Source organism: Buchnera aphidicola str. Sg (Schizaphis graminum) (assembly GCF_000007365.1).
Lineage (GTDB): Bacteria > Pseudomonadota > Gammaproteobacteria > Enterobacterales > Enterobacteriaceae > Buchnera > Buchnera aphidicola.
In genome coordinates, this window is record NC_004061.1 from 519,044 (window position 1) to 576,714 (window position 57,671).

The 57,671-nt window shown below is 27.6% G+C and carries 66 protein-coding genes, 3 tRNA genes, 2 rRNA genes and 1 other RNA gene (1 of these 72 cut by a window edge); 18 read left to right on the forward strand and 54 right to left on the reverse strand.

The features are described from left to right. The first annotated feature begins 64 nt into the window (after positions 1–64). The 6 genes from BUSG_RS02395 to ppiD all read left to right on the forward strand — a co-directional run bounded on the left by BUSG_RS02395 (position 65) and on the right by ppiD (position 8,563). Positions 65–400, forward strand: a complete 336-nt coding sequence (locus tag BUSG_RS02395) for a BolA family protein (protein WP_011053967.1) — start codon at positions 65–67, stop codon at positions 398–400. Between the two features lie 254 nt (positions 401–654). Next, complete coding sequence (tig, locus tag BUSG_RS02400; RefSeq protein ID WP_011053968.1) at positions 655–1,983, forward strand: trigger factor; 1,329 nt, start codon at positions 655–657, stop codon at positions 1,981–1,983. Between the two features lie 126 nt (positions 1,984–2,109). Next, positions 2,110–2,703 (forward strand): ATP-dependent Clp endopeptidase proteolytic subunit ClpP, encoded by a 594-nt coding sequence (clpP, locus tag BUSG_RS02405; protein ID WP_011053969.1) that lies wholly within the window; start codon positions 2,110–2,112, stop codon positions 2,701–2,703. Between the two features lie 85 nt (positions 2,704–2,788). Then, on the forward strand, positions 2,789–4,072 hold the full coding sequence (clpX, locus tag BUSG_RS02410; protein ID WP_011053970.1) for an ATP-dependent Clp protease ATP-binding subunit ClpX: 1,284 nt from the start codon (positions 2,789–2,791) through the stop codon (positions 4,070–4,072). Between the two features lie 189 nt (positions 4,073–4,261). Beyond that, positions 4,262–6,595 (forward strand): endopeptidase La, encoded by a 2,334-nt coding sequence (gene lon, locus BUSG_RS02415; RefSeq protein WP_011053971.1) that lies wholly within the window; start codon positions 4,262–4,264, stop codon positions 6,593–6,595. 102 nt (positions 6,596–6,697) lie between these two features. Continuing rightward, positions 6,698–8,563: a peptidylprolyl isomerase gene (gene ppiD / locus BUSG_RS02420; protein WP_011053972.1), complete on the forward strand. Its 1,866-nt coding sequence runs from the start codon at positions 6,698–6,700 to the stop codon at positions 8,561–8,563. Positions 8,564–8,618: 55 nt separating this feature from the next. Here ppiD and queC read toward each other — a convergent pair whose 3' ends face one another. Next, a complete protein-coding gene (gene queC / locus BUSG_RS02425) occupies positions 8,619–9,317 on the reverse strand; it encodes a 7-cyano-7-deazaguanine synthase QueC (RefSeq protein ID WP_011053973.1) in 699 nt (232 codons plus the stop codon). Positions 9,318–9,547: 230 nt separating this feature from the next. On the opposite strand from queC, the gene BUSG_RS02430 reads away from it, so the two are divergent. Together BUSG_RS02430 and BUSG_RS02435 are read left to right on the forward strand one after the other, a co-directional pair. Then, entirely contained in the window at positions 9,548–11,293 is a 1,746-nt protein-coding gene (locus BUSG_RS02430) for a SmdA family multidrug ABC transporter permease/ATP-binding protein (protein ID WP_011053974.1), read from the forward strand. 23 nt (positions 11,294–11,316) lie between these two features. After that, positions 11,317–13,059 (forward strand): SmdB family multidrug efflux ABC transporter permease/ATP-binding protein, encoded by a 1,743-nt coding sequence (locus BUSG_RS02435; RefSeq protein ID WP_011053975.1) that lies wholly within the window; start codon positions 11,317–11,319, stop codon positions 13,057–13,059. Positions 13,060–13,070: 11 nt separating this feature from the next. Here the strand turns inward: BUSG_RS02435 and ffs are convergent. Further along, positions 13,071–13,166: signal recognition particle sRNA small type (ffs, locus tag BUSG_RS03185), an RNA gene on the reverse strand. Positions 13,167–13,360: 194 nt separating this feature from the next. On the opposite strand from ffs, the gene dnaX reads away from it, so the two are divergent. The 4 genes from dnaX (at position 13,361) to adk (ending at position 17,547) form a co-directional block, all read left to right on the forward strand. Next, positions 13,361–14,452 (forward strand): DNA polymerase III subunit gamma/tau, encoded by a 1,092-nt coding sequence (gene dnaX, locus BUSG_RS02440; protein ID WP_011053976.1) that lies wholly within the window; start codon positions 13,361–13,363, stop codon positions 14,450–14,452. Between the two features lie 56 nt (positions 14,453–14,508). Then, positions 14,509–14,838, forward strand: a complete 330-nt coding sequence (locus tag BUSG_RS02445) for a YbaB/EbfC family nucleoid-associated protein (protein ID WP_011053977.1) — start codon at positions 14,509–14,511, stop codon at positions 14,836–14,838. A gap of 120 nt (positions 14,839–14,958) precedes the next feature. Next, positions 14,959–16,830 carry a molecular chaperone HtpG gene (gene htpG / locus BUSG_RS02450; protein WP_234414135.1) on the forward strand — a complete coding sequence of 624 codons (1,872 nt, stop codon included), beginning with the start codon at positions 14,959–14,961 and terminating at the stop codon, positions 16,828–16,830. 72 nt (positions 16,831–16,902) lie between these two features. Next, positions 16,903–17,547 carry an adenylate kinase gene (adk, locus tag BUSG_RS02455; RefSeq protein WP_011053979.1) on the forward strand — a complete coding sequence of 215 codons (645 nt, stop codon included), beginning with the start codon at positions 16,903–16,905 and terminating at the stop codon, positions 17,545–17,547. A 20-nt stretch (positions 17,548–17,567) separates the two neighbouring features. Here the strand turns inward: adk and BUSG_RS02460 are convergent. Continuing rightward, positions 17,568–17,641 (reverse strand) — tRNA-Arg (locus tag BUSG_RS02460). A 145-nt stretch (positions 17,642–17,786) separates the two neighbouring features. On the opposite strand from BUSG_RS02460, the gene folD reads away from it, so the two are divergent. Continuing rightward, positions 17,787–18,644, forward strand: a complete 858-nt coding sequence (gene folD / locus BUSG_RS02465) for a bifunctional methylenetetrahydrofolate dehydrogenase/methenyltetrahydrofolate cyclohydrolase FolD (protein ID WP_011053980.1) — start codon at positions 17,787–17,789, stop codon at positions 18,642–18,644. Positions 18,645–18,662: 18 nt separating this feature from the next. Here folD and cysS read toward each other — a convergent pair whose 3' ends face one another. Beyond that, positions 18,663–20,054 (reverse strand): cysteine--tRNA ligase, encoded by a 1,392-nt coding sequence (cysS, locus tag BUSG_RS02470; protein WP_011053981.1) that lies wholly within the window; start codon positions 20,052–20,054, stop codon positions 18,663–18,665. A 194-nt stretch (positions 20,055–20,248) separates the two neighbouring features. Here cysS and ybeD point away from each other — a divergent pair, with 194 nt between their 5' ends. Further along, on the forward strand, positions 20,249–20,512 hold the full coding sequence (ybeD, locus tag BUSG_RS02475) for a DUF493 family protein YbeD (protein ID WP_011053982.1): 264 nt from the start codon (positions 20,249–20,251) through the stop codon (positions 20,510–20,512). A 79-nt stretch (positions 20,513–20,591) separates the two neighbouring features. On the opposite strand, the gene cspE is transcribed toward ybeD, so the two are convergent. The 7 genes from cspE to BUSG_RS02510 all read right to left on the reverse strand — a co-directional run bounded on the left by cspE (position 20,592) and on the right by BUSG_RS02510 (position 26,510). Further along, positions 20,592–20,801: a transcription antiterminator/RNA stability regulator CspE gene (gene cspE / locus BUSG_RS02480; RefSeq protein ID WP_009874442.1), complete on the reverse strand. Its 210-nt coding sequence runs from the start codon at positions 20,799–20,801 to the stop codon at positions 20,592–20,594. 295 nt (positions 20,802–21,096) lie between these two features. Further along, positions 21,097–21,212 (reverse strand): 5S ribosomal RNA (gene rrf / locus BUSG_RS02485). Between the two features lie 98 nt (positions 21,213–21,310). Beyond that, a 23S ribosomal RNA gene (locus BUSG_RS02490) occupies positions 21,311–24,231 on the reverse strand. 177 nt (positions 24,232–24,408) lie between these two features. After that, positions 24,409–24,480: transfer RNA gene (locus BUSG_RS02495), tRNA-Glu, on the reverse strand. Positions 24,481–24,625: 145 nt separating this feature from the next. After that, positions 24,626–25,447: a shikimate dehydrogenase gene (gene aroE / locus BUSG_RS02500; protein WP_011053983.1), complete on the reverse strand. Its 822-nt coding sequence runs from the start codon at positions 25,445–25,447 to the stop codon at positions 24,626–24,628. Then, the gene (locus BUSG_RS02505; RefSeq protein WP_011053984.1) at positions 25,440–26,012 is read right to left on the reverse strand and encodes an L-threonylcarbamoyladenylate synthase type 1 TsaC; all 573 of its coding nucleotides are present in this window, start codon (positions 26,010–26,012) and stop codon (positions 25,440–25,442) included. The genes aroE and BUSG_RS02505 overlap by 8 nt, the downstream gene beginning before the upstream one ends. A 24-nt stretch (positions 26,013–26,036) precedes the next feature. After that, the gene (locus BUSG_RS02510) at positions 26,037–26,510 is read right to left on the reverse strand and encodes a DUF494 family protein (RefSeq protein ID WP_011053985.1); all 474 of its coding nucleotides are present in this window, start codon (positions 26,508–26,510) and stop codon (positions 26,037–26,039) included. A 237-nt stretch (positions 26,511–26,747) separates the two neighbouring features. Here BUSG_RS02510 and def point away from each other — a divergent pair, with 237 nt between their 5' ends. Both def and fmt read left to right on the forward strand, forming a co-directional pair. Beyond that, the gene (def, locus tag BUSG_RS02515) at positions 26,748–27,251 is read left to right on the forward strand and encodes a peptide deformylase (protein ID WP_011053986.1); all 504 of its coding nucleotides are present in this window, start codon (positions 26,748–26,750) and stop codon (positions 27,249–27,251) included. Between the two features lie 35 nt (positions 27,252–27,286). After that, positions 27,287–28,231, forward strand: coding sequence for a methionyl-tRNA formyltransferase (gene fmt, locus BUSG_RS02520; RefSeq protein ID WP_011053987.1), 945 nt, complete (start codon positions 27,287–27,289; stop codon positions 28,229–28,231). A 122-nt stretch (positions 28,232–28,353) separates the two neighbouring features. Here the strand turns inward: fmt and rplQ are convergent, their stop codons facing one another. From rplQ to BUSG_RS02705, 37 genes are all read right to left on the reverse strand, one after another. Then, positions 28,354–28,770: a 50S ribosomal protein L17 gene (gene rplQ, locus BUSG_RS02525; protein WP_011053988.1), complete on the reverse strand. Its 417-nt coding sequence runs from the start codon at positions 28,768–28,770 to the stop codon at positions 28,354–28,356. A gap of 54 nt (positions 28,771–28,824) precedes the next feature. Beyond that, positions 28,825–29,814 carry a DNA-directed RNA polymerase subunit alpha gene (rpoA, locus tag BUSG_RS02530; RefSeq protein WP_011053989.1) on the reverse strand — a complete coding sequence of 330 codons (990 nt, stop codon included), beginning with the start codon at positions 29,812–29,814 and terminating at the stop codon, positions 28,825–28,827. Positions 29,815–29,842: 28 nt separating this feature from the next. After that, positions 29,843–30,463, reverse strand: a complete 621-nt coding sequence (gene rpsD / locus BUSG_RS02535; protein ID WP_011053990.1) for a 30S ribosomal protein S4 — start codon at positions 30,461–30,463, stop codon at positions 29,843–29,845. A 25-nt stretch (positions 30,464–30,488) separates the two neighbouring features. Beyond that, positions 30,489–30,881 (reverse strand): 30S ribosomal protein S11, encoded by a 393-nt coding sequence (gene rpsK, locus BUSG_RS02540; protein WP_011053991.1) that lies wholly within the window; start codon positions 30,879–30,881, stop codon positions 30,489–30,491. A 17-nt stretch (positions 30,882–30,898) separates the two neighbouring features. Further along, complete coding sequence (rpsM, locus tag BUSG_RS02545; protein ID WP_011053992.1) at positions 30,899–31,255, reverse strand: 30S ribosomal protein S13; 357 nt, start codon at positions 31,253–31,255, stop codon at positions 30,899–30,901. Between the two features lie 112 nt (positions 31,256–31,367). Beyond that, the gene (rpmJ, locus tag BUSG_RS02550; protein WP_011053993.1) at positions 31,368–31,484 is read right to left on the reverse strand and encodes a 50S ribosomal protein L36; all 117 of its coding nucleotides are present in this window, start codon (positions 31,482–31,484) and stop codon (positions 31,368–31,370) included. A gap of 33 nt (positions 31,485–31,517) precedes the next feature. Beyond that, positions 31,518–32,837: a preprotein translocase subunit SecY gene (gene secY / locus BUSG_RS02555; RefSeq protein ID WP_011053994.1), complete on the reverse strand. Its 1,320-nt coding sequence runs from the start codon at positions 32,835–32,837 to the stop codon at positions 31,518–31,520. A gap of 10 nt (positions 32,838–32,847) precedes the next feature. Beyond that, entirely contained in the window at positions 32,848–33,282 is a 435-nt protein-coding gene (rplO, locus tag BUSG_RS02560; protein ID WP_011053995.1) for a 50S ribosomal protein L15, read from the reverse strand. Between the two features lie 4 nt (positions 33,283–33,286). Continuing rightward, positions 33,287–33,466, reverse strand: a complete 180-nt coding sequence (gene rpmD / locus BUSG_RS02565) for a 50S ribosomal protein L30 (protein ID WP_011053996.1) — start codon at positions 33,464–33,466, stop codon at positions 33,287–33,289. An 8-nt stretch (positions 33,467–33,474) separates the two neighbouring features. After that, positions 33,475–33,978: a 30S ribosomal protein S5 gene (rpsE, locus tag BUSG_RS02570; protein ID WP_011053997.1), complete on the reverse strand. Its 504-nt coding sequence runs from the start codon at positions 33,976–33,978 to the stop codon at positions 33,475–33,477. A 15-nt stretch (positions 33,979–33,993) separates the two neighbouring features. Next, entirely contained in the window at positions 33,994–34,359 is a 366-nt protein-coding gene (gene rplR / locus BUSG_RS02575) for a 50S ribosomal protein L18 (protein ID WP_011053998.1), read from the reverse strand. Position 34,360: 1 nt separating this feature from the next. Further along, entirely contained in the window at positions 34,361–34,897 is a 537-nt protein-coding gene (gene rplF / locus BUSG_RS02580; RefSeq protein WP_011053999.1) for a 50S ribosomal protein L6, read from the reverse strand. 10 nt (positions 34,898–34,907) lie between these two features. After that, the gene (gene rpsH, locus BUSG_RS02585) at positions 34,908–35,300 is read right to left on the reverse strand and encodes a 30S ribosomal protein S8 (RefSeq protein ID WP_011054000.1); all 393 of its coding nucleotides are present in this window, start codon (positions 35,298–35,300) and stop codon (positions 34,908–34,910) included. A 30-nt stretch (positions 35,301–35,330) separates the two neighbouring features. Beyond that, positions 35,331–35,636 carry a 30S ribosomal protein S14 gene (gene rpsN, locus BUSG_RS02590; RefSeq protein ID WP_011054001.1) on the reverse strand — a complete coding sequence of 102 codons (306 nt, stop codon included), beginning with the start codon at positions 35,634–35,636 and terminating at the stop codon, positions 35,331–35,333. 17 nt (positions 35,637–35,653) lie between these two features. Continuing rightward, the gene (gene rplE, locus BUSG_RS02595; protein WP_011054002.1) at positions 35,654–36,193 is read right to left on the reverse strand and encodes a 50S ribosomal protein L5; all 540 of its coding nucleotides are present in this window, start codon (positions 36,191–36,193) and stop codon (positions 35,654–35,656) included. A gap of 15 nt (positions 36,194–36,208) precedes the next feature. Then, the gene (gene rplX / locus BUSG_RS02600) at positions 36,209–36,523 is read right to left on the reverse strand and encodes a 50S ribosomal protein L24 (protein WP_011054003.1); all 315 of its coding nucleotides are present in this window, start codon (positions 36,521–36,523) and stop codon (positions 36,209–36,211) included. Positions 36,524–36,546: 23 nt separating this feature from the next. Then, positions 36,547–36,915 carry a 50S ribosomal protein L14 gene (gene rplN / locus BUSG_RS02605; RefSeq protein WP_011054004.1) on the reverse strand — a complete coding sequence of 123 codons (369 nt, stop codon included), beginning with the start codon at positions 36,913–36,915 and terminating at the stop codon, positions 36,547–36,549. Positions 36,916–37,046: 131 nt separating this feature from the next. Next, on the reverse strand, positions 37,047–37,301 hold the full coding sequence (gene rpsQ / locus BUSG_RS02610; protein ID WP_011054005.1) for a 30S ribosomal protein S17: 255 nt from the start codon (positions 37,299–37,301) through the stop codon (positions 37,047–37,049). Continuing rightward, complete coding sequence (gene rpmC, locus BUSG_RS02615) at positions 37,298–37,495, reverse strand: 50S ribosomal protein L29 (RefSeq protein ID WP_011054006.1); 198 nt, start codon at positions 37,493–37,495, stop codon at positions 37,298–37,300. Before rpmC ends, rpsQ begins: the two co-directional genes overlap by 4 nt. After that, a complete protein-coding gene (rplP, locus tag BUSG_RS02620) occupies positions 37,495–37,905 on the reverse strand; it encodes a 50S ribosomal protein L16 (protein WP_011054007.1) in 411 nt (136 codons plus the stop codon). The genes rpmC and rplP overlap by 1 nt, the downstream gene beginning before the upstream one ends. Positions 37,906–37,917: 12 nt before the next feature. Next, on the reverse strand, positions 37,918–38,619 hold the full coding sequence (gene rpsC, locus BUSG_RS02625) for a 30S ribosomal protein S3 (RefSeq protein WP_011054008.1): 702 nt from the start codon (positions 38,617–38,619) through the stop codon (positions 37,918–37,920). Positions 38,620–38,638: 19 nt separating this feature from the next. After that, positions 38,639–38,971, reverse strand: coding sequence for a 50S ribosomal protein L22 (rplV, locus tag BUSG_RS02630; protein ID WP_011054009.1), 333 nt, complete (start codon positions 38,969–38,971; stop codon positions 38,639–38,641). A gap of 18 nt (positions 38,972–38,989) precedes the next feature. Then, on the reverse strand, positions 38,990–39,268 hold the full coding sequence (gene rpsS / locus BUSG_RS02635) for a 30S ribosomal protein S19 (RefSeq protein WP_011054010.1): 279 nt from the start codon (positions 39,266–39,268) through the stop codon (positions 38,990–38,992). A 16-nt stretch (positions 39,269–39,284) separates the two neighbouring features. Beyond that, a complete protein-coding gene (gene rplB, locus BUSG_RS02640) occupies positions 39,285–40,106 on the reverse strand; it encodes a 50S ribosomal protein L2 (protein ID WP_011054011.1) in 822 nt (273 codons plus the stop codon). A gap of 15 nt (positions 40,107–40,121) precedes the next feature. Continuing rightward, complete coding sequence (rplW, locus tag BUSG_RS02645; protein WP_011054012.1) at positions 40,122–40,424, reverse strand: 50S ribosomal protein L23; 303 nt, start codon at positions 40,422–40,424, stop codon at positions 40,122–40,124. Next, on the reverse strand, positions 40,421–41,026 hold the full coding sequence (gene rplD, locus BUSG_RS02650) for a 50S ribosomal protein L4 (protein WP_011054013.1): 606 nt from the start codon (positions 41,024–41,026) through the stop codon (positions 40,421–40,423). Before rplD ends, rplW begins: the two co-directional genes overlap by 4 nt. A 17-nt stretch (positions 41,027–41,043) precedes the next feature. After that, the gene (gene rplC / locus BUSG_RS02655) at positions 41,044–41,673 is read right to left on the reverse strand and encodes a 50S ribosomal protein L3 (protein WP_011054014.1); all 630 of its coding nucleotides are present in this window, start codon (positions 41,671–41,673) and stop codon (positions 41,044–41,046) included. Between the two features lie 36 nt (positions 41,674–41,709). Next, the gene (gene rpsJ / locus BUSG_RS02660; RefSeq protein WP_011054015.1) at positions 41,710–42,021 is read right to left on the reverse strand and encodes a 30S ribosomal protein S10; all 312 of its coding nucleotides are present in this window, start codon (positions 42,019–42,021) and stop codon (positions 41,710–41,712) included. 262 nt (positions 42,022–42,283) lie between these two features. Beyond that, positions 42,284–43,468: an elongation factor Tu gene (tuf, locus tag BUSG_RS02665; RefSeq protein ID WP_011054016.1), complete on the reverse strand. Its 1,185-nt coding sequence runs from the start codon at positions 43,466–43,468 to the stop codon at positions 42,284–42,286. A gap of 58 nt (positions 43,469–43,526) precedes the next feature. Continuing rightward, positions 43,527–45,635 carry an elongation factor G gene (gene fusA, locus BUSG_RS02670; protein WP_011054017.1) on the reverse strand — a complete coding sequence of 703 codons (2,109 nt, stop codon included), beginning with the start codon at positions 45,633–45,635 and terminating at the stop codon, positions 43,527–43,529. Positions 45,636–45,736: 101 nt separating this feature from the next. Next, a complete protein-coding gene (gene rpsG, locus BUSG_RS02675) occupies positions 45,737–46,207 on the reverse strand; it encodes a 30S ribosomal protein S7 (protein ID WP_011054018.1) in 471 nt (156 codons plus the stop codon). A 58-nt stretch (positions 46,208–46,265) separates the two neighbouring features. Continuing rightward, positions 46,266–46,640 carry a 30S ribosomal protein S12 gene (gene rpsL, locus BUSG_RS02680; protein ID WP_011054019.1) on the reverse strand — a complete coding sequence of 125 codons (375 nt, stop codon included), beginning with the start codon at positions 46,638–46,640 and terminating at the stop codon, positions 46,266–46,268. A gap of 129 nt (positions 46,641–46,769) precedes the next feature. Beyond that, on the reverse strand, positions 46,770–47,057 hold the full coding sequence (gene tusB, locus BUSG_RS02685) for a sulfurtransferase complex subunit TusB (protein ID WP_011054020.1): 288 nt from the start codon (positions 47,055–47,057) through the stop codon (positions 46,770–46,772). Positions 47,058–47,068: 11 nt separating this feature from the next. Continuing rightward, complete coding sequence (tusC, locus tag BUSG_RS02690; RefSeq protein WP_044006062.1) at positions 47,069–47,428, reverse strand: sulfurtransferase complex subunit TusC; 360 nt, start codon at positions 47,426–47,428, stop codon at positions 47,069–47,071. A gap of 13 nt (positions 47,429–47,441) precedes the next feature. Next, positions 47,442–47,828 (reverse strand): sulfurtransferase complex subunit TusD, encoded by a 387-nt coding sequence (gene tusD / locus BUSG_RS02695; RefSeq protein WP_011054022.1) that lies wholly within the window; start codon positions 47,826–47,828, stop codon positions 47,442–47,444. A 77-nt stretch (positions 47,829–47,905) separates the two neighbouring features. Then, complete coding sequence (gene fkpA / locus BUSG_RS02700) at positions 47,906–48,664, reverse strand: FKBP-type peptidyl-prolyl cis-trans isomerase (RefSeq protein ID WP_011054023.1); 759 nt, start codon at positions 48,662–48,664, stop codon at positions 47,906–47,908. A gap of 354 nt (positions 48,665–49,018) precedes the next feature. Next, entirely contained in the window at positions 49,019–50,233 is a 1,215-nt protein-coding gene (locus BUSG_RS02705; RefSeq protein WP_011054024.1) for an aspartate aminotransferase family protein, read from the reverse strand. A 282-nt stretch (positions 50,234–50,515) separates the two neighbouring features. Between BUSG_RS02705 and tsgA the strand changes: the two genes are divergently transcribed. Then, the gene (gene tsgA, locus BUSG_RS02710; protein WP_011054025.1) at positions 50,516–51,679 is read left to right on the forward strand and encodes an MFS transporter TsgA; all 1,164 of its coding nucleotides are present in this window, start codon (positions 50,516–50,518) and stop codon (positions 51,677–51,679) included. Between the two features lie 71 nt (positions 51,680–51,750). Here the strand turns inward: tsgA and trpS are convergent, their stop codons facing one another. The 4 genes from trpS to aroK all read right to left on the reverse strand — a co-directional run bounded on the left by trpS (position 51,751) and on the right by aroK (position 55,698). Further along, complete coding sequence (gene trpS, locus BUSG_RS02715; RefSeq protein WP_011054026.1) at positions 51,751–52,761, reverse strand: tryptophan--tRNA ligase; 1,011 nt, start codon at positions 52,759–52,761, stop codon at positions 51,751–51,753. Positions 52,762–52,790: 29 nt separating this feature from the next. Beyond that, a complete protein-coding gene (gene rpe / locus BUSG_RS02720; RefSeq protein WP_011054027.1) occupies positions 52,791–53,477 on the reverse strand; it encodes a ribulose-phosphate 3-epimerase in 687 nt (228 codons plus the stop codon). A 578-nt stretch (positions 53,478–54,055) separates the two neighbouring features. Next, on the reverse strand, positions 54,056–55,138 hold the full coding sequence (gene aroB / locus BUSG_RS02725) for a 3-dehydroquinate synthase (RefSeq protein ID WP_011054028.1): 1,083 nt from the start codon (positions 55,136–55,138) through the stop codon (positions 54,056–54,058). 38 nt (positions 55,139–55,176) lie between these two features. Beyond that, positions 55,177–55,698 (reverse strand): shikimate kinase AroK, encoded by a 522-nt coding sequence (aroK, locus tag BUSG_RS02730; RefSeq protein ID WP_011054029.1) that lies wholly within the window; start codon positions 55,696–55,698, stop codon positions 55,177–55,179. Between the two features lie 515 nt (positions 55,699–56,213). Between aroK and BUSG_RS02735 the strand changes: the two genes are divergently transcribed. Further along, positions 56,214–56,298 (forward strand) — tRNA-Ser (locus tag BUSG_RS02735). Between the two features lie 65 nt (positions 56,299–56,363). Here the strand turns inward: BUSG_RS02735 and deoD are convergent. Together deoD and BUSG_RS02745 are read right to left on the reverse strand one after the other, a co-directional pair. Beyond that, positions 56,364–57,074, reverse strand: coding sequence for a purine-nucleoside phosphorylase (deoD, locus tag BUSG_RS02740; protein ID WP_011054030.1), 711 nt, complete (start codon positions 57,072–57,074; stop codon positions 56,364–56,366). Positions 57,075–57,107: 33 nt separating this feature from the next. After that, positions 57,108–57,671, reverse strand: the final stretch of a protein-coding gene (locus BUSG_RS02745) for a phosphopentomutase (protein ID WP_011054031.1). It continues 666 nt past the right edge of the window; 564 of the gene's 1,230 nt are visible here — the last part of the coding sequence; its start codon lies off the right edge, out of view — the gene reads right to left on this strand; its stop codon occupies positions 57,108–57,110.

A 57,671-nucleotide genomic window follows, 5' to 3' on the forward strand; every position in this document is an offset into this window, starting at 1 on the left:
AAAATATTTCTTATCACAATTTCTATCTTTTATCTAAAATCAATTAGGATATAACAATAAATTCATGCTTCTAGAAAAAATAAAAAAATACTTAGAATTTAAAATTAACATAGCTTTTATAAAAATTTACGACGAAAGTAAACTACATAATTATTCTACAAATACTAATACAATCAGTCATCTAAAAGTTATTATAGTTAGTGATGATTTTATTAATAAAAATTTAATTATTAGACACCGTATAATTTTTAAAGCTTTAAAAGAAATAGAAAAGGAGAGCATATATTCAATTACACTATATACTTATACTCTAAACGAATGGAAAGATAAAAAATATAAAGAATTTAATTCGATAAAATGTATTCAAAAAAAAATAAAAAATTTCGTTTTAAAAAACTAATTATTTAATATATTTTTTAAATAAAGAAAAATATCTAGCGATACAAACTTAAAATTAAAAAATTTTTTAGATATAAATCTAAGAATAGTTGATAAAATTAAAAACATACTAGAAATTTTTATAAATTTAAAAAAATTAATATTTAAAAATTGATTTTTACTTAAAAAATATGAAATATTAAAATATAGAATATTTTTTATAAATTAATAGAATATCTAAAAAAATTAAATAAATGTAATTATTTGAGGCAAAAAATGAAATTTTTTATCGAAAAAAACAAAAAAAATACTGATCGTGTCACAATTAACATTCCAAAAAAAATAGTGAGTAACGAACTTATTCGAGAATTTATCGAAATTAATAAAAAAACAAAAATAAATGGTTTTAGAAAAGGAAAAACTCCTATTAAAATTATACAAGAAAAATATGGTAATAGAGTTTATTATGATGTATTTAATCAACTAATGCAAAAATTTTTTTATGAATTTATAAAAAAAGAAAAAATAAAAATTATTGGTTTACCAAAGTATGTTATGCATGAAAATGAAGACCAAAAAGAATATTTCAAATATTCTGTAAACTACGAAGTTTATCCAAAATTTGAAATAAAAGATGTAAACCTTATTAAAGTAGAAAAAATAATAGTGAATATTAAAGACGAAGATGTAAAAAAAAACATAGAAAAAACAGCATCTTATGAAAAAGATATATGGAATAAAGTTAATAGAGCAATTAAAACTAACGATTTAGTGACAATTAATTACTGCATTTATGAAAATAATAAAAAACTAGACAAGTTTAACGTAGAAAAATTTAAATTTATTGTTTCTCAAAATAATTTCATACCTGAATTAAATAACAAATTAATCAATCATTTTACCAATGATGTGATTTTTTTTAAAATAAATTTTTGCAAATTTCATCCAGAAGAAGAATTACAAGGTAAAGATATAACATTTAAAATAAAAATATTAAATGTTGAAGAAAAACAAGAAAATATTGAAATAGAAAAAAATATAAAAACAATTAAAATAAATAAACTAAGTAAATTAAACTATCAAACTATAAAAAATAATATTATTGAAAAAATAAAAAGCTTAACGCAAAATCATTTACAAAATCAAATCATAAAACAACTAATAATAAAAAATCCTATAAATATACCTCCAACTTTACTAAGAGAAGAAACAAATTTTTTACGCAATAAATTTATAAAAGAATATAAAGAAAAGCAAGAAAACATTTTGAAAAAAAAATATCATACTAATCTTGAATCAAAAGCTAAAACGAGACTACATATAAAATTAATTATAGAAAAAATTATTCGTGATAACAAAATATCAGTAAATGAAGAAAAAGTAGACTTATTAATAAAAAAAATATCTTTAAAGTATAAAAAACCATTGGAAATTATTAATATATATAAAAAGAATACAATGTTAAGAAAAACGATAAAAAATATAGAATTAGAAATGCAAGTTATGCAATTTTTAATAAAAAAAGTTAAAATCATTGAAAAAAATTGGACTCTAGACGAAATTATGAATTATAACTGGAAAAATAACGAAGAACTTTTTGCTTAAGATTAGTATTTTTTTTAATATTCTAATATATTAGAAAAAAATTTTATAAAAATATCTTTTATGCCAAAAATTAAATTATCGATAATTTAAAAAAATATGTACTACTATATTCATAGAGAAAATTAAATGAAATCTAATTCAGTATTAATTCCAATGGTAGTCGAACAACATTCAAGAGGAGAACGTTCATATGACATATATTCTAGATTGTTGAAAGAACGAATAATTTTTATCACAGGTACAATTGAAGACAATATGGCAAGCTCAATTGTAGCACAAATGCTGTTTTTAGAAGCAGAAAGTTTAGATAAAGATATATTTTTATATATAAATTCACCAGGAGGTATTATTACATCAGGGATGTCAATTTACGATACTATGCAATTTATAAAACCCGATGTTAACACTATTTGTATAGGACAAGCGTGTTCAATGGCAGCTTTTTTACTTTCATCTGGTACAAAGGGTAAAAGATCTTGTTTACCAAATGCAAGAATTATGATTCATCAACCATTAGGTGGATATCAAGGACAAGCTTCAGATATTGCTATTCATGCAGAAGAGATTAACAAAATGAAAAAAAAATTAAACAAATTAATGTCTTTAAATACGGGTCAATCTATTAAAAAAATTAATAAAGATACAGAACGAGATTGCTTTTTATCAGCACATGAGTCTATAAAATATGGATTAATTGATTTAATTTTAACTCAACGTTAAGAAAAATTTTTATTAAAAATAATAAAACAGAATCTATTTACTCAAAAAAAAATCGATAAATATATGAATTAAAGAGGTTAAAAATATGACAGATAAGAGTAAAGACAATTCTAAAAAATTACTTCAATGCTCTTTTTGTGGTAAAAATCAAAAAGAAGTAAAAAAATTAATAGCTGGTCCAGCCGTTTATATATGTGATGAATGTATAAGACTGTGTAATAATATTATTCAAGAAACTAAAACTACAAAAAAAATAGAAGATGATGAATTAAGTTACTTGCCGACACCACATGAAATTAAAAAACATCTTGATAATTATGTAATAGGTCAAAACCATACAAAAAAAGTTTTATCTGTAGCAGTTTATAATCATTATCAACGAATTCGTAATGTATCTAAAAATAAAGATAACGTTGAACTTGGAAAAAGTAATATTTTATTAATTGGACCAACTGGAAGTGGAAAAACTTTATTGGCAGAAACATTAGCAAAATTATTAAATGTACCTTTTAGCATTGCTGACGCAACTACTTTAACTGAAGCAGGATACGTCGGAGAAGACGTGGAAAACGTCATACAAAAACTTTTACAAAAATGCGAATATAATGTTAAAAAGGCAGAATTAGGTATTGTTTATATAGATGAAATAGATAAAATTTCAAGAAAATCTGATAATCCTTCTATTACCAGAGATGTGTCTGGAGAGGGAGTACAGCAGGCTTTGTTAAAATTAATCGAAGGAACTCTAGCATCAATTCCGCCACAAGGTGGAAGAAAGCATCCACAACAAGAATTTTTACAAGTCAATACTGCAAATATTCTATTTATATGTGCAGGAGCGTTTTCAGAACTTTCTAAAATTATTTCTAAAAGAATTGATACTGGAAATACAATTGGTTTTAACTGTAATCTTAAAAAACAGAAAAAGAAAAAATCAGAACAATATTTTTTGCAACAAGTGCAATCAAAAGATTTAATAAAATTTGGATTAATTCCTGAATTTATTGGTCGTTTACCTATAATAACTATTCTAAAAGAATTAAATGAAACTGCTCTCGTTCAAATATTGTGTAAACCTAAAAACGCTTTAATCAAACAATATCAAACATTATTTAATTTAGAAAAAGTAAAATTAGAATTTACAAAAGAAGCGGTTACGTCAATCGCAAAAAAAGCGTTATCTAAAAAAACAGGGGCGAGAGGATTAAGATCTATTATTGAAAATATTTTATTAGATATCATGTATGAGTTACCATCTATGAAAAATGTAGAAAAAATATTAATCGATGAATCAGTTGTAAATTCTCATTCCTTACCGAAAATAATATATGAAGAAAAAAACAAATCCAAAAAAGCATCCGGTGAATAAAAAATAAAGACATCAGATAATCTCAAACAAGGGCATTCTCCCTTTATTTTGCCAAACGCTTCAGATTAAATGTCAAGCGACCATTCCAATATACTTGGCTTAAGTATAAATAGAGCTGCATATTATTTTATAATAAATTGCAGTTTTTAATAAATATAAACAGCGGAAATTCAACTAAGAGAGAGCTCTATGAATTCTGAGCGTTCTGAACGCATTAAAATTCCCGTTTTACCGTTAAGAGATGTAGTTGTGTATCCTCACATGGTTATTCCATTATTTGTAGGTCGTAAAAAATCAATTCATTGCATTGAAACATCTATGAATAACGATAAAAAAATCATGCTAATTGCACAAAAAGAAGCATCAAAAGACGAACCTAGTACAAATGATTTATTTAATATAGGAACTATTAGCTCAATTTTACAAATGTTAAAACTACCAGATGGAACAGTAAAAGTACTAGTAGAGGGCTTACAACGTGCTTGTATTAAAAATATAGAAAGCAATGGAGAACATTTAGTTGCTGAGGTAGAATTAATTATTTCTCCTACTGTTATAGATAAAGAACAAGAAGTATTAATTCGAACAACAGTTAATCAATTTGAGTCTTATATCAAACTTAATAAAAAAATTCCTTCAGAAATACTTAATACTCTTAGCCAAACGAAAAATGCAGAAAAACTAGCAGATACAATTGCTGCTCATATGCCATTAAAATTAGCTGATAAACAGTCAGTATTGGAAATATATAATGTAAATGAAAGATTAGAATTTTTAATGGCTATAATGGAAACAGAAATAGATTTATTAAAAGTGGAAAAAAGAATTAGAAATCGTGTTAAAAAACAAATGGAAAAGAGTCAAAGAGAATATTATCTCAATGAACAAATAAAAGCTATTCAAAAAGAACTTGGAGATATGGACGAAATTCCAGATGAAAATAAAATTTTAAAACGTAAGATTAAAAGTTTAAAAATGCCTAAAGAAGCAAAAGAAAAAACAGAATCAGAATTACAAAAGTTAAAAATGATGTCACCAATGTCAGCAGAAGCGACAGTAGTACGAAGTTATATTGATTGGATGATACAGGTTCCTTGGAATATAAAAACAAAAATAAAAAAAGATATTCAAGAAGCAAAAAAAATTCTTGATATAGACCATTTTGGTCTAGAAAAGGTAAAAGAACGCATATTAGAATATTTAGCTGTACAAAGTAGGACAAATAAAGTTAAAGGTCCTATTTTGTGTTTAATAGGTCCTCCTGGGGTAGGTAAAACATCTTTAGGAAAATCTATTGCAAAATCAACAGGTAGAAAATATGTAAGAATGGCTTTAGGTGGAATACGAGACGAAGCTGAAATTAGAGGTCATCGACGTACATATATTGGTTCAATGCCTGGAAAATTAATGCAAAAAATGGTAAAAGCAAAGGTAAAAAATCCTTTATTTTTACTTGACGAAATTGATAAAATGTCTTGTGATATAAGAGTTGATCCAGCATCTGCATTACTAGAAGTACTAGATCCTGAACAAAATATAAATTTTAATGATCATTATTTAGAAGTAGACTATGATCTTTCAGATGTTATGTTTGTAGCAACTTCTAACTCTATGAATATACCTGCACCATTACTTGATCGAATGGAAATAATCCGTCTTTCTGGTTATACAGAAAACGAAAAATTAAATATAGCGAAGTGCTATTTATATCCAAAACAAATGGAAAGAAATGCATTAAAAAGGAACGAACTCATCATTACTGATTGCGCTATAATTAGTATAATTCAATATTATACTCGTGAAGCAGGAGTACGTAGTTTAGAACGTGAAATATCTAAAATATGTAGAAAAGTCGTAAAACTTTTAATTTTAAATAAATCTTTAAAAAAAATAGAAATAAACAGTAAAAATTTAAAGAAATTTTTAGGAATAAAACGATTTGATTACGGAAAAACAAACAATTTAAATCAAATCGGACAGGTTGTTGGATTGGCTTGGACAGAAGTAGGTGGAGAATTATTGACAATTGAGACAGCATGTGTTTCAGGAAAAGGAAAACTTACTTACACAGGTTCTTTAGGTGAAGTTATGCAAGAATCAATTCAAGCTGCATTAACTGTAGTTCGATCTCAAGCAAAAAAATTAGGAATTAAAAAAGATTTTCATGAAAAACATGATATTCATGTTCATGTTCCCGAAGGTGCTACACCGAAAGACGGTCCGAGTGCAGGTATCGCGATGTGTACAGCTATAGTATCTTCTTTAACAAAGAATCCTGTCAAATCTAATATTGCGATGACAGGAGAAATTACATTACAAGGAAGGGTATTAACAATAGGAGGACTAAAAGAAAAATTACTTGCAGCACATCGTGGAGGTGTTAAAACTGTGTTAATACCATATGAAAATAAACGTAATTTAGAAGAAATACCAAAAAATATTATTGAAGGACTAACAATTTATCCAGTAAAGAATATCGAAGAAGTTTTAAAAATAGCATTAGAAAATACACCTTACGTATAAAAGATCTAAATTTGGCTGACAAAAAACCGTCAGCCTTTATAATTTAAATAAAAAAATTAAAAATTTCAATATAAAATTGAAACTATCTAGGATAGTTATATTATGATTAAATATTTAAAATCCCGATTAAATATCATTATAGTTAAATGTATATTGGGAATAATTATTTTATCATTAGTATTCGGTACTATAAATAATTATTTCAATAGAGATACAACAAGATACATTGCTAAAGTAAACGGAGAGGAAATAAGTTTTATAACACTACAAAAAATGTATATTGATGAAAGAAAAAAACAAGAAAAAATATTAGGACAAGATTTTGAGAAAATTAAAAAAAATAAAAAATTTAAAGAAGAAACATATAACTATATACTATCTCAACTCATAAATAATATTCTTTTAGAACAATATACTAAAAGAATGAATTTTAATATACAAGACAACGAAATAAAAAAAATAATATTCAATATACCAATATTTCAAGAAAATAATGAATTTAATAAGAAAAAATATTTAAATTATCTTTCATCAAAAAATTTAACACATTATGAATACGTAAGCTTAATTAGAAAAAAACTTAATACTACATATTTAATAAATGCTATTTCTGAAACAGATTTTATATTAGATAATGAACAAAAAAAGATAATAAAGCTATTATCTGAAAAAAGAATTATAAAAAAAGCAATTATAAAAATCAACCCTATTATTAATAATCAGAAAGTAACTGAAAAAGAGATAAATAATTATTTTGATCAACATAAAAATGAATTTTATACTCCAGAAAAATTTAAAATCAGTTATATTCAGCTTAAACCTAATAAATTTAAAATACAATGCAGTAATGAAGAAATAAAAAATTGGTATAAAAAAAATATAGATAAATATTCAAATCAAGAAAGAAGACAATATAGTATTATTCAAACTAAAACTAAGAATGAAGCATTATCCATTTTATCAGAATTAAAAAAAGGAGAAGATTTTTCTAAAATAGCTAAAGAAAAATCAATAGATCCCTTTTCTTCTGAACAAGGAGGAAATATTGGATGGATAACAAAAAACTTTGTACCAAATGAAATAAAAATTGCTAATTTAGAAAAAATAGATCAAATTTCTAATATTATTAAGTTTAACAATAATTTTTTAATAATTAAATTAAATAAAATTTTACCGAAAAAATACAAAAAAATATCTGAAGTATCAGATCTTATTGAAAATGAAATAAAATATCAAAAATCTTTAAATACATATAAAAAATTAAAAGATAAAATTGCTATAATTGCAAAAAAAAATATTAATAGATTTGATTTAATTCTTAAAAAAACTAACATCCTTCCTAAAGAAACGAATTGGTTTGATAAAGACTCTGTTCCTAAAGAATTACAAAATCCCATATTAAAAAAAATTATTTTTAAAAAAGGACTATTAGATAGACAAAAAAAACTAAAATCACACTCTGGTCTAATTGTATTAAATGATCATCAATCTTTTTTATTGAGTATAAAAAATTTTCAAAAAAAAAGAATTAAAAAACTTAAAGACATTAAAAGAAATATTGTTAATAAACTAAAATATATCAAAGCTGTAGAAAAAACGAAAAATAAATTAAAAAAAATTTTATTTCAACTAAAAATTGGAAATGAACACATTTTAAAAAAAGAAAATATTATTTTTGAAGAATATGAAACTGTATCTCGATATGACAAAAATCCAAATATATCTGTAATTTTTGCAATGCCGCATCCAAAAGAAGAGAAAAACGTTTATACTATGTATCAAAATAAAAACAAAAATTTTGTTATTGCATTATTAGATAAAGTTTATAATGAAAAATTTTCTAACGAAGAAGAGAAGATTATTATCAAATATTTAGAAAAAAATAATATCGATGTAACATTTCAATGTTTTCTCCAAAATTTACATAGAAAGGCAACAATTTTATATAATAAAACAGATAACTTTTAACAAGTTAATATAATTATTTTTTAAAAAAAATCATTTATATATTAATTTTTTAAGATTAATTATCAAAATTAAACTTTTCTTTTAACTTTTTCATATAGTAAGAAGGATTAGATTTCCACTTATTGAATCCATCGTTCCTAAGAATACATGATTGACATTGACCACAACCTTTTCCTTGAATACCTTGATAACAAGTGACTGTATTATTAAGAATAAATTGAGTAGAATTCCAATAATCTGACAAAGCCCATATTTCCGCTTTACTTAAATTAATTAAAGGAGATTGAAAGTTAATCTTACAATTCATACCAATTTGAACAACATCATTCATTTTTTTTAAAAATGCGTTTCTACAATCTGGATAACCAGAAAAATCGATTTCATTTACTCCTAAAACAATCGAATTAATTTGATGATTAAAAGCATATATAGAAGATAAAGTTAAAAATAAAATATTACGACCTGGAACAAAAGTACTTGGTAATGAAAAATTTAACGGATGATTATCAAGAATAGAAATTTTTTCATCTGTTAAACTACTTATTGAAAGATTTTTTAAACATTTAAGATCGACAAATATGTGTTTTTTCACATTAAAATAATTTGATATAAAACGAGCAGAATCAATTTCAGATTTATGAAGCTGATTATAATCAAATGTAATACAGTAAATTTCTTTATATATATTAGTATAATGTATTAAGCAAGTAGTTGAATCTTGCCCACCACTAAAAATTATCAGTATTTTTTTCATGATTTATTTACAAAAAATTTATAAAAACGATTTAGAAATTAATATTGTATATGATTAATTTACAAAAATATATTGAAATATAAATTCATTTTTCAATGAAAATTTAAATTTTTATTTTTAATAAAATTAATTTAATTATAATTTTTATTTAATTTATAAAAAATTAACAATAAAAAAACATGTAATATTAAAAATATATATTTTAAATATTTAAATTTTAGGATTCCTTTGTGAGATTGTTCAATCAATTAAAATGGTATTTTATAAAAGAATGGAAGCGTTATTTAGGATCAATTATATTATTAATAATAATAGCCTTTTTACAATTATTACCACCTAAGATAATTGGAATTTTAATAGATTTAATTATAAAAGAAAAAATGAGCGGTTTTGAAATATTACCTTGGATTTCAATTATTCTTTTAATTGCTATTATAGTTTATATACTGCGTTATTTATGGAGAATTCTTTTATTTGGTGCCTCATATCAATTAGCTACAGAATTACGAGTAAAATTTTATTCTTATCTTAGTAAACAAAGTGAAATATTTTTTTTAAAAAATCGTACTGGAGATCTTATAGCTAGAGCTACTAATGATGTTGATCGTGTTGTTTTTGCAGCAGGAGAGGGAGTTTTAACACTAGTAGATTCATCTGTAATGGGTATTTCAGTATTAATAGTAATGATTACACAAATTAGTTGGTTGTTAACCATAATTTCATTAATACCAATGCCAATTATGGCTATTCTAATAAAAAAATATGGAAAAAAACTGCATGATACCTTTCGCAATGCTCAAAGTGCATTTTCTTTATTAAATAATCAAACACAAGAAATATTAACTAGTATTCGAATGATTAGAGCATTTGGATTAGAAAAAAACCAATTAAAAAAATTTAACAACATTGTTAATGATACTGGAAAAAAAAATATGGAAGTTGCAGAAATAGATGCTCGTTTTGATCCAGTAATCTATTTATCAGTTGCATTTTCTAATTTGTTAGCTATTACAGCTGGAGGATGGTTAGTTTGGAACAATACTATTACAATTGGAAAATTGACTAGTTTCATCATGTATTTAGGTTTAATGATTTGGCCAATGTTAGCTTTAGCATGGATGTTTAATATTGTTGAAAGAGGAAGTGCAGCATGGGATAGGATTCATTCTATTATTAATCAAAATTTATATATAGAAGATGGAAAGAAAACAATAATAAATATGAATGGAAAATTAAATATTAATATTGATATGTTTTTTTATCCTAAAAATAAAAAACCATCTTTAAAAAATATTTACTTAAGTCTTAATCCAGGAAAAACTTTAGGGATTTGTGGCCCTACAGGTGCTGGAAAAAGTACTCTATTAAAACTGATTCAACGACAATTTAAAATTCATAAAGGAGAAATACTTTATAATTCTTCATCCTTATTAGAACTAAAAATTGACTATTGGAGAAGTAAAATCGGAGTTGTAAATCAAACTTCATTTTTATTTTCAGATAGCATATCAAACAATATTTCTTTAGGTAAACCTAAGGCTTCTCAGAAAGAAATAGAAAAAGCCGCTAAATTAGCTGATATACATAAGGATATTGTCTGTTTACCTCAAGGATATAATACTCAGGTAGGAGAAAGAGGTGTAATGTTATCTGGTGGTCAAAAGCAAAGAATAGCCATTGCACGTGCACTATTGTTGAATACAGAAATACTAATATTGGATGATGCTTTATCAGCAGTAGATGGTAAAACAGAAAATAATATTTTAAAAAATTTAAAAAAATGGAAAGATAAGGGCTATTCTTTAATAATTGTAGCACATCGATTATCTGCATTAATTCATGCAGATGAAATTATAGTGATTAAAGAAGGTACCATTATTCAAAGAGGAAATCATGAAAAATTAATAAAAGAGAAAAATTGGTATAAATCTATGTATGATCATCAAAAGATACAAACAGAAATTGAAAATTTTTAAAAAATAGATGAGAAATTTATAATATGGATCATTTAATACAATTTTGGCCCATTTTAAAACGTTTAATAATTTATGCAATACCATGGAAAAAAAAAATAATATTAGCATTTTTTTTACTTTTAAGTGGAGCAACTTCTGAAGTTTTAGGACCAATTTTAATAAGTTATTTTATTAATAATATTTTGTCTCAACATCAATTAAATTTTCAATTAATACTAATTATTATAGTGATATTCATAATGCTGCAAATATTAGCAGTTTTTTTTAATTATTTTCAAAGTATTTTATTTAATAAAATAGCTGTAGGGATTGTTAATAAACTCCGAAACGACGTCATGAAAGCAGCACTAAATCAACCTATCAGTGAGTTTGACTCCCAACCTATTGGACAAATGATTTCAAAAGTAACTAATGATACTGAAGTTATTAAAGAGCTATATGATACTGTTGGTCCTACTTTCTTTCGAAGTATAACTTTGATTATAATTATATTATTTGCAATGTTTACTCTCGAATGGCATATGGCAATAATAACTATTTTTATTATTCCCTTAGTAATTATTGTAATGTCAATATATCAATATTATAGTACTCCTTTGTTAAGAAATGTACGGTATTACGTAGCTAATATTAATAATAAATTTAATGAAACTATTAACGGAATGAATGTTATTCAACAATTTAGACAACAAACAAGATTTGAAAACAATATTAAAGAAAGTAGTGAATTACATTATTTAGCTAGAATGAAAATATTAAAATTAGATGGTTTTTTGTTAAGACCACTATTAAGTTTATTATCAGCTTTAGTACTTTGCAGTTTTATGTTCTTATTCAGTTATTTTTCTATTGGAGTATACGAAGTAGGCGTATTATATGCTTTTATTACGTATCTTGGTCGTCTCAACGAACCTTTAATTTCAATTACTATTCAACAATCTATATTACAGCAAGCAATAGTAGCAGGAGAAAGAATTTTTTCTCTTATAGATTCACCAAAACAAAAATATGGAAACAATGAAGAAGAAATAAAAAGTGGAAAAATAAATATTAAAAATCTCAGTTTCAAATATAAAGAAAGTGGAGAAAACATACTTAATAATATTAATATATATATTCCGTCTAAAAGTTTTGTTGCATTTGTAGGTCAAACTGGAAGTGGGAAAAGTACTTTAGCTAACTTATTAATGGGATATTATCCTATAAAACATGGGAAAATATACTTAGATGATAAATCTATTAATTGCATATCTCATGATGTTTTACGAAAAAATATATTAATGGTGCAACAAGATCCAATAGTTCTAGCAGATACCTTCTCTTCTAATATTACACTGGGAAAAAAAATATCTGAGGAAAAGATATGGAATGTATTAAAAACTGTTCATCTCTCTTCATTAGTTCAATCCATGCCAAAAGGGATATACTCTATTTTAGGAGAAGAAGGAAATAATTTATCTCTCGGCCAAAAACAATTATTAGCTATTGCAAGAATACTAGTACGCAATCCTAAAATACTTATATTAGATGAAGCTACTGCTAACATTGATTCAGGAACTGAAAAATTAATTCAAACAACTTTGTCTTCTATACGCGCAAAAACAACCTTAGTTGTTATAGCTCATAGATTGTCGACAGTTATTGAAGCAGATATGATTGTAGTATTAAAAAAAGGAAAAATTGTTGAATTGGGAACACATAAGCAATTATTAGAAAAAAAAGGTTTTTATTGGAAAATGTATAATTTTCAACTTTTTAATTGCTAAAATATAGGAGATTCTGTTAGCTATATCAAAACACCTGTATCGATTGATTTGGCTGCTTCTTTCCAGATCTGACCAATTATTCAATTTAACAGTGTTTAGGACTAACAGAAATCTCCTTTTTGTAATAAATTTTTTAAATTGTATAAGACATAGTATAATTTTATAGACCAAATATATATTTGACAACTAATATTTTTAATATTATAAAAATTAAATAAAATTTTTATAAAAAAAAGAGAATACTTTTACATTCTAAAAAATATTGATAGCATAATAATATTTCTATAAAGAAAAATAATATATGAATTATCAAATACTAGCAAGAAAATGGCGTCCTCAATCTTTTAAAAAAATAATTGGTCAAAAATATATTGTTAAAGCTATATCTAATGGATTTTCTCTTGGGAAAATTCATCATGCATGGTTATTATCTGGAACAAGAGGTGTAGGAAAAACTACAATTGCTCGTTTAATCGCTAAAAGTTTAAATTGTGAAATAGGTATCACATCTTTACCATGTAGAAAATGTACTATCTGTCAAGAAATAGAAAAAGGTATTTGTCTCGATTTTATTGAAATAGATGCGGCTTCACGTACGAAAGTAGAAGAAATTCGAGAAATTTTAGATAACATTTACTACACTCCTTCTAAAAGTCGTTTTAAGGTATATTTAATTGACGAAGTTCATATGCTATCTAGACATAGTTTTAATGCACTTCTTAAAACTCTTGAAGAACCTCCTCAACATATAAAATTTATTTTAGCTACAACAGATGTAGAAAAAATACCTAAAACTATTAGATCACGTTGTTTACATTTTAAATTAAATATATTATCAGAAGAAGATATTTTTAATTTTTTAAAACATATTCTCAAAAAGGGAGGTAATAATTTTGATGAAGAAGCATTAAAAATAATATCTGATTATGCTAATGGAAGTATGAGAGATGCGTTAAACCTATTAGAACATGCTATGCATTTAAGTAAAAATAATATAAATTTAAAAAATACAACTGAAATGTTAGGTATACCAAATAAAAAACATGCTTTCTTACTAACAAAATTTTTATTAGAACAAGATTCAAAAAAAATGATGTGTTTATTAAACAAAATAAGTAAGATAGGCTTAGAATGGCAAAATATCTTAATAGAAATGATGCGTTTTTTACACCATATAGCTATGCTAAAATCTTATCCAAAAATATGGAATCAAATTTTTATAAAAAATAATGAAAATGAAATAAAAAAAATTGCAGAAAATAATAGCAAATATAATATTCAATTATGTTATAAAATCTTGTTAAAGGGAAGAAAAGAATTATTTTTTTCACCTAATCATAAAATGGGAGTAGAAATGATTTTACTCCAAGCAATTACAGAAATAAAAAGATAAAAATTATTTATAGTATTAACTGTTATCAAATTTCATTTAAAAAAGAGAGAATCAATATGTTTACTAAAGGTGGATTAGGAAATCTTATGAAACAAGCTCAACAAATGCAAGAAAAGATGGCAAAAGTACAAGAAGAAATAGCTAAAATGGAAGTTACAGGAGAAGCAGGTGCAGGATTAGTAAAAGTAACTATTAATGGAGCACATAATTGTAGACGTGTAGAAGTAGATCCAAGTTTACTAAAAGATGATAAAGATATGTTAGAAGATTTAGCTGCAGCTGCTTTTAATGATGCGACTAGAAGAATATCTGAAGTTCAAAAGAAAAAAATGTCCGCTATATCTACAGGAATGCAGTTGCCTACAGGATTTAATATACCAATATAAATAAATTATGCAAAATAAGAAAATAAAAAATTTTATTAATTGAACAATAAATTTTTAATAAATATTTTTTTTAAAAGGAATTATACATTTTATTTTTTAAAAAAGAGATTTTATATGAATATACAAAAAAAAGAAGTATATAGTTTTCAATCTGAAGTAAAACAATTATTACATTTAATGATTCATTCTTTATATTCAAATAAAGAAATATTTTTAAGAGAATTAATATCTAATGCATCAGATGCAATAGATAAATTAAGATTTCAATCTATATCAAATCCAGAATTGTATGAAAATGATAGCGACTTTAAAATTCAAATATCTATTAATAAGTCTCAAGGTACTTTAATTATTAGTGATAACGGTATTGGAATGACACGTCAAGATGTAGTTGAAAATTTAGGTACAATTGCAAAATCAGGAACTAAGTCATTTATAAAATCTTTAGAAAAAAAAGAAAAAAATGTAAAAAATGAACTAATTGGAGAGTTTGGTGTCGGTTTTTATTCATCTTTTATAGTATCAAAAAAAGTATCAGTAAGAACAAGGTTTGCAGGGAGTAAATCAAATCTAGGTGTATTATGGGAATCATCTGGAGAAGGAGAATACAACATTACTGATATAAAGAAAAAAACTAGAGGTACCGAAATCACTTTATTTTTAAAAAAAGAAGAAGAAGAGTTTTTAGAGTTATGGCGGATTGAAGGTATAGTCAGCAAGTATTCTGATCATATTACTGTACCAGTAAAAATACAAAAATATGATGAAAAAAATAAAATATATTTTTGGGAAAAAATCAATAAAGCCAAGGCATTATGGACACAAAACAAAGCTACTATTAGTGAAAAAGAATATCAAGAGTTTTATAAACACCTTACAAATGATCAAAATAACCCACTTTTTTGGAGTCATAATCATGTAGAAGGCATTAATGAATATATTAGTTTGTTATTTATTCCTGAAAAAGCTGCTTGGGACATTTGGAATAGAGATAATAAATCTGGTTTAAAATTGTATGTAAAACGTGTTTATATTATGGATAATTCTCAAGCTTTTCTTCCAAACTATTTAAGATTTATTAGAGGATTAATAGATTCAAATAATTTACCTTTAAATGTTTCTCGAGAAATATTACAAGATAACTCTATTACGCAAAACTTAAAAAAAGCATTAATAAAAAGATCGTTAAAAATGCTTCAAACATTATCAAAAAAAGATAATGAAAAATATCAAATATTCTGGAATCAATTCGGATCAGTTTTAAAAGAAGGACCTGCTGAAGATAGTAACAATTTAAATTTAATTGCTAGTCTCTTACGATTTACATCTATTCAAAATAATAGTTCTGAACAAAATATTTCACTAGAAAAATACATATCTAATATGCATGAAAAACAAGAAAAAATATATTATATTACTGCAGATAGTTACACATCAGCAAAAAATAGTCCACATTTAGAATTGTTTAATAAAAAAAATATTGATGTTTTATTACTATCAGATAGAATTGATGAATGGATGATGAATTATCTTACTGAATTTGAAGGAAAAAAATTTCAATCCATCAGCAAAGAAGATCTATCATTGAATAAATTAACAAAAGAAAATGAAAATAAAAAAGAAACATCAACAGAAATGATAGAATTTTTAAAAAAAGTAAAAAAAACTTTAGGTGATAAAGTAAAATCAGTACGGTTAACATATCGATTAACAGAAACTCCATGTATCGTATTAAGTGATTCAAATGAAATGAGCACTCAAATGGCAAAACTATTTAGTGCAGCAGGACAAAGTGTTCCAGAATTAAAATATATATTTGAAATCAATCCAGAACATAAATTAATACAAAAGATATGTAAAATAAAAGAAAACGAAAAATTTGACGAGTGGATTAAATTATTATTAGATCAAGCACTATTTGCCGAAAAAGGAAATTTAGAAAATCCACATGAATTTATTGCTAGAACAAATAAATTAATTTTAGAACAATAAAAATATGATTACTACTTTTTTATAGTAGTAATCTTACTCTTAAAATAATCTTTTAAACATGAAAAAATAATTATGCGTATTATTTTATTAGGTGCTCCAGGTACAGGAAAAGGAACACAAGCAAAATTGATTACAGAAAATTATAATATCCCCAAAATATCAACAGGAGATATTTTAAGAGAAAATATTCAAAAAAAAAATACAATTGGTAAAAAAATACACAATATTTTAAAAAATGGAGAATTAGTTTCCAATAGAATTGTATGTAATTTAATAGGAGAAAGAATTCAAAAAAAAGATTGTATTCATGGTTTTTTATTAGATGGATTTCCAAGAACACAAAAACAAGCTGAATACATATCAAATCTTAAAATAAAAATTGATTATGTTTTAGAATTAATAGTTCCATACGAATTAATTTTAAAGAGGATATGTGGAAGAAGAGTGCATACTCCATCTGGAAGAATTTATAATATCAATTATAATCCTCCTAGGGAAGAAGGAAAAGACGATCTTACTCAAGAAAAATTAACTATCAGAGAAGATGATACAATTGAAATTGTTAAAAAAAGACTAGAAAACTACGAAAAAAATTCTTTTTTACTAAATAAATATTATTTAAGAGAAAAAAAATTAAAAAAGTTGCAATATTTTAAAATTGATGGAAAACAAAGCATTTATAAAATTCAAAGAGAAATAAAGATGATGTTAAAATAAAAAATAAAAATTTTTATTTTTGCGTTCTACAGGATTCGAACCTGTGACCTACGGCTTAGAAGGCCGTTGCTCTATCCAGCTGAGCTAAGAACGCAGATAATCGACAAAATTAAAATTTAACATTAAAACAATATATATGCAACTAAATTAATATGAATATTCTATATATTAATATAAAAAAAATTATATCAAAAATTAAAATGATTTTTCACTAAAAAAAATAACTGAGCTACGAAATAATGTCTGCAATAATTATAGATGGCATCAAAATTGCAAAAAAAATAGAATTAAATCTTTTAAAAAAGATAGAAGAAAGGGAAAAAAATAAAAAAAGGATACCAGGATTGGCAGTAATTTTAATAGGAAAAAATCCTGCTTCTGAAATTTATGTAAAAAGAAAAATATCAGTATGTAAAAAAGTTGGATTTATTTCTAAATATTGGAGTTTTCCTATAAATGTTGATGAAAAAGATATATTGAATCTTATCGAAAAATTAAACAACAACATTAATATAGACGGTATTTTAGTACAGTTACCTATACCTAAGCAAATAAATTATTATAAAATATTTAGTAGTATCAGACCTGATAAAGATGTAGATGGTTTTCATCCTTACAATACAGGCTCTTTATGTCAAAGAAATCCTACTTTAAGAGCTTGTACACCTAAGGGGATCATCACAATGTTAAACTATACAAAAATTAAAACTCATGGACTAAATGCTGTGATGGTTGGAGCTTCTAACATAGTAGGTAGACCTATGAGTATGGAACTATTATTAGCTGGATGTACAACTACAGTGACACATAGATTTACTAAAAACTTAAGACATCATATTAAAAACGCTGATCTTTTAGTAGTTGCAATTGGAAAACCAAATTTTCTACATGGAGATTGGATAAAAGAAGGTGCTATAGTAATAGATGTAGGTATTAATAAATTGAAAGATGGATCTATAGTAGGTGATGTAGATTTTAAATCAGCATCTCTAAAAGCTGCTTATATCACTCCAGTACCAGGGGGGGTTGGTCCAATCACAGTTATAACGTTGTTAGAAAATACTTTAGAGGCCTGTGAAAAATATCATGAATTTTAAATGCAATAAATAAATATGTTATCGTTTAAAACGCCATAAGGTTTTTTCAGGCAAATCTTCTAAGATAACATTTAATTTTATTAATTTATCACGTAATTTATCAGCTTCTTTCCATAATTTTGATTTTCTAGCAAAATTTCTTTTTTCAATTAATGATTCAATTTTTTTTATAATTTCTTCATCAAAAGGTAATTTTTTTTGCAAAAAATATTGTGATGTATTTAATAAAAAACCTAAATAACCAGCTAGTTTCTGTAATCTAAAAGCAAAAAAATTTGATTTAGATAAATCTATCTTTTTTAAATAGTTAATTTTTCGGGCTAATTTAAATAAAATAGAAAATGCCTGAGGTGTGTTAAAATCATCATTTAAAGCTTCAAAAAAATCTATCTCAAAATTCACACCTTCTATAGGATCAAAAATAGGTTTTGTACCATACAATGTTACATATAAATATTCTAGTGACATTTCAGATTTCTTTAAATTTTCTTCCGTATAATAAATAGGATGTCGATAATGAGTAGATAAAAAGAAAAAACGTAAAACTTCAGCTTCATATTTCTCTAGAACATCTTTTAAAAAAAATGAATTACCTAAAGATTTAGACATTTTTTGATTTTTAATTATTACTAATCCTGAATGCATCCAAAACTTTACTCTGAAATTTTTATTTAAACATCTTGACTGGGATATTTCATTTTCATGATGAGGAAAAAGAAGATCTGAACCACCTCCATGAATATCTATATAATCTTTAAAAAAAACATTAGTGATAGCGGTACATTCAATATGCCAACCGGGACGTCCTTTACCCCACGGTGAATTCCAAGAAAATTTTTCTTCTTTTTTAGATTTCTTCCAAAGTATAAAATCTGATGAATTCTTTTTTTCTTTATCTATAGAAATACGTGTACCAGATATTAATTTATCTAAAGATTGACGAGATAAAGTTCCGTAAAATTTATCACTATTTATTGAGAAAATTACATCTCCATGATCATTAACATAGGCGTTTTTATTTTTAATTAGTTTTTCAATAACTTTAATTATATCAATAATATAATTAGTAACGCGAGGTTCTTCATCAGGAGGGGAAATGCCTAATAAAGAAAAATCTTTATTCATTTCTTTTATCATAATATTTGTAAAAGCACTAATATCAATTTTTTCTTTTAATGATTTTAAAATAATTTTATCATCAATATCTGTAATATTACGAATATATTTAACTTGAAATCCTATTAATCGTAAATAACGCACTATCATGTCAAAAACAACGAAAGTACGTGCGTGACCAATATGACAAAAATCATATACAGTAACTCCACAAACATATAAATTAATTTTTTTGTTTTTAATAGGTTTAAAAATTTCTTTTTTAGATGTTGCGGTATTAAAAATTTTTAACATAAATTTCTCATGAAATATTTAAAAAAAATAAAATATATTATTTTCTATAATATCAATATGTTAAACTAATTAGATATATTAATATCTATTTTTTTATAAAAAATTTTAAATGATATGTTTATATAAAAATATAACAAATTAATTAATTTTTTTTAAATTAAAAAATTCATTAAAAATAACACCAGGATTAATTAATGAAGACAAAATTACGAGAAATGTTAAAATTCCCTTGTTTTTTTACTTATAAGATCATTGGTTTAGCACAACCCGAACTTGTTGATCAAATAATAAAAGTCATTCAAATTCAGATTCCTGGAGATTATACACCTCAAGTAAAATCAAGTAACAGAGGTAATTATCTTTCTGTTTCCATTACAATATGTGCAAAAAATTTTGAACAGATTGAAACATTGTACCATGATATTAGTAAAATAAATATGGTGAGAATGGTTCTATAAAAAATATAAGATCCTAAATAGTACAGCTCGATAAAGAGCCGTACTAAAAAAGATTTTTATTTTTTATTTAAAAAAAAATCTATAGACTAATAACATTAGCAGCAGATGGCCCCTTTGCTCCCTCAGTAATTTCAAATTCAACACTTTGACCTTCTGCTAGAGTTTTAAATCCATTACTTTGTATAGCTGAGAAGTGAACAAATACATCTTTACTTCCATCTTCTGGAGTAATAAAACCAAACCCTTTAGACTCATTAAACCACTTAACATTACCTTTAATCTTGGACATCTATATTACCTTCACATGAAAAAAATATACTAAATTGAAAAAAGTGTCATTTATGATTATAAATGATTTTCATCATAAAAAATTAAAAATCAAAAATAATAAAAATTTTTTTAATAGATTAACATGTAAATCTATTGTTAGCTAGCAAGCAATTTATTTTAAAAAAATATTTATATTTATTTGAAAAAAATTAAGCTATTTTTTTAATATTAACATTATTTATTAAAACAAATATTTAATACAATTTTATTTCAAATACAAAAAAACCCGAAAATTTTCGGGTTTTTTTGTATTTGCCTGGCTGATACCTACTCTCACACGGGGAGACCCCGTACTACCATTGGCGTTGTAGCGTTTCACTTCTGAGTTCGGAATGGATTCAGGTGGTACCACTACACTATTTTTACCAGGCATTTTTTAGTGCTATTATAATATATATATATTAATACAACAATAAATTCAGTAAAACAAGATTTTTTATTTTTTATAAAAAACACCTCTGGTGTTGTAAGGTTAAGCCTCTCGGGTCATTAGTACTAGTTAGCTCAACATATTGCTATGCTTACACATCTAGCCTATTAACGTTGTAGTCTTCAACGTCCCTTCAGTAAACATTTCTGTTTCAGGGAAGATTAATCTTGGGGCAAGTTTCGTGCTTATATGCGTTCAGCACTTATCTTTTCCGTATATAGCTACCGGGCAATGCCATTGGCATGACAACCCGAACACCAGTGATGCGTCCACTTCGGTCCTCTCGTACTAGAAGCAGCCCCCCTCAATCTTCCAACGTCCACGGCAGATAGGGACCGAACTGTCTCACGACGTTCTAAACCCAGCTCGCGTACCACTTTAAATGGCGAACAGCCATACCCTTGGGACCTGCTTCAGCCCCAGGATGTGATGAGCCGACATCGAGGTGCCAAACACCGCCGTCGATATGAACTCTTGGGCGGTATCAGCCTGTTATCCCCGGAGTACCTTTTATCCGTTGAGCGATGGCCCTTCCATACAGAACCACCGGATCACTAAGACCTGCTTTCGCACCTGCTCGCGTCATCACGCTCACAGTCAAACTGGCTTATGCCTTTGCACTAACCTCACGATGTCCGACCGTGATTAGCCAATCTTCGTACTCCTCCGTTACTCTTTGGGAGGAGACCGCCCCAGTCAAACTACCCACCAGACACTGTCTCTGCACCGGATTACGGCACTAGGTTAGAACACCGAATTGTAAAGGGTGGTATTTCAAGTTTGGCTCCATTAAAACTAGCGTTTTAACTTCATAGCCTCCCACCTATCCTACACGTTAAAATTCAGAATTCAGTGTCAAGCTATAGTAAAGGTTCACGGGGTCTTTCCGTCTTGCCGCGGATATACTGCATCTTCACAGCAATTTCAATTTCACTGAGTCCCAGGTGGAGACAGCCTGGCCATCATTACGCCATTCGTGCAGGTCGGAACTTACCCGACAAGGAATTTCGCTACCTTAGGACCGTTATAGTTACGGCCGCCGTTTACCGGGGCTTCAGTCTGGAGCTTCAAGTTTCCTTTAACTCCTTCGATTAACCTTCCGGCACCGGGCAGGCGTCACACCGTATACTTCCACTTTCGTGTTTGCACAGTGCTGTGTTTTTAATAAACAGTTGCAGCCAGCTGGTATCTTCGACTAGTTTCAGCTCTAGGAGTCAAATCCTTTCACCTAAAACTAGCGTGCCTTCTCCCGAAGTTACGGCACTATTTTGCCTAGTTCCTTCACCTGGGTTCTCTCAAGCGCCTTAGTATTCTCTACCTAACTACCTGTGTCGGTTTAAGGTACGATTTAATCTTACCTGATGCTTAGAGGATTTTCTTGGAAGCGTGGTATTAGTTACTTCATTACCTTAGTAATTCGTCATCATGCCTCAGATTAAAAAAGATAATCGGATTTGCCTAATTATCCATACCTACACATTTAAACCAGGATTACCGTCACCTGGATAACCTAACCTTCTTCGTCCCCCCTTCGCAGTAAAATTAAGCACAGGAATATTAACCTGTTTTCCATCGACTACGCTTTACAGCCTCGCCTTAGGGGTCGGCTCACCCTGCCCCGATTAACGTTGGACAGGAAACCTTAGTTTTTCGGCGAGCAGGTTTTTCACCTGCTTTATCGTTACTCATGTCAGCATTCGCACTTCTGATACCTCCAACATATTTTACAATACATCTTCATTGGCTTACAGAACGCTCCCCTACCCAGTAAAAAATAAATTTTTACTGCCGCAGCTTCGGTGCATAATTTGAGCCCCGTTACATCTTCCGCGCAGGCCGACTTGACCAGTGAGCTATTACGCTTTCTTTAAATGATGGCTGCTTCTAAGCCAACATCCTGGCTGTTTATGCCTTCCCACATCGTTTCCCACTTAACTATGACTTTGGGACCTTAGCTGGCGGTCTGGGTTGTTTCCCTTTCCACAACGAACGTTAGCACCCGCTGTGTGTCTCCCGTGATAACATTCTACGGTATTCGGAGTTTGCATCGGATTGGTAAGCCGGGATGGCCCCCTAACCGAAACAGTGCTCTACCCCCGTAGATGAATTCACGAGGCGCTACCTAAATAGCTTTCGGGGAGAACCAGCTATCTCCCGGTTTGATTGGCCTTTCACCCCTAGCCACAAGTCATCCGCTGATTTTTCAACATCAGTCGGTTCGGTCCTCCAGTTGGTTTTACCCAACCTTCAACCTGCTCATGGCTAGATCACCGGGTTTCGGGTCTGTACCCTGAAACTTAACGCCTATTTAGGACTCGGTTTCCCTTCGGCTCCCCTATTTGGTTAACCTTGCTACAGAGTACAAGTCGCTGACCCATTATACAAAAGGTACGCAGTCACATTTTTAAAATTCTTCATGCTTCCACTGCTTGTACGTACACGGTTTCAGGTTCTATTTCACTCCCCTCGCCGGGGTTCTTTTCGCCTTTCCCTTACGGTACTAGTTCACTATCGGTCAGTCAGGAGTATTTAGCCTTAGAGGATGGTCCCCCCATATTCAAACAGGATTTCTCGTGTCCCGCTCTACTTTTCGAACTCACAATAAAAATTATTTCGCATACAGGGCTATCACCTTGTATCGCTGAATTTTCCAAATCATTCTGCTATAATATAGAATTGATGATAGTTCTGGGCTTTTCCCTTTTCGCTCGCCACTACTAAGGGAATCTCGGTTGATTTCTTTTCCTCAAGGTACTTAGATGTTTCAGTTCCCTTGGTTTGCTTTATTAGCTTATTTAATTCAGCTAATAATGATACATGAAATGTATCGGGTTTCCCCATTCGGAAATCGACGGTTATAGCGCTTCATATCAGCTTGCCGTCGCTTTTCGCAGATTAGCACGTCCTTCTTCGCCTCTGACTGCCAAGGCATTCACCATGTACGCTTATTTGCTTAACCTTACAACCCACAGGTGTTTTCTACAATAAAAAATAATTTGTATACTTGTTTTCCGAATTTTTAAAGAGCTTTGTAAAAAAGTTAAAATATTTTTTAATGTTTATTGAATATTTTTTCAATCATAACACAAGAATTTAAAATAGTATACAATATTTTTTAAAAAAATTTTTTATTTATCGTCCCCTAGGGGATTTGAACCCCTGTTGCCGCCGTGAAAGGGCGATGTCCTAACCTCTAGACGAAGGGGACTTTTTTATGAAAAAGATTTTTGATTTATTTTTTTAAAAAGTATTACATTAAATAATACAGATCGAAAAAAAAGAGTCAAGTATTTTCTTTAAAATTAAGAAGAGAATATATAAAAAAAATAAATATTAAACATTTTTTAAAAAAATTATTTTATATTTAAAATATTAATAATATAATTTATTTCTGGAAGTACATTGTGCCATTCTAAAAAAGAATAAGCTGCTTGAAAAACCAGCATCCCTATTCCATTAGAAATAAAGCTTCCTCCTGCTTTAGAACACCAATTAATAAAGGGTGTATTGCGTGTACTATAATTCATATCGTAAAAAAAAGTTTTAGAAGTAATTAAAGATAAGGGTAAAAAATTTTTTTTCTCAGTATTTCTTGACATAGCATTGATAACTAAATCAAAATTTTGTTGTTTAAAATTTTGTCTATCAAAAACAAAAATTTTTCCATATTTATTAAATTGTTTAACTAAAATTTTAGCATTTAAAATAGTTCGATTTAAAATGTAAACTGAACATCCCAAAGATAAAAGTGGCAAAAGAACACCTTTCACAGCACCTCCTGCACCAAGTATTAATATAGAAAAATTTTTTTTTATAAAATTTAATCTAACTAAATCAGATAATAATCCTATACCGTCAGTATTATCTCCTAAAATACATTTATCGCTTATTTTCTTTAAAGTATTTACAGATTGTGCAATCTTCGCTCTTTCAGTTAACTTATCAGAAAAAAAATACGCTTCTTTTTTAAAAGGTGCTGTTACATTAGCACCTTTAATATTTTTTTTAAAAAAATCTGAAACTACTGAAGAAAATTGATCTAATGGAATGTTAATAGCTTTATAAATATGCAAAATACCTGTTTGTGTAGCAAAAAAATTATGAATTTTAGGAGATTGACTGTGATCAATAGGATTTCCAAACAAAGCGTAATTAAACTTTTCAAGTTTACACATAACGAATTAATTTTCCATTAACAATATTAATTATTTTAGAGGGATGACTTTCATTTCCTATATGACCATACAATACTGGAAAATCTTTTCCAAAGTCCTTTAAAACATCTTCTCGAGTAAGACACGGAGACATATTTGAAATATTAGCACTTGTAGATACCAGTGCTTTTCCAAAAACATTACATAACTTAATTATACTAAAATGAGCACTTATACGAACCGCTATCGTATCAAACTGGCCAGTCAACCAACAAGGAACTAAAGAATTCGCAGGAACTAAAAATGTATAAGGTCCAGGCCAATGAAAAAACATCGTTTTTTTTTGCTGTGCAGATAATTTACTTTCATTAATGTACATTTTGATCTGATTATAATTTGAAGCAACTAGTATTAATCCTTTTTTTATACTTCTCTTCTTTAAATCTAATAATCTTTTAACAGCTTTTTCGCTTGTAGGATCACATCCTAATCCAAACATTGCTTCAGTAGGATATGCAATGATTTTTTTATCGTATAGCTTACGTATACATTTAATTAATGAACTTAAAAAATAATCTTTACTCATTAAAAAACTTCTCATAATAAAAATTTAATGAACAATTTCTTTTTTAAAATTAAATAATAAATTTTCTAGTTTTCTATAAACAACCTCACATCCGGGAATATTGAATAATATAATTAAAACAATCCATTTTAAATCCTCAATATTTACGTGACTAATATCTAAAGCCATAATTCTTTCAATAATTATTTCACGTGTATTCAATGTTAATATTTCTAACTCTTCTAAGAAAAGTATAAAACCACGACAATCAGAATTTAATTTAAATTCTTCTTTTTTTGTATAAATTCGATTTGTAGTATGATTTAAAGATAAGTTAATTGATGAAAAAATATTTTTTTTACAACAAGATAAATTTTTCAACCAATGTAACGCTTTATAAATATCTTTCGATCGGAAACCTATATCCGATAAATCACTAGTTAAATTTTTATAATCAATAGAAATTTCTGATCCACTATGAACATAAGTTTCGAATAAATATATTAATACTTCAAACATTACATCCTCAATTACATATTAAAAAATTTAAATTTTTGTAGAATATTGCGTATATTATACAATTTCTTCATCAAAATTATTACAAAGATAACATGTAATGTTTAATAAACATATGACACTTTTATAAAAAAAATTATCTTTTTTTTTAAAATTTTAAAAAGAACTAAAAGTTAACTTTTAATTATAATAAAAAAGTTTATACTAAGATATAAATTAAATTAATTTACATCTAAAAATATGTCTGTTTTAAAAATACTACATTATCCTGATCAAAGATTAAGACTAATTGCCAAACCAGTTGAAAAAATCACTAAAGAAATATACAAAATTACAAATAATATGATAGATACTATGTATCAAGAAGAAGGAATTGGTTTAGCAGCAACACAAGTAAACATTCAACTGCAAATAATTGTGATTCATAAAATACACGCAATAGAAAAAAATTTGATTCTTATTAATCCAAAAATTATTGAAAAAAAAGGCAGTATTAGTATTGAAGAAGGATGTTTATCAATTCCAGAATATCGTGCTTTTGTTCCACGTTTTAATTATATTAAAATTCAAGCTATAAATTTAAATGGAAATACTGTAGAAATAGAAGCAGATTCAATTCTTTCAATTTGTATACAACATGAAATAGATCATCTAAATGGAAAACTATTTATAGATTATCTTTCTGAACTAAAGAGAGAAAGAATTTTAAAAAAATTAATAAAATTAAAAAAAAGAATAAAATAAAAATTTTTTAAACAAGTAGAAAAGAGAAAGTAAATTTGAAAAAATTAACAATTATTTTTGCTGGAACAGCATACTTCTCTATGAGATATTTAGATGCATTGACAAAATCTGAACACAAAGTAATAGCTGTAATTACTCAACCTGATCGTCCTTCTGGAAGAGGTCAAAAAATAATTTTTTCTCCTGTAAAAATATTATCTATAAAAAGAAATATTCCTATTTTTCAACCATCAGAATTAAAAAATGAAAAAATACAACGTGAAATATTCAATCTTAATGCAGATATGATGATAGTAGTTTCTTATGGAAAACTCATACCAAAAGAAATACTAACTATGTTTCCAAAAGGTTGTATTAACGTTCATACTTCGTTATTACCTAGATGGAGAGGTGCTACTCCTATTCAATCTGCAATTTTATTTGGAGATAAAGAAACAGGTATAAGCATCATAAAAATGAATGAAAAAATGGATGCTGGAACTATAATTAATTCAGTTAAATGCAATATCTTACCTAACGATACAACTGAAACATTAACATTTAAATTAATTGAAATCGGAATTCAAGTATTATTAAAAACTTTATATTATATAAATAAAAATATTGTTGTTGAAAAAGAACAAAATGAAAAACATGCAACTTTTTCAAAAAAAATATCTAAAAAAGATGCTTTACTCAATTGGAATACTGAAGCATATCTTTTAGAAAGATTAATACGTGCTTTTAATCCTTGGCCTGTCTGTTACTTTATTGTTAACCAAATAGCAATAAGAGTATGGCAAGCAAAAATTATACCAACTGTTATGAAAAGTGCTTGTGTAGGAGAAATTGTCGCTTTTAATAAAAATGGTATTCAAATAAATACAGCTCATCAAATATTAAATCTTCAAAAAATACAATTTCCTGGGAAAAAAATTATAAATGTAGAAAAAATAATTTCTTCTAAGAAACATTGGTTTCATATAGGAAAAATTATCTAAATTAAATATATAATATTTATTATTTACTTTAATTTTTTAAAACATTAAAAAATGAGCAAACGGCGACCTTCCGTTTGCTTTATATTATAAATAACTATTAATATATTTTTTTGAAAAATACTTTATTTATTTTTTATAAGGTTATTATTGCTTGACAATTTCTTTTTTTCTTTGCTTTTTCTAACACGATCAACTAATTCAATATAAGCCATGGGTGCTTTATCTCCAAATCGGAAGCCACATTTTAAAATACGAGTATAACCACCTGATCTATTATAAAAAATAGGACCTATTTTTTTAAATAATTTTGCAATTACTTCATTATTACGAATACGAGAAAATAATAATCTCCTATGTGCTACAGTATCTATTTTAGATAAGGTAATCATAGGTTCAACAATTCGTCGTAATTCTTTTGCTTTTGCTAATGTAGTTTTAATAATCTCATTAAGAATTAAAGAACAGGCCATATTTTTAAATATGGCATTACGATGATCACTTTTGCAGTTTAATTTACGACCAATTTTTCGATGTCGCATAAATTTATCCTTTTAAAGATAAGAATATTAATAATATCAAGTTAATATTTAACATTATTCTTCTAAAATACTCGATGGAGGCCATTTTTCTAATTTCATTCCAAGAGATAAATTTCGAGCTGCTAATATATCCTTAATTTCAGTTAAAGATTTTTTACCTAAATTAGGAGTTTTTAAAAGTTCAACTTCTGTTCTTTGAACTAAATCACCAATATAATGTATTGATTCAGCTTTAAGACAATTTGCAGAACGAACAGTTAATTCTAAATCATCTACAGGACGTAATAAAATAGGCTCAAATTCAGGTTTTTCTTCTTTTATTTCAGGTTCTTTCACATCTCTTAAATCAACAAATGCTTCTAATTGTTCAGATAAGATAGTAGCAGCACGTCGAATAGCTTCTTCTGGGTCTATTGTTCCATTTGTTTTCATTTCGATAATTAATTTATCTAAATCTGTTCTTTGTTCTACACGTGCAGCTTCTACATTATAAGAAATACGATTGATTGGACTATAGCATGCATCTACTAACAAACAACCTATTGGTCTCAAGTCATCTTCCATATGGATTCTAGAAGAAGCGGGGATATAGCCTCTTCCACGTTGTACTTTAATTCTCATTTGAATAGAGGCATTTTCATCAGTCAAATGGCAAATTAAATGATCTGGTTTAATAATTTCTACATCACCATCGTGAATTATATCAGACGCAGTGACAGAACCAATCCCTGATTTATTTAATGACATAAAAACTTCATCTTTTCCATGTACTTTTACTGCTAATTCTTTTAAATTTAATAAAATTTCTAAAATATCTTCTTGTACACCTTCTTTAGTGCTATATTCGTGTAACACTCCATCAATTTCAACTTCAGTTACAGCATATCCTGGCATAGAAGAAAGAAGAATTCTACGAAGGGCATTACCTAATGTATGACCAAAACCTCTTTCTAATGGTTCTAAAGTGACTTTAGTATGAGTTGCAGTAATTTGTTCAATTTCAACTAAACGTGGTTTTAAAAAACCAATAATAGAATTCTGCATAATATCCTCTCTATTAAGAGTGAACTTTTTATTTAGAATAAAGTTCAACAATTAAATGCTCATTAATTTCTGCAGACAAATCAGAACGTTCAGGAAATCTTTTGAAAATCCCTTCCATTTTAGTAACATTAACTTCAATCCACATTAATTTTTCTCTCTGTTCAGTAAGTTCCAAAGCAGCTTTGATTCTTGATTGATTTTTGGATTTATCTCTTACAGAAATACGATCATTAGGAGAAATTTGATACGAAGCAATATTAACAATATTATTGTTAACTTTAATTGATTTGTGACTTATTAATTGTCTAGATTCAGAACGAGTACAGCCAAATCCCATTCTATATACTACATTATCAAGTCTTCTTTCTAATAATTGTAATAAATTTTCTCCAGTATTACCTTTTGAACGAGATGCTTTTTTATAATATATTCTAAATTGACGTTCTAAAACACCATAAAGACGACGAACTTTTTGCTTTTCACGTAATTGAATAGCATAATCTGACAATCTTGGTTTTCGAACTCCGTGTTGTCCAGGTGGGTGTTCTAACTTACATTTAGAATCTATTGAACGAAATCCTGATTTTAAAAATAAATCAGTACCTTCACGTCGACTTAACTTTAATTTAGGACCTAAATATCTTGCCATTTTATTCTCCAATATTTCCTAAAATTTAAACACGACGTTTTTTAGGAGGACGGCAACCATTATGAGGAATAGGTGTTACATCAGTAATATTTGTAATACGAAAGCCAGCAGCATTCAAAGCTCGAATAGTAGATTCTCTACCAGGTCCAGGTCCCTTAACCATAACTTCTAAATTTTTTATACCATAATCTTTAACTATTTCAGCACATCGTTCAGCAGCAATCTGTGCGGCAAAGGGAGTCGATTTCCGAGAACCTCTAAAACCTGATCCTCCAGAAGTTGCCCAACCTAAAGCATTTCCTTGTCTGTCAGTAATAGTAACAATAGTATTGTTAAATGAAGCATGAATATGAGCTATACCGTCTGTAATTTGTTTTTTTACACGTTTACGTGTGCGAACAGATGAATTTTTTACCATAATTAAAATTACCTAAATTATTTTTTTATTGCTTTTCGAGGACCTTTACAAGTTCGAGCATTAGTTTTTGTTCTTTGTCCACGAACTGGCAAGCTTCTTCGATGACGTAAACCACGATAACAATTTAAATCAATCAAACGTTTAATGTTTAAAGTTTTTTCTCTTCTTAAATCGCCTTCAGTAACATATTTAGCAACGTTTTCTCTTAATAATTCAATTTCTTCTTCTTTTAAATCCGAAATTTTAGAATTTTCAGCAATATTTGCATTAAAACAAATTATTTTAGATCTTTTTTTTCCAATCCCATATATTGATGTTAATGCAATTAAAGCATGCTTATGTTCAGGAATATTAATACCTGCAATACGAGCCATTTTATAAAACCTTTTAAATTGATGAAAATTATTAATCTAATAAATTTCTTAAAATATATTAATAAACTTTCGATAAAAAATATTGTTAAAACATTGTTTTACAAATATAAATTTAACCTTGACGCTGCTTATGTTTAGGATCATTAGTACAAATCACTCGAACAACATTCTTTCTTCGAACTATTTTACAGTTTCGACAAAGAACTTTTACAGAAGCTTTCACTTTCACTCTATTTTCCTTGTATTCGTATTAAGAAATAATTTAATTTAAATTAGCTTTTTTTAATACAGATTCATACTGACTAGACATAATTAAAGTTTGAATTTGGGCTATAAAATCCATAATTACAACAACAACAATCAATAATGATGTTCCACCAAAATAAAAAGGAACATTCATAGCACTTCTCATAAATTCAGGTATCAAACAAATAAACGCAATATATAAAGAACCAAAAAGTGTTAATCGAATCATAATCTTATTGATATATTTAGCTGTTTGTTCACCTGGTCTAATTCCTGAAATAAAACCACCTGATTTCTTTAAATTATCTGCAGTTTCACGAGGATTAAAAACTAATCCAGTATAAAAAAAACAAAAAAATATTATAGAAAAAACATATAATATTAAATATAAAGGTTGATTAGGTTGAAAATAAAAAAAAATAGTTTTTAATAGATAGCACTTTCGATCTATTCCAAACCAAGATATAATTGTTACAGGAAATAAAACAACACTGGAAGCAAAAATAGCTGGTATCACACCGGCCATATTTATTTTTAAAGGTAAATGAGTGCTTTGAGTAGAATAAATACGACGACCTTTTTGACGTTGAGCATAATGAATAATAATTTTTCTTTGACTACGCTCAATAAATACGACTAAAAAAACAACGGAAAAAATTAATATTAAAACACAAAGAAATAATAATATATGTAAATCACCTTGTCTAGTTTGTTCAATTGTATGAACAATAGCTGATGGTAAACCGGCTATTATACCTATAAAAATTATAATAGAAATTCCATTGCCAATACCGCATTCTGTAATTAATTCTCCTAACCACATCAAAAACATTGTACCAGTAACTAAAATAATAATAGCAGTAAAATAAAAATAAAAATCAGGATGAATTATAATTTGATTCATACCAGATATTTTAGGTAGACTCGTAACAATACCAATTGATTGAAATAATGCTAATACTAAGGTAGTATACCTTGTGTATTGATTGATTTTAGTGCGTCCAACTTCACCTTCTTTTTTTATTTCAGACAAAGAAGGAATTACTAGTGTTAATAATTGAATAATAATAGAAGATGATATATAAGGCATAATTCCTAATGCAAAGATAGAAGCACGACTTAAAGCACCACCAGAAAACATATTGAACATTTCAATAATAGTGCCTTTCTGATCATTTAATATTCTAGATAAAATCGTAGTATCAATTCCAGGAATAGGAATAAAAGAACCAATTCGAAAAATGATTAATGCAATAACTACAGAAGCAATTCTTTGCTTAAGTTCATTTGTGACTTTCTTAGTATTTTTGAAATTTAATCCTAATTTTTTGATCATTATTTACCGCTTATCCTTCAATTTTACCGCCATAATTTTCAATTGCGAGACGAGCACCTCGAGTTACACGTAACCCATGTAATGTCAAAGCCACTTCTAATTTCCCTGAAAGAATAATTTTTACATATTTAATATTTTTATTAATAATATTTTCTTTTTTTAAAACTTTTAAATCAATAATATCAGTAGATAATTTTGATATATCCGATAAGCGGACTTCTGCTGTTATATTTTTTTTACGAGAATTGAATCCAAATTTAGGAATCCTTCTATAAATAGGCATTTGACCTCCTTCAAAACCACGATTAACATGACCTCCAGATCTAGATTTTTGACCTTTATGACCTCGACCTGCAGTTTTTCCAAAACCAGAACCAATGCCACGACCTAATCTTTTATGATTTTTGCGAGATCCTAAAGATGGAGATAAAGTATTCAAACGCATCTTATCATTCCTCTTGTATTTTTAAAATATAAGATATTTTTTTTATCATACCTCTAATAGACGGAGTATCTTGACGTATTACACTATGTCCAATATGACGTAAACCCAATCCTAACAGGGTTTTCTTATGATCAGGTATTCGTCCTATTGAACTTTTAATTTGAGTTATTTTAATCGTTTTCATTAAAAATTTTATCCTAATATGTCTTCAATTAATTTATTTCTTTTAGCTGCTATCATTTCTGGAGATTTCATATTAGTTAATCCATTCATAGTGGCGCGAACTACATTAATAGGATTAGTTGAACCATAAGTTTTAGCCAATACATTATGTATACCTGCTACTTCTAATACTGCGCGCATAGCTCCACCCGCAATTATTCCTGTTCCATCTGAAGCTGGTTTCATAAAAATATTTGATCCAGTATGTGAACCCTTTAACGAATGCTGTAAAGTTTTATTTACTAATGGTATAGTTACCATATTACGTCTAGCTTTTTCCATAGCTTTCTGAATTGCAGCTGGTACCTCACGAGCTTTTCCATAACCAAAACCAACGCGTCCTTCTCCATTTCCTACTACTGTTAAAGCAGTAAATGAAAATATACGACCGCCTTTAACTGTTTTTGAAACGCGATTTACAGTAATTAGCTTTTCTTGTAATTCACTATTATTTTTTTTTTCGATATTAGCCATTCTATATTTTTCACCTTAAAACTTTAATCCAAAATTTCGTGCAGAATCTGCTAGTTTTTTTATGCGTCCGTGATATTTAAAACCAGATCGGTCAAAAGAAACATTAGATATTCCTTTTAATAAAGCTCTTTTAGCAATAATTTTACCAACAATTTCTGCAGCTTCTTTGTTTCCAGTATATTTCAAATCTGATTTAATCTTACTTTCTAAAGTTGAAGCAAAAGCTAAAACTTTTGATTCAGAAGAAATTATTTGAGCATACATATGACGAGAAGTTCGGTGTACAACTAAACGTATTGCACCCAATGATTTAATTTTACAACGTGCTTTAAGCAATCGACGTGTACGAGAAATTATTTTTTTATTTCTATAAAACATCATTTTACTTTTTCTTAGCCTCTTTCATATGTACAACTTCGTTTGAATATCTAATTCCTTTTCCTTTATAAGGTTCAGGTCTACGATACGATCTTAAATTAGCAGCTATTTGACCTACTAATTGCTTATCTACCCCTTTAATAACAATCTCTGTTGGAGAAGGGTTTTCTGCTTCAATATAAGGAGGTAAAGAATATACAATAGGATGAGAATAACCTAATGACATGTTAACAATATTCCCTTTTGTTAGGGAAACACGATATCCTACTCCAGAAAATTGTAACTTTTTACTAAATTTTTTTGAAACTCCTATAATCATTGAATTTACAAGAGCTCTCGAAGTTCCTGCTTGAGCCCAGGCATCAGAAAAACCTGAACGTATTGAAAAAGTTATTTTATTATTTAGACATTCCACCTTAACTGCATCATGAATAATACGTGAAAGATAACCATATTTTCCTTTAATAGATATTGATTGCAAATTTAATTCAATCTTTATACCTTCAGGAATTAAAATTGGACGTTTCGCAACACGAGACATTTTTCCTCCATTAAGCCACATAACATATAACTTCGCCACCCAGACCAAGTCGACGTGCTTTACGATCTGTCATGATTCCTTGAGAAGTAGAAATTATTGCTATTCCTAAACCTGCCATTACTGTAGGCAAGTTATTCTTTTTTTTATATATTCTTAAACTTGGTCTACTTACACGTTGAATTGTCTCTATTACAGATTTTCCTTTAAAATATTTTAAAATAACTTCTATCTTGAGTTTATTATTACCTTGGATGTTAAAATTTTTAATGTAACCTTCTTTTTTTAGGAGCTCAATAATAGAATATTTTAGTTTAGAACAAGGCATTTTAACAGAATATTTGTTCGCTGATTGACCATTTCGAATTCGAGTGAGCATATCTGCGACTGGATCTTGCATACTCATTTTTTTAACTACTCCATAATTTATAAAAAATTACCAGCTAGCTTTTTTCAAACCAGGAATTTCACCCTTCATAGCTGCTTCTCTAACTTTAATACGACTCAGTCCAAATTTTCTTAAAAAAGCGTGAGGACGACCAGTTTGACGACATCTATTTCTCTGACGAGATGGACTTGAATCTCGTGGAAAAATCTGTAATTTAAGAACTGCATCCCATCGTTCTTCTTCTGACAATTTAAGATTAGTAATAGTATTTTTTAATGCAATACGTTGAGCATAAAATTTATTAGCTAATTTGACACGCTTAACTTCACGTGCTTTCATTGATTGTTTAGCCATTGAATAATCCTACTAGTTCACTTACGAAAAGGAAAGTTAAAAGAAGATAACAACAAACGAGCTTCATGATCAGAATTTGCAGTAGTAGTAATAGTGATGTCTAAACCACGAACACGATCAATTTTATCATAATCAATTTCAGGAAAAATAATTTGTTCTCGTATTCCTAAGCTATAATTTCCTTTGCCATCAAAAGAATTCGTTGACAAGCCTCTAAAGTCTCGAATACGTGGAATAGCAATAACAATTAAACGTTCAAAAAAATCCCATTTTCTTTTTCCACGTAAAGTTACTTTACAACCAATAGGGTAACCCTGACGAATTTTAAAACCAGCTACAGATTTTCGCGCTTTAGTAATAAGCGGTTTCTGTCCAGAAATTGCAGTTAAATCTAATACAGCATTATCTAGTACTTTTTTATCAGACGAAGCAGCACCTACTCCCATATTTAAGGTAATTTTATCAATTTTAGGAACTTGCATAATAGAACTATAATTTAATTCCATCATAAGTTTTTTAACTATTTTTGATTTATAATAATCATAAAATGTAGTCATTAAATTACTCCAAAACTATTTAATCGTTTTTTTATTAGATTTAAAAAAACGAACTTTTTTCCCTTCTTCAAATCTAAAACCAATTCGATCAGCTTTTTTCAATTCTGGATTGAAAATAGCAATATTTGATATTTGAATCGGGGCTTCTTTTTCAAGAATACCACCATTTTTATTTTGAGAAGGAAGTGGTTTTTGATGTTTTTTAACTAAATTTAAACCATTAACAATAGCTTTATTTGAAGATAAAATATTTTTAATAATACCTTTTTTCCCTTTGTCTTTTCCTGTTAAAATAATGATTTCATCATTACGACGTAATTTTAATGCCATTTTTTATTCCTCAAAATTATATATTACAAAACTTCCGGAGCTAACGAAATAATTTTCATAAATTTTTCAATTCTCAATTCACGCGTAACAGGTCCAAAAATACGAGTACCAACAGGTTGTTCATTATTATTTAACACAACACAAGCATTATTATCAAAACGAATTATAGAACCATCAGAGCGTCTTACTCCTTTTTTTGTTCTGACAACTACAGCTTTTAATACTTCTCCTTTTTTTACTTTTCCACGAGGTATGGCTTCCTTGATTGTAATTTTAATTATGTCACCAATACGTGCGTATCGGCGACGGGAACCACCGAGCACTTTAATACACATAGCTGAACGAGCACCAGAATTATCAGCTACATTCAAAATAGTTTGTTCTTGAATCATATTTATAAAATTCCAATTAATTATAGTTATTTAACTAAAAAAACTTTAAAACATTATAATATTAGTGATCTCAAATAGATATAAAACATGAGCAGACCTAAGTTTGTTCATGTTTTTAAAAAAAATAATTTTCAAAAAATATTCTTTTCAAGAATTTTAACTAATATCCAAGATTTGGTTTTAGAAATTGGTCTAGACTCGCGAATTTCTATTAAATCACCAATAGAACATTCATTTTTTTCATCGTGAATATGTAATTTTGTTGTTTTTTTAACAAATTTTCCGTAAATTGGATGTTTTACAAAACGTTCAATTGCAACAACAGCAGATTTATTCATCTTGTTACTTGTAACACGACCTTGTAAAGTACGAATTTTTTCCTTCATTTTACACATTCCTTTTCTTTTAACAGCATCTTTACTTGTGCAATGTTTTTTCTAACTTTACGCAATAAATGTGGTTGCTTTAATTTTCCAGATGCAGATTGCATACGAAGATTAAATTGTTCTCTTAGTAATTGTAAAAGTTCTATGTTAAGATCTTGGCGATTTTTTTTACGAAATTTTATTATTTCCTTCATTACATCACCATTTTAGTTACAAAGGTGGTTTTAATAGGTAACTTTGCTGCAGCTAATTTAAATGCTTCACGTGATTCTTCTTCAGAAACTCCATCCATTTCATAGAGAATTTTACCTGGCTGAATTAAAGCAACCCAGTATTCAACATTACCTTTTCCTTTACCCATTCTTACCTCTAATGGTTTTTGAGTGATGGGTTTATCAGGAAAAACACGTATCCAAATTTTACCTTGCCTTTTAATATAACGAGTTATAGCTCTACGTGCAGATTCAATTTGTCGAGCTGTCAAACGTCCTCGATCAATTGCTTTTAATCCAAAGAGACCAAAACTAACATTAGCACCAAAAGCAAGTCCACGATTGCGCCCTTTATGCATTTTACGAAATTTAGTACGTTTTGGTTGCAACATTAATATGTTCTCCTACTTACGATTTTTGCGATGTTGCTTTTTTATTTGAATGGAAGATTTTTCTAATTTTTCAATAGTTGACATTCCACCCAGTATTTCTCCTTTAAAAATCCATACTTTTACACCTATTACACCGTATGTTGTATGTGCTTCTGAAATACTATAATCAATATTTGCACGAAGAGTATGCAATGGTACTCTTCCTTCTCGATACCATTCTCTACGAGCAATTTCAGCACCTCCTAATCGGCCACTAACTTCTACTTTAATACCTTTTGCACCTTGTCTCATGGCATTTTGAACAGATCTTTTCATGGCGCGTCGAAACATAACTCGTCTTTCTAACTGAGAAGTAATACTTTCTGAAACAAGTTTAGCATCTAACTCTGGTTTACGTACTTCAGAAATATTGATTTGAGCTGGAACGCCAGTGATTTTTGCAATATTAATCCTAAGTTTTTCTACATCTTCTCCTTTTTTTCCTATCACGATACCTGGTCTAGCAGTATAAATAGTAACACGAATACTTTTAGCTGGCCTTTCAATAATAATGCGAGAAACTGATGCTTTTACTAATTTTTTCATCAAAAATTGACGAACTTTATAATCACTATCTAGATGGTCAGCAAAGTCTTTTGTATTGGCAAACCATACAGAATTCCATTTTTTTATTATACCCAGTCGCATACCATTAGGATGTACTTTTTGACCCATTTAACTCTTCTCCAAAATGTTAACGATCAGACACAATTACAGTAATATGACTAGTGCGTTTTAAAATACGATCTGCACGTCCTTTAGCACGTGGCATCATTCTTTTCATCGTTGAACCTTCGTCAACAAATATGTTTTTTATTCTTAATTGATCGACATCTAAACCATCATTATGTTCAGCGTTTGCTAGAGCTGATTCCAAAACTTTTTTTACTAAAATAGCAGCTTTTTTATTATTAAAATTCAAAATGTTTAAAGCCTTTGGAACTTTTTTCCCACGAATTAAATCTGCTATTAAACGAATTTTTTGAGCAGAACAACGAGCTTGACGATGTTGAGCTAAAGTTTCCATTTATCCCTCTTTTTTTATCTAACGTTTTTTTACTTTTTTATCTGCAGTATGTCCTCTATAAGTACGGGTTAAGGAAAATTCACCCAATTTGTGACCAACCATTTCTTCAGTAATAAAAATTGGAATATGATGACGTCCATTGTGAACAGATATTGTTAGACCTACCATATTTGGAAAAACTGTTGAACGTCTAGACCAAGTTTTTAAAGGTTTCTTATCATTTATCTTTACTGCTTTTTCTACTTTTTTTAATAAACTAACATCAATGAAAGGACCTTTTTTAAGAGAACGTGGCATAAATGATCCTCTAAAGTTATTTATGACGATGACGCAAAATAAACTTTTCAGTGCGCTTATTTTTTCGAGTTTTCTTACCTTTAGTTTGAAGTCCCCATGGTGTTACTGGATGCTTTCCAAAATTTCTTCCTTCACCGCCTCCATGAGGATGATCAACCGGATTCATAGCTGTACCACGAACCGTCGGTCGAATACCTATCCAACGTGAAGCACCTGCTTTTCCTAAAACTTTTAACATATGTTCAGAATTTCCGACTTCACCAATTGTAGCTCTACAATTAGATTCTGTTTTTCTCATTTCACCAGATCTTAATCTTAAGGTAGCATATTCTTTATCACATGCAACTAATTGTACATAACTGCCAGCAGAACGAGCTATTTGTCCTCCTTTTCCTGGTCTCATTTCTACGTTGTGAATAAACGAACCAACTGGAATATTTTTAATAGGTAAAGAATTTCCTATTTTAATAGGAACATTTTCACCAGATATAACTGTATCGCCTACTTTTAAATTTTTAGGCGCTAAAATGTAATTTCTTTTTCCATCTTTATATAATATTAATGCAATATTAGATGAACGATTAGGATCATATTCAAATCGTTCTATAGAAGCTGTTATGTTATCTTTATTTCTTTTAAAATCTATTATTCGATATATCCTTTTATGTCCTCCGCCAATATGACGAGTTGTAATTCTACCGTTATTATTGCGCCCTCCAGTTTTACTTTTTTTTGATAAAAGTAAAGAATACGGCTTTCCTTTATACAATTCTTTATTTACAACTTTAATAACGTGGCGACGACCCGGAGATGTCGGTTTGCATTTAACAATTGCCATTGTTTTCTCCTCCGACTACTCTATATTACTCATAAAATCTAAGTTTTGACCTTTTTTAACTTTAATATACGCTTTCTTCCAATCACTTCGATAAATAATGCGATTAGATTGACGCTTTTTTTTACCTTTAACATATACTGTTTTTACACTTTCGACTTGAATATTAAATAAATTTTGCACTGCAAATTTAATTTCATTTTTAGTGGTATTTCTAGAAACCTTTAAAACTACAGTATTAAATTTTTCCATAGATATAGATGATTTTTCAGATATATGTGGAGAAAGTAATACTTTAAGAAAACGTTCTTGAGAAATCATGAAAGCATTTCCTCTACCTTCTTTAACGCTGCAACAGTAATTATAATATGCTCGAAAGCAATTAGACTCACTGGATCCATAGAACATACGTCTTTGACATCAACAGAATATAAGTTTCTAGACGCAAGAAATAAATTATTTTCTATTTCTTTAGTTAAAATAAGCACATTGTTTAATTTGATTTCTTTCAATTTTTTAACTAAAAGATTGGTTTTAGGTAAATCTAATGAAAATTTTTCAAATATAATTAGTCTTTTTTGACGTATTAATTCAGAAAAAATACTTTTTAATGCACCACGATACATTTTTTTATTAATTTTTTGAGAATGTGATTGTGGTTTTGAAGCAAATGTTACTCCTCCTGAGCGCCATATAGGACTTCTAAAAGAACCTGCACGTGCACGACCGGTACCTTTTTGGCGCCATGGTTTTCTACCTGATCCGGAAACATCAGCACGACTTTTTTGTGCTCGTGTACCTTGACGAGTAGAAGCTGAATAAGCAACAACTACTTGATGAATTAGAGCTTCATTAAAATCTCTACCAAAAATGATTTCAGAAACACTAAGAAGGCTTGGCACGTCTTTAATCACTAATTCCATGCTTAACTCCTTATTCCTTAAATCTTAATAGCTGGTTTAACGATAAGATCACTACCGGTAGGTCCTGGAACAGCACCTTTTACTAAAAGTAAATTACGATTTTGGTCGATTTTTACTATGTTTAAATTTTGCACTGTAACACGATTATTACCTAAGTGCCCTGCCATTTTCTTTCCCTTAAATACTCTACCTGGAGTTTGATTCTGACCGATAGAACCTGGTACTCTATGAGACAAAGAATTTCCATGTGTTGCGTCTTGAGTTCGAAAATTCCAACGTTTAACAGTACCAGAAAAACCTTTCCCTTTAGAAATACCTGTAACATCTACTTTCTTAATATCATTAAAAATATTAATTTTTATACTTTGGCCTATTTGAAATTTTTCGTTATTATTAATTCTAAATTCCCACAATCCACGACCAGGAATCACACCTGATTTCAAAAAGTGACCTGACTCTGGTTTTTTAAGCCTATTTAATTTTTTTAGACCTGTTGTTACTTGAATAGCATAATATTTATCAGTTTTAATGTTTCTTATTTGCGTAATACGATTCTCTTGTATTTGAATTACTGTAATAGGAATTGAACTTCCTTCTTTAGTAAAAATACGACTCATACCAAGTTTTTTTCCAACTAAACCAATCATTTTTCAAAACCTTTTTAATCACATATATAAATTTGATTAACCCAGGCTGATTTGAACATCTACACCAGCAGCAAGATCAAGACGCATAAGCGCATCAACAGTTTTTTCAGTAGGTTCTACTATATCAATTAATCGCTTGTGTGTACGAATTTCATATTGATCACGTGCGTCCTTGTTTACATGTGGAGAAATTAAAATAGTAAAACGTTCTTTACGTGTTGGTAAGGGAATTGGTCCGCGAACTTGCGCACCAGTTCTTTTAGCTGTCTCAACAATTTCAGCAGTTGATTGATCAATTAATCTATGATCAAAAGCTTTTAAACGAATACGAATTCTTTGGTTCTGCATTAGACCAGAACTCCAATTTTATTTTAAAAATAAAAATTTTATCCCCTCTCTACATATTTTTTTAGAGATTGGATGTAATTAATTGCTCTTATATAACTCCTATGTTAGGAGTATTGTAGAATTATTATAATATAAATATATAAAAAAATTTTTATTTCACGATTATTTATCCAAAATGTATGATATTCTAATTATAATCAATCAAGAAAAGAGCATTTTATACTCTTTTCTTAACAAATTCAACTAAGTATAATATAAAAAATTAAACTAAAACTTTAGAAACAACACCTGCTCCAACAGTACGACCACCTTCTCGTATAGCAAATCGCAAACCATCTGCCATAGCAATAGGATGAATTAAAGTAACAGTCATTTTAATATTGTCTCCTGGCATAACCATTTCTACTCCTTCAGGTAGCTCAATAGAACCTGTTACATCAGTAGTTCGAAAATAAAACTGAGGACGATATCCCTTAAAAAATGGAGTATGACGCCCACCTTCTTCTTTGGATAAAACATAAACTTCAGACTCAAATGTTGTATGTGGATGAATACTACCTGGTTTTGCTAAAACCTGACCTCTTTCAATTTCATCACGTTTTGTACCGCGAAGTAAAACGCCTACATTTTCTCCAGCACGACCTTCGTCCAATAATTTCCTAAACATTTCAACACCTGTACAGGTAGTTTTAGTTGTTTTTTTAATACCTACAATTTCTACTTCTTCTCCAACTTTTACAATACCTCTTTCAACCCTTCCAGTAACAACAGTTCCTCTTCCTGATATAGAAAAAACATCTTCTATAGGTAATAAAAAAGGTTGATCAATAGCTCGTTTTGGTTCTGGTATATAAGTATCTAGAAATTTAGATAAATCAAGTATTTTTGATTCCCAATCTGCATCACCTTCTAAGGCTTTAAGAGCAGAACCGCGAATAATAGGAGTATCATCTCCAGGAAAATCATATTGTGTTAATAAATCACGAACTTCCATTTCTACTAATTCTAGTAATTCTTCATCGTCTACCATATCACATTTATTTAAAAAAACAATAATATAAGGTACTCCCACTTGTCTACCAAGTAAAATATGTTCTCGAGTTTGAGGCATGGGTCCATCAGTAGCGGCAACTACTAAAATTGCACCATCCATCTGAGCTGCTCCGGTGATCATATTTTTTATATAATCAGCATGACCTGGACAATCTACATGTGCATAATGCCTGAGTTCAGTATCATATTCTACATGAGAGGTATTAATAGTAATACCTCTTGCTTTTTCTTCTGGAGCGTTATCTATTTGATCAAAAGCACGAGCAGAACCTCCATATTTTTTTGATAACACAGTTGTAATTGCCGCAGTTAATGTTGTTTTTCCATGATCAACATGACCTATAGTACCTACATTTATATGAGGTTTTACACGTTGAAATTTTTCTTTTGACATTATTAAACCCTTTTTTATTTAAAGTTATTATTAAAAATTATTTTATAAAAAAATTTTACTATCTCTCTCTTTTTTGAATGATTAAGTCAGAAATAACAGATGGTGCTTCTACATATTTTAAAAATTCCATGGAATAAGAAGCTCTACCCTGAGTTTGAGAACGCAAATCAGTAGCATAACCAAACATTTCTGACAAAGGAACACATGCATTAATAATTTTACCTATTTCTAAATCTTTCATGCCTTCAATAATGCCTCGGCGACGATTTAAGTCACCAATGACATCTCCCATATAATCATCTGGTGTTTCTACTTCTACTTTCATAATAGGTTCTAATAAAATTGGTTTTGCTTTTTTAAATCCATTTTTAAATGCTAAAGAAGCTGCTAATTTAAAAGCTAATTCTGAAGAATCAACATCATGATATGAACCAAAATAAAGTCGTACTCCTATATCTACAACAGGATATCCAGCTAAGGGTCCATACTTCAATTGTTCTTGAATTCCTTTATCAATTGCTGAAATATATTCATTAGGTATCACTCCTCCTTTTATATCATTAACAAATAAGTATCCTTTACCTCCTGATTCTAATGGAAATAATTCTATAACAACATGACCATATTGACCTCTTCCACCAGATTGCTTAATGTGCTTTCCTTCTATATCAGTTACTTTATTCAGAATAGTTTCACGATATGCAACTTGTGGCTTGCCAACATTAGCATCAACACTGAATTCTCGTTTCATGCGATCAACGATTATTTCTAAATGTAATTCTCCCATTCCAGAAATGATTGTTTGATTAGATTCTTGATCTGTTCGAACTCTAAAAGAAGGATCTTCTTTTGCTAATCTAGCTAATGCCAAACCCATTTTTTCCTGATCAGCTTTTGTTTTAGGTTCTACAGAAATAGATATAACTGGTTCTGGAAATTCCATTCGTTCTAATATAATAGGTTGATTTAAATCACATAGTGTATCACCAGTAGTTACATCTTTTAAACCAATAGCTGCCGCTATATCTCCAGCATAAACTTCTTTGATTTCTTCTCTTTTATTTGCATGCATTTGAACAATTCTACCAAATCTTTCACGCTGAGATTTTACAGAATTTAAAACACTATCTCCAGATTTTACTATTCCTGAATATACACGAAAAAATGTTAAATTACCTACAAAAGGATCACTAGCAATTTTAAATGCTAAAGCTGAAAATGGAGCTTTATCATTTGAAGATCTGAAAGCAACAGTACTTGCTTTATCGTTTGTAATTCCCTTAATATCTTGAATATCGTTAGGAGCAGGTAAATATTCAATTATTGCATCCAATAATGCTTGCACTCCTTTATTTTTAAAAGCAGAACCACAGGTGATAAGTGTAATTTCATTATTTAAAGATCGTTTTCTTAATTCTGATTTTATTTCTTTTTCAGATAATACAAAGCCACTTAAATATTTTTCCATTAATTCTTCATTAGATTCAACAGCTGACTCAATCAAATTTTGATGCCACTTTTCAGATAATTCAATCATATCAGATGGTATTTCATCATAAGTAAAGGTTATTCCTTGATCGATATCTTTCCATTTAATGGCTTTCATTTTTATTAAATCTATAACTCCTTTAAAATTTTCTTCTGATCCAATAGGTAGCTGAAGTGGTACAGGATTGCCTCCTAATCGTGTTTTAATTTGTTTTACTGATCTTAAAAAATTTGCTCCCATACGATCCATTTTATTTATAAAAGCTATACGAGGAACATTGTATTTATTTGCTTGTCGCCATACAGTTTCTGATTGAGGTTGAACACCTCCAACTGCGCAATAAACCATAACAGCACCATCTAATACACGCATTGAACGTTCAACTTCTATAGTAAAATCAACATGTCCAGGTGTATCAATAATATTAATTCTGTGAGGTTTAAATTGCTTAGCCATACCACTCCAAAATGCAGTAGTAGCAGCAGAGGTAATAGTAATTCCTCTTTCTTGTTCTTGTTCCATCCAATCCATGGTAGCAGCACCATCGTGAACTTCACCAATTTTATGATTAATACCAGTATAAAATAAGATTCTTTCAGTTGTGGTTGTCTTCCCTGCATCTATATGGGCACTGATACCAATGTTACGATATTGACAAATAGGTGTTGTACGAGACATAATTGTTTTCTCATTTTTAGGTTTTTAAAAGTTATCACCGTATGAGCAAAATAAAACAATTGCCCCAATATTATATAAATTAAAAAATTTTATAGAAATCATCACCAACGATAATGAGCAAAAGCTTTATTTGCTTCAGCCATCTTATGAACTTCTTCCTTTTTTTTAACAGATGTTCCTTTATTTTCAACAGCATCGTAAAGTTCATTAGATAAACGTAATGCCATAGATTTATCGCCTCTTTTTCGTGCAGAATCTACAATCCATCTCATTGCTAATGCATTACGACGAACTGGTCGAACTTCGACAGGTACTTGATATGTTGAACCACCAACACGACGAGATTTAACTTCTACTGTTGGACGGACATTTTCTAAAGCAATTTCAAATGCTTCTAATTCTTTTTTCTCTGTTCGTTCAGATAAATTTTTTAATGCAGTATAAACAATTACTTCAGCAATAGATTTTTTACCATCTACCATCAAAATATTAATAAATTTAGCTAATAATTCTGAAGAAAATTTTGGATCTGGTAAAATTTTGCGAGTACTAATAATACGACGACGTGGCATAAAAAAATACTCCATTAAATTAAACAGCAAATTTATTTATGTTCTAAATTAAATATAATTACACTTTAGCTTTTTTTACACCGTATTTAGAACGTCCTTTTTTACGTTCTTTAACACCAGCGCAATCTAGAGAACCTCTAACAATATGATATCGAACTCCCGGTAAATCTTTTACTCGACCACCACGTATTAAAATTACAGAGTGTTCTTGTAAATTATGCCCTTCTCCACCAATATAAGCAGTAACTTCAAAACCATTAGTTAACCTTACACGACAAACTTTTCGTAATGCTGAATTAGGTTTCTTAGGAGTAGTTGTATAAACTCGAGTACAAACGCCTCTTTTTTGCGGACTTCCTTCCAAAGCAGGAACGTTCGTTTTAACTATTTTACGTAAACGAGGTTTACGGACCAATTGATTAACCGTGGCCATATATAAACTCCTTATTGCTAATTAATACTATGAGTGACACTAAGATAATATAAAAAAAAATTGAGGTCATATTATATCATGTAGAATTTTGGGATTGGATATATAAATCAAAGAACAAATAAGTATATTTTACCAAATTATTTGTTTTTTATTTTTAAGTGTTAAATTAACAAAATCAATATAACTAATTAAAATAAAACTACTAGAAATATTTTTATGAATTCCTCTAGCATAAACATCTTCTTTTATAACATATAAATTTTCTGAAGAAAAAGTAATTTTTTTTAAAAAAATATTATCAATTAATGCAATTAAAACTCCATCTTGTAAAGCTAAAAAATCATCTGTTTTTTTTAACATACCTGAAAAAAAAGAAATATTAGTTTCAAAAGGAGATTTCATTAAAGTATGCAGCATATTTATGTACCTTAAAAATTAATAATTGCATCATGATCATCTAACTTTATACGAAAAAAATATGAATTTAATATATTTACTTTTAATATAAATTGATTATGAGAATATAATCCTCTATCAATCAATGAAGATTTGCAACAATAAAAATTTTTAATATCGTATATAGATAAAATACGAAAAGAAGATGTATAATTACGTGCTAAAATATTTTCTGATTTAGAATGTTTTAAAATCTGTAAAACTCCATCTCCAATAAAAAATAAACTAATTTTTTTTATAATTGAAGAAACACCTAAAATAACATCCAATCCTTCTTTACCAAAACTAGTCCCATGCGGCGCATGAGAAAAAACAAAAGCAATTTTTTCCATTGAAATAAACATATTAAAATTGTATTATACGATCAGAAATTTTTATAGAATATGCTAATTCTAATAATCCGCTTGACTGAAAAAAAGAAGCAAAATTACCATTTTTAATTTTTGTGTTTGATATTTTTTCATCTTCTATGACACCTCGTCTTGAAGCAGCACTAACACAAACATATAATTTTACCTTATTTTTTTCATTTAATTGTTTCCATGCAGAAAGTAGATCAAATTCGTCGACAGATGGTTTATTAAAATTATTAGCATTAAGAACTCCATCACAGTAAAAGAAAACACTATTTAATATATGAGACATCTTTATCAATGATTGGCAGAATAGGAAGGCTGTACTGGCATTTTGTGTTCCATAAGCGGAACCTGTAACTAAAACTGTATAATTCATATTAAAATATCTTGATTCAAAATTAAAATTATTTGAACTAAAAAATAATTTCTATAAATGTTAAAAGAATACTAATATTAAATATTTTTGATATCTAATAATTCTATATCAAAAATTAAAATAGAATTTGCTGGTATTTCATTAATTCTATTGCTTCCGTACCCTAAATTAGGAGGTATGATTAATTTAATTTTACCACCTTTTTTAATATACTTTAAACCTTCTTGCCAACCTAATATAACATCTTTTAACATTAATGTTATAGGCTTTCCTCGTTTATAAGAACTGTCAAATTCTGTACCATTGATTAGTGATCCTTTATAATGAACTGTAATTTCTGCATTTTTTGTTTTTATCTCTTCACCTTCACCTAATTTATCAATAATATATAAAAGACCGCTAGAGGTTTTACTTACTCCTTTCATTTCAGAAAATTTTTTCATATATAATTTTCCTTGAATTAAGTTTTCTTTTTCACTTTTTTCAAATTCAATTTTTGCTGCATTCTTCAAATTTTTTTCTAATTTTTGAAGAATTGTTGAAATTTCTTCATTTGATAATTTTAAATTACCTGAAATAGCGTCTTGTACTCCTAACAAAATATTATATTTGTCTAAGTTTATTCCCATTTTTTTTTGTCTTTCAAAAGATTCATTTACATAATTACCTAAAGATACTCCTAAAGAGTATCCTACTTTTTCGTTATCATTTTGAAAAAATTCTTTCTTCTCTGAATAAGATTTAATTTTAAAAAAAGGTAGGTTTTCTGAAAAAGATTTCGGAACAAAAAAAATTAAATATAATAATAAAATTCTTTTTAATAAAAAAACAATCATTTATTACTCCCAAAATGTAAAAAATAATAAATTTATTTTACATTTAAAAAATTTTATATTAAATTCTTATTTTTTAATATAAAATTATTTAATTAATATTTTTTGTATATTAAAAATTAAATAAACTTGATAATGAAAAAAAATAATAATGAGCATATTTTGCAAGAATTTTTAAATATTCAAAAAAAATATTGAAAAATTAAAAAAAAGTACAAAAAATATTAAAAAAATCGCATCAAATAATATTGTGTATTAATCGTTTATTGAAAAATCAAAGACCTCCTAGTCATTAAATAAAAAATAAATGTCTTTATCTTATTTAAAAAAAAATATAGTTTTCTAAAACTTTATTTTCTATAAACATTTTTCTAAAGCACAATAAAAACGCTTCATTCCTTCAACAATATCACGCTTACTAATAATTAATGAAGGAGCTAATCGTATTACATTTTTACCTGCAGTTAAAACAATTACACCTTCTAAAAATAAAGCATTTAAAATATTATGTATTTCTTCAGAAAGCTCTGGTCTTAATACAATACCAATAAGTAATCCTTTTCCTCGTATTTCTGTAAACAGTCCAAAACGTTTATTGATAATATTTAGTTCAGAAATAATTTTTTTTGATTTTTTTTCTACACCTAATAAAAATTTTTTTGTATTAACAATATTAACAACAGATTCCGCAATAGAACAAGCAAGGGGATTACCTCCATATGTAGTACCATGAATACCAGGTTTTATTACAGATGCAATTCCATTTGTTGTTAAAGTCGCACTTATTGGAAAACCGCTTCCTAAAGACTTTGCAATAGTTAAAATATCAGGTTGTACCTCATAATGTTCATATGCATATAATTTACTAGTTCTACCTATTCCAGTTTGAATTTCATCAAAAATTAAAAGTGCATTATATTTATAACAAAGATCTCTGATTTCTCTAACAAAAGCAACATCCGCTGGTACAATTCCTCCCTCTCCCTGAATAAGTTCCATCACTACAGCACAGGTATTATCATCAATTATACTTTTAACACTGTTGATTTCATTAAATTTAGCATGCATAATTGCTGGAGGTTTTGGACCAAAAAAATCAGAATATTTTGCTTGTCCACCTACAGAAACAGTAAAAAAAGTTCGTCCATGAAATGAATTATAAAAAGATATAATCTTATTTTTTTTTAAATTGTATATTTTAGATGAATAATAACGAGCTAGTTTAAAAGCTGCTTCATTTGCTTCAGCACCTGAATTCGCAAAAAACACACGAGAGGCAAAACTCGACGAAATTAATTTATCAGCTAAACGCAAAGCGGGTTCATTTGTAAAAATATTACTAATGTGCCATAATTTTTTACTTTGTTGTCTTAAAACTTTATTTAATACAGGGTGGCAGTGACCTAATGACGTCACAGCAATTCCGCCTGAAAAATCAATGTATTCTTTTCCTTTTTGATCCCAAAGACGACTGCCTTTCCCTTTAACTGGGATAAAAAATGCTGGATTATAAACAGGTAAAATTAACTTATTAAAACTATCTCGTGTAATTAATTTTATTTTTCCTATCATTTATTTTCCTAAAATATTTTTACTAAAAAATAAAAATTTTTAAATCTAAAAAAAGATAAACTTATAAAGTTAAAATATACATTATATTTTGTTAAATTTAAACTTATTTTGTTAATAAAATTAAAAATTTTAAAACAATTTTTTTAAAGTAAAAAGCTATTTTACGTTTTAACATCTTGATACAATGACTTAAATAATTAAAAATAAAATATCTAAAAAGAATAAAAATATTCAAGATAAATATCTTAAAATTTTAATTTTTATAATAAAAAAGGTAAAAAAATGCAAAATATCAACCAAATAAAACTCACATGGATTAGTTTTTTTTCATATGCTTTTACAGGTGCGTTAATCGTTATTACTGGAATGATAATGGGGGATATTGCTGATTATTTTAATTTATCTGTATCAGAAATGAGTAATATTTTTACTTTTTTAAATGCAGGTATTTTAATATCAATTTTTTTAAATTCTTGGCTAATAGATCTTATATCAATAAAAAAACAGTTAATATTTGGTTTTTTATTTTCTATAATCGCTATACTTGGTATAGTATTTTCGACCAGTATACTTTTATTTTCTATAAATATATTTATACTTGGTTTAGTCAGTGGAATAACGATGTCAATTGGTACTTTTATTATCACATGTTTATATTCAGGTGAAAAAAGAGGATCACAATTGTTACTCACCGATTCATTTTTCAGCATGTCTGGGATGATATTTCCGATTATTTCTGCATATCTATTAGACAGAAAAATTTTATGGTATTGGATTTATGTTTTTTTAGGAATTATTTATTTTCTTATTTTTATTTTAACAGTAAAATCGCACTTTCCAGTATCAGAAGAAAAAACAAAAAACAATAACGAAATTAAAAATTTAAATATAAATATTATTTTGTTATCTATCTCAGCTTTATTATATATTTTAGGACAATTGAGTTTTATTTCTTGGGTTCCACAATATACTACTGAAATAATAAATATTAATATTAAAAAAACTGGTGTTTTAGTAAGCAATTTTTGGATGGCATATATGATTGGAATGTGGTGTTTCAGTTTTATAATTAAATTTTTTAATTTACAACGCATGTTTATTTTCTTAACAGGAAGTTCTTCAGTACTTATGTACTGCTTTATTTATAGTAAAAGTTATTTAGCACTAAAATATACTATTATTAGTTTAGGATTTTTTTCTAGTGCAATTTATACTATTATTATAACATTAGCATCACTAGAAACTAAAAAACCATCTGCAAAATTAATTAATTTAATTTTATTTTTCGGAACTATTGGAACCCTGTTGACGTTCATTATTACTAGTCCAATTGTTGCTAAAAAGGGATTATATACAACTTTAATTTTTTCGAATGTATTGTATGTTATAGTTTTTTTTCTATCTTGTATCATTTTTAAAAATAGTAAAAAAAAAGATCATTGTTAAAAATATTATTAAAAAAGTTTTATTTTTTAAATAAACTGGAATAAATAATAATTTCTAGTTTATTTAAATAATTAATCTATCTCTACAGCAGAAAATACACGTTTTAAAATTTTTTCAGATTTTAATCTCGCTTTAATTGCTCCTTCTTTAGCAATATTTTTTAAGTAAGATTCATCTTTTCGATAAATTAAGTAAGATTTTTGCAATTTATGCAAAAATTTAGATATATTATCAAAAACAATATTTTTAAATTCACTATACATTATCCCATCGAATTCTTTTTCTAAGATAAAAATTTCTTTATTCGTAATAGCAGAAAGAATTTCTAATAAATTTGAAATACCTAATTTTCTTTTTACATCATAGTATATTTTAGGCGGAGTTTCTGAATCTGTAACAGCATTTTTTATTTTAAAAAAAACTGAAGAAATATTTTCTAATAAAAAAATTACATTATTTTTATTAGTATCTGATTTAGACATTTTTTTTGTAGGATCTAATAAAGACATAATTTTAGATCCATTTTTACTGATTAATGGATTGGGTAATGTAAAAATATCTCCATACAAAAAATTAAAACGATTAGCAATATTACGAGTTAATTCTAAATGCTGTTTCTGATCTTGTCCTACAGGTACTAAATTTGTTTGATACAATAAAATATCTGATGACATTAATACAGGATAATTTAATAGTCCAATATTTATATTTTTAATATCGTTTTTTTCTTTTTTTCTTTTATTTTTAAATTGTGTCATTCGAGATAGTTCACCAAATGAACTAAAACAACTTAAAATCCAATTTAATTGACTATGTTGATACACATGTGATTGAATAAAAATAATACTTTTCTTTGGATTGACTCCACAAGCTAAATATAATGCTAATGTATCTAAAATTGATTTTTTTAAAGAAAAGTTTTTATTTAATGTAGTTAAAGAATGTAAATCAGCAATACAATATAAACATTCATAATCATCTTGAAATGAAGACCAATAACGCATTGTTCCTATGTAATTTCCAATAGTTAAGTTTCCGGAAGGCTGTATGGCACTGAATAGTATTGGTTTAGAATTAATCATATTATATGATCCTAAAAATATAAAAAAAATCAATGAATAGAAGTTGAATATACGTTTTTTAATTTTTTACGTATCTTTTTTATAATAACATTATAATCAGTATATCCAAAAATCCCAGAACCAATCACAAAAACATTTGCTCCTGAAAAAGCTACTTCAGAAATATTTTCTAATTTAACTCCTCCGTCAACTTCTAAAAGAATGTTTGATGAATTCAATTCAATTTTTTTGCGAACTTCACGTAATTTATTAAACGAAGTAGGTAAAAATGATTGATTACCAAATCCAGGATTAACTGACATTAATAAAATTAAATCTAATTTTTCCATTACATAATCGAGAAAATTAAGAGAAGTCGCAGGATTCAAAGCTAAACCTGCTTTACATCCGCATTCTTTAATTAGATTTAAGGTACGATCAATATGATCTGTTGACTCTGGATGAAAGGTAATAAAATCTGCTCCGGCTTCAGCGAATTGAGGAATTAAATTATCTACTGGTTTCACCATCAAGTGAACATCAATGGGGACAGTAATATTATAATTTCGCAAAGCTTTTAAAATCATAGGACCCATTGTTAAATTTGGAACATAATGATTATCCATTACATCAAAATGTATCCAATCACTACCTGCATCTATAGCTTTTTTTGTATCTTCTCCTAAACGAGCAAAATCAGCAGATAAAATTGAAGACGCTAAAAAAAACTTTTTCATTTTCATTTTCCTACATTTAATTGAAATAATTTTATAAAAAATACTAAAAAAATTTAAATAAAAAATCTTCTTAGTAAATATTTTTTTGTTTTTCATGAAAGAAATCAAAAACTCTAATATTTTATCGGAATTTTTTTTAAATAAATAACGAATACATTGATCAATAGTATTTTTTAGGGAATATATTTTTTAAGACATACTAAATTTTTAAATTTAGTAAGGAGTAAAGTTATTAATATAATCTTTAGTAACATTTTTTTAGATTAAAAATTAATTTAATCAAAAAAATAATACTTGAATTTCTATAAAATAATTTTTAAAAAATAGATATAAAACTTAATTAAGTTAAATTTAAAAAATTGTTTTTATCTATTGATATTTATTTAAAATTATTGACAAAAAAAACAACAAATTAAATTTAATCTTGATTAAAAATATAGTTTAGAAGAGAAATTTTAATATTTAATTAAACTTCGAAACTATATAAAATGAAAAAATTAAAAAAAATTAAATTTTTATTTTAATAAAAAACTTATAAAAACATAATAAATCATTTTTAATCTCAAATATTAGAAATTTTATTGAGAATCTTTAATGGCACTTAAAATAATATTTTTATCTATTCCAGAATAAATTTTTGCTTTTCCAATAGAAATTGGGAGAACTAACCTCATTTCTCCAGAAATAACTTTTTTATCTCTCATCATATATGGTAAATATGAAGCAGCAGACATATTTTTAGGTCCCTTAACAGGCAACCCTGCTTTCTTTAATAAAGACAATATTCTTTTATAATCTGTTTTTTTTAAACATCCTATTAGTTCTGATGTACGAGATGCCATTACCATACCAACTGAAATCGCTTCACCATGTAACCAACTTCCATAACCAGCATGTGCTTCAATAGCGTGACCATATGTATGTCCAAAATTTAATAATGCTCTAAAATTATTTTCTCTTTCATCAAGAGCAATTATTTGGGCTTTTAATTCGCAACATTTTTTAATACAATAAGACATTAGTTCATCATTTAATAGTAATAAATTTTCAATGTTTTCTTCTAACCATTCAAAAAAATTTGCGTCAAAAATAACAGCGTATTTAATAACTTCTGCCATGCCAGAAACCAGTTCATTGTACGGAAGAGTTTTTAAAAAATTGATATCAATAATAACAGAAGAGGGTTGCCAAAACGAACCCACCATATTTTTACCAAGTAAATGATTGACTCCAGTTTTTCCACCAACAGAAGCGTCTACTTGAGATAAAAGAGTAGTGGGAATTTGAATAAATCGTACACCTCTCTGATAAATAGATGCTGAAAATCCAGTTAGATCACCTATTACTCCTCCACCTAATGCGATCAAGGTCGTATCACGAGAATGTTTTTTTTCTAATAAAGCTGAAATAATTACTTCCATTTCATTTAATGTTTTAAATTGTTCTCCATCTGAAAGAATTACTTGATCTATTTTTATTCCAGATTTTCTTAAATGAAAAAAAACCTTATCTTTAAAAAGATTAGCTAATGTTTTATTTGTGATTAACATAGCTTGATTTCCAGGATTTAAAGGCCAAAAGATGTTATCTTCTTGAATAATACTAGATCCAATATTAATAGGATAGCTACGTTTTCCTAAAACAACTTTTAATTGTTCCATAATTTTTATACTCTATAAACATTTTTTTTAAATTTCCATTACATTTTTTCTAATAAATGAATAATACTATATGCAACAGATTTAGCACTTTGATTATCAGTTTGAATTTTAAAATCTGCTATTTCTTCATATAATGGATTTCTTTCATATGCTAAATTTTCTAATACAGTACGATTTGAAATATTAGACTGCAATAATGGTCTTTTTTTATCTCTTTTTGTACGTGATAACTGTTTTTCAATAGTAGTTTCTAAATATATAACAATTCCGCGAGCAGATAAAATATTACGATTTTCTTTAAATTTTACTGAACCTCCTCCTGTAGCAAGAACAATACCTTGTTTTTTTGTAAGTTCATCAATAACTTTCACTTCTCTTTGACGAAAACCATGTTCACCTTCAACATCAAAAACCCAACTTATATTAGCTCCAGTACGTTTTTCAATTTCTTGATCAGAATCAAAAAATTCCATATTTAGCTGTTGAGACAACTGACGACCAATAGTACTTTTACCAGCTCCCATAGGTCCAATTAAAAAAATGTTTCGTTTTTCTGCCATATTTTTATTACTAAGATAATTCGTTAATAAAAGTAATGCTTAGCAAATTTTGCTAGCAAGACATAAAAAAAGCTACAATTAGAATAAATTTTTACGTACATATTCTAAATTAACGATAATTATATATTTAAAATAATAATTTTATTAATTTTTCATTAAAAAAATAATCCTTGTATGTCAAAAGAATTGATTGAAAAAAATTTTTAAATAATTTTTTATAGCATTTTCATAAAAAATTCAAATATAATTTAAAATTTATTTCTAAAAATTTTATATAAAAAAATTTTTTTACAATTAGAATGACATTCTATCAGAGTAAACCTTATTTTTTCTATAATTTATTTACTATTTTAGTATAAATATTATTTTTAAAAATTTTTTATAAATTTGATACTTTATTGAAAAAACACTTTTATAAGTTAAAAAACTTGACGTAATTTATTTTTTAAGTTTAAATGGATTTTGTATAGAAAATTTTAAAAATTATTTTAACTATACACTCTTTTCTTTAAAAAGGTGAGATGTCCGAGAGGCTTAAGGAACACGCCTGGAAAGCGTGTATATGGAAACGTATCAAGGGTTCGAATCCCTTTCTCACCATAAAAAAAATTTAATCTTAAAAATTATATAGTTTTTACATCAATTTTCTTTTTTTGAAATTTTTTTTAAAGCAATAAGGTAGTTTCCAAAGAAAGAGTAATCATATTATGAAAACTAGATTCCCTATCTTTTGATGATACTGCATCTTTTTTAATAATGTGATCAGAAACAGTACAAATTGATAATGCTTGCGCTTTTAATTCAGCAGCAACAGCATATATGCCAGCAGTCTCCATATCTATTCCAATAATATTGTATTTTTTTAAAATTTTTAACATATCTTCACTTTCAGTATAAAATGAATCTGTCGTAAAAAAATTTCCAATATGAACCTTAAAATTCATTTTTTTAGCTGTTGAAAAAGCATGAAAAATCATTTCAAAATCTGCAATTGCAGCGTAATCGTGATTATTGAAACGTATTCTATTAATTTTTGAATCTGTAGACGCACCCATGCTAATAACAATATCACGCAATTTTATATTATTCTGAATAGTACCACAAGTTCCTACCCGAATAATTTTTTTTACATTATATTCTAATATCAACTCTCTTACGTAAAGAGATGCAGAAGGTATTCCCATACCGTGACTCATAACAGAAATTTTTTTATTTTTATAATATCCTGTATATGCTAACATTAATCTAGTATCATTAATTTGAACAGGATTTGCTAAATAATTTTCAGCAATATATTTAGCTCTTACTGGATCACCAGGCATAAGGACTATATTTGAAAAAGCGTTTTTTTCACTTTTAATATGAAGAGTTGGCACTAATTTTTTTCCTTATTTTCATAAATAATTTTTTTAAAACATACTTTTTCCATATTTCATATCAGATAATGAAAAGTATTTTGCAATGGTTTGTCCTATATCAGAAAAAGTATCTCGATGACCTAGAAATTTTATTTCTTCACCTGGAGAATATATTAATATAGGAACGTTTTCTCTAGTATGATCTGTTCCTTTCCAAGTAGGATCACATCCATGATCTGCAGTTAAAATAAATAAGTCTCCTTCTTTAACTAAATCAATCATTTCAGATAATTTACTATCAAAAAATTCTAATCCTTTAGCATATCCTGAAACGTCACGACGATGACCCCAAACAGAATCAAAATCTACAAAATTAGTGAATATAACAGTATTATTTTTTGCTGATTTCATCTGATGAATAGTAGTATGGCATAATTCATATAAACCAGTAGATTTAATATTTTTACTTATTCCAACTCCTGCATAAATATCTGAAATTTTTCCTATTGCAATTACTTTACCTTGTTTCTCTTGTATTAATTTTTCCATAAAGGTAATAGAGAGGGGTTTCATTGAAATATCGCGTCTATTTCCAGTTCTATTAAAGTTTGATTT

Coding starts and splice junctions, on each gene's coding strand:
- BUSG_RS02395 (WP_011053967.1), top strand. CDS start 65: ATGCTTCTAGAAAAAATAAAAAAATACTTAGAATTTAAAATTAACATA.
- tig (WP_011053968.1), top strand. CDS start 655: ATGAAATTTTTTATCGAAAAAAACAAAAAAAATACTGATCGTGTCACA.
- clpP (WP_011053969.1), top strand. CDS start 2,110: ATGAAATCTAATTCAGTATTAATTCCAATGGTAGTCGAACAACATTCA.
- clpX (WP_011053970.1), top strand. CDS start 2,789: ATGACAGATAAGAGTAAAGACAATTCTAAAAAATTACTTCAATGCTCT.
- lon (WP_011053971.1), top strand. CDS start 4,262: ATGAATTCTGAGCGTTCTGAACGCATTAAAATTCCCGTTTTACCGTTA.
- ppiD (WP_011053972.1), top strand. CDS start 6,698: ATGATTAAATATTTAAAATCCCGATTAAATATCATTATAGTTAAATGT.
- queC (WP_011053973.1), bottom strand. CDS start 9,317: ATGAAAAAAATACTGATAATTTTTAGTGGTGGGCAAGATTCAACTACT.
- BUSG_RS02435 (WP_011053975.1), top strand. CDS start 11,317: ATGGATCATTTAATACAATTTTGGCCCATTTTAAAACGTTTAATAATT.
- dnaX (WP_011053976.1), top strand. CDS start 13,361: ATGAATTATCAAATACTAGCAAGAAAATGGCGTCCTCAATCTTTTAAA.
- BUSG_RS02445 (WP_011053977.1), top strand. CDS start 14,509: ATGTTTACTAAAGGTGGATTAGGAAATCTTATGAAACAAGCTCAACAA.
- adk (WP_011053979.1), top strand. CDS start 16,903: ATGCGTATTATTTTATTAGGTGCTCCAGGTACAGGAAAAGGAACACAA.
- folD (WP_011053980.1), top strand. CDS start 17,787: ATGTCTGCAATAATTATAGATGGCATCAAAATTGCAAAAAAAATAGAA.
- cysS (WP_011053981.1), bottom strand. CDS start 20,054: ATGTTAAAAATTTTTAATACCGCAACATCTAAAAAAGAAATTTTTAAA.
- ybeD (WP_011053982.1), top strand. CDS start 20,249: ATGAAGACAAAATTACGAGAAATGTTAAAATTCCCTTGTTTTTTTACT.
- cspE (WP_009874442.1), bottom strand. CDS start 20,801: ATGTCCAAGATTAAAGGTAATGTTAAGTGGTTTAATGAGTCTAAAGGG.
- aroE (WP_011053983.1), bottom strand. CDS start 25,447: ATGTGTAAACTTGAAAAGTTTAATTACGCTTTGTTTGGAAATCCTATT.
- BUSG_RS02505 (WP_011053984.1), bottom strand. CDS start 26,012: ATGAGTAAAGATTATTTTTTAAGTTCATTAATTAAATGTATACGTAAG.
- BUSG_RS02510 (WP_011053985.1), bottom strand. CDS start 26,510: ATGTTTGAAGTATTAATATATTTATTCGAAACTTATGTTCATAGTGGA.
- def (WP_011053986.1), top strand. CDS start 26,748: ATGTCTGTTTTAAAAATACTACATTATCCTGATCAAAGATTAAGACTA.
- rplQ (WP_011053988.1), bottom strand. CDS start 28,770: ATGCGACATCGAAAAATTGGTCGTAAATTAAACTGCAAAAGTGATCAT.
- rpoA (WP_011053989.1), bottom strand. CDS start 29,814: ATGCAGAATTCTATTATTGGTTTTTTAAAACCACGTTTAGTTGAAATT.
- rpsD (WP_011053990.1), bottom strand. CDS start 30,463: ATGGCAAGATATTTAGGTCCTAAATTAAAGTTAAGTCGACGTGAAGGT.
- rpsK (WP_011053991.1), bottom strand. CDS start 30,881: ATGGTAAAAAATTCATCTGTTCGCACACGTAAACGTGTAAAAAAACAA.
- rpsM (WP_011053992.1), bottom strand. CDS start 31,255: ATGGCTCGTATTGCAGGTATTAATATTCCTGAACATAAGCATGCTTTA.
- secY (WP_011053994.1), bottom strand. CDS start 32,837: ATGATCAAAAAATTAGGATTAAATTTCAAAAATACTAAGAAAGTCACA.
- rplO (WP_011053995.1), bottom strand. CDS start 33,282: ATGCGTTTGAATACTTTATCTCCATCTTTAGGATCTCGCAAAAATCAT.
- rpmD (WP_011053996.1), bottom strand. CDS start 33,466: ATGAAAACGATTAAAATAACTCAAATTAAAAGTTCAATAGGACGAATA.
- rpsE (WP_011053997.1), bottom strand. CDS start 33,978: ATGGCTAATATCGAAAAAAAAAATAATAGTGAATTACAAGAAAAGCTA.
- rplR (WP_011053998.1), bottom strand. CDS start 34,359: ATGATGTTTTATAGAAATAAAAAAATAATTTCTCGTACACGTCGATTG.
- rplF (WP_011053999.1), bottom strand. CDS start 34,897: ATGTCTCGTGTTGCGAAACGTCCAATTTTAATTCCTGAAGGTATAAAG.
- rpsH (WP_011054000.1), bottom strand. CDS start 35,300: ATGAGTATGCAAGATCCAGTCGCAGATATGCTCACTCGAATTCGAAAT.
- rpsN (WP_011054001.1), bottom strand. CDS start 35,636: ATGGCTAAACAATCAATGAAAGCACGTGAAGTTAAGCGTGTCAAATTA.
- rplE (WP_011054002.1), bottom strand. CDS start 36,193: ATGACTACATTTTATGATTATTATAAATCAAAAATAGTTAAAAAACTT.
- rplX (WP_011054003.1), bottom strand. CDS start 36,523: ATGGCATTAAAATTACGTCGTAATGATGAAATCATTATTTTAACAGGA.
- rplN (WP_011054004.1), bottom strand. CDS start 36,915: ATGATTCAAGAACAAACTATTTTGAATGTAGCTGATAATTCTGGTGCT.
- rpsQ (WP_011054005.1), bottom strand. CDS start 37,301: ATGAAGGAAAAAATTCGTACTTTACAAGGTCGTGTTACAAGTAACAAG.
- rpmC (WP_011054006.1), bottom strand. CDS start 37,495: ATGAAGGAAATAATAAAATTTCGTAAAAAAAATCGCCAAGATCTTAAC.
- rplP (WP_011054007.1), bottom strand. CDS start 37,905: ATGTTGCAACCAAAACGTACTAAATTTCGTAAAATGCATAAAGGGCGC.
- rpsC (WP_011054008.1), bottom strand. CDS start 38,619: ATGGGTCAAAAAGTACATCCTAATGGTATGCGACTGGGTATAATAAAA.
- rplV (WP_011054009.1), bottom strand. CDS start 38,971: ATGGAAACTTTAGCTCAACATCGTCAAGCTCGTTGTTCTGCTCAAAAA.
- rpsS (WP_011054010.1), bottom strand. CDS start 39,268: ATGCCACGTTCTCTTAAAAAAGGTCCTTTCATTGATGTTAGTTTATTA.
- rplB (WP_011054011.1), bottom strand. CDS start 40,106: ATGGCAATTGTTAAATGCAAACCGACATCTCCGGGTCGTCGCCACGTT.
- rplW (WP_011054012.1), bottom strand. CDS start 40,424: ATGATTTCTCAAGAACGTTTTCTTAAAGTATTACTTTCTCCACATATA.
- rplD (WP_011054013.1), bottom strand. CDS start 41,026: ATGGAATTAGTGATTAAAGACGTGCCAAGCCTTCTTAGTGTTTCTGAA.
- rplC (WP_011054014.1), bottom strand. CDS start 41,673: ATGATTGGTTTAGTTGGAAAAAAACTTGGTATGAGTCGTATTTTTACT.
- rpsJ (WP_011054015.1), bottom strand. CDS start 42,021: ATGCAGAACCAAAGAATTCGTATTCGTTTAAAAGCTTTTGATCATAGA.
- tuf (WP_011054016.1), bottom strand. CDS start 43,468: ATGTCAAAAGAAAAATTTCAACGTGTAAAACCTCATATAAATGTAGGT.
- fusA (WP_011054017.1), bottom strand. CDS start 45,635: ATGTCTCGTACAACACCTATTTGTCAATATCGTAACATTGGTATCAGT.
- rpsG (WP_011054018.1), bottom strand. CDS start 46,207: ATGCCACGTCGTCGTATTATTAGTACTCGCAAAATTTTACCAGATCCA.
- rpsL (WP_011054019.1), bottom strand. CDS start 46,640: ATGGCCACGGTTAATCAATTGGTCCGTAAACCTCGTTTACGTAAAATA.
- tusB (WP_011054020.1), bottom strand. CDS start 47,057: ATGCTGCATACTTTAATGAAATCTCCTTTTGAAACTAATATTTCTTTT.
- tusC (WP_044006062.1), bottom strand. CDS start 47,428: ATGGAAAAAATTGCTTTTGTTTTTTCTCATGCGCCGCATGGGACTAGT.
- tusD (WP_011054022.1), bottom strand. CDS start 47,828: ATGAATTATACAGTTTTAGTTACAGGTTCCGCTTATGGAACACAAAAT.
- fkpA (WP_011054023.1), bottom strand. CDS start 48,664: ATGATTGTTTTTTTATTAAAAAGAATTTTATTATTATATTTAATTTTT.
- BUSG_RS02705 (WP_011054024.1), bottom strand. CDS start 50,233: ATGATAGGAAAAATAAAATTAATTACACGAGATAGTTTTAATAAGTTA.
- tsgA (WP_011054025.1), top strand. CDS start 50,516: ATGCAAAATATCAACCAAATAAAACTCACATGGATTAGTTTTTTTTCA.
- trpS (WP_011054026.1), bottom strand. CDS start 52,761: ATGATTAATTCTAAACCAATACTATTCAGTGCCATACAGCCTTCCGGA.
- rpe (WP_011054027.1), bottom strand. CDS start 53,477: ATGAAAAAGTTTTTTTTAGCGTCTTCAATTTTATCTGCTGATTTTGCT.
- aroB (WP_011054028.1), bottom strand. CDS start 55,138: ATGGAACAATTAAAAGTTGTTTTAGGAAAACGTAGCTATCCTATTAAT.
- aroK (WP_011054029.1), bottom strand. CDS start 55,698: ATGGCAGAAAAACGAAACATTTTTTTAATTGGACCTATGGGAGCTGGT.